Source organism: Chloroflexota bacterium (assembly GCA_018829775.1).
In the GTDB taxonomy this organism is placed as follows: Bacteria; Chloroflexota; Dehalococcoidia; order Dehalococcoidales; family RBG-16-60-22; genus E44-bin89.
The window spans coordinates 1-42,144 of the sequence record JAHJTL010000019.1 but is presented as its reverse complement, the minus strand read 5'-3'; the positions used below and the strand labels follow the sequence as shown (position 1 = coordinate 42,144).

The following is a 42,144-nucleotide window of genomic DNA, read 5'->3' as shown; positions in this document are numbered from 1 at the left end:
GTTAGCAAAAATCAAAAAGACCTCAACAATGAGGTCTTCCGGTTTGTCGTTTTAGCTTCAAAAAGTGGCACGCCTAGAGGGATTCGAACCCACGACCCTCGGTTCCGAAGACCGATGCTCTGTCCGCTGAGCTATAGGCGCACGTTCCAATTATACCCGATGGGTGCTACCGCAGCAATGCCTTACCGCTCTGTCTGTCTTGACAAACAAATAGGTATCCTGCTCTAATCAAGCGGGGGGTAAGGTATCTGTGGAAACAGGTTTAAAAGGAAAAGTCGCGCTGGTTACCGGCAGCGGGAGTGGTATCGGGAAGGCGATAGCACTCGGTCTGGCCAGGGAAGGCGTGGACATCGCGGTTAATGATGTGAATCAACAGAATGCCGAAGGTACGGTGGCTGAGATACAGGGGATGGGCGGTCGTGCCATGGTGGTGATAGCCAGTGTGGCCGGTGAGGCTGAAGTCAAAGGGATGGTCGACCGTATAGTGGCGGAGTGGGGAGGCATTGACATACTGGTAAACAACGCCGGGTTGGCCGACCACCTTCTCATTGAAGACACGGAGAAAGAGGAGTGGGAGCGGGTCCTGTCGGTTAATTTAAGCGGCACCTTCAATTGCAGCAAGTCGGTGGTTCCCACGATGAGACAGAGGGGCGGCGGCCGGATTATCAATACGATTTCATATTCCGGTGAGAGAATGACGATGATTGGCGGCGTTTCTTACACCTCGTCCAAATCAGGCATCTGGGGACTGACCCGCCAGCTTTCCTTTGAACTTGGAGCGTACCAGATTACGGTCAATGGCATTTCTCCGGGCAATGTCATCACCCCGATGCTCAAGGCCGGCACCACGCCGCAGCGCCTGGAGGAAATGAAGAAGTGGTATCCGTTGCAGGACATGCCGACGCCGGAAGATATCGCCGATGCGGCGGTTTTCCTTGCCTCCGACCGTGCCCGGATGATAACCGGTATCAATCTGGCGGTAGACGGCGGCGTTACCGTGCCGATTGCCATCGGTGTGGACTGGGATGCCTACACGGCGATAAAGAAAGAGCGGGCGGAAAAGAGGAAGGAAAAGAAATAAAAAGGTGGGGTGAGTGGAGGGATTCGAACCCTCGTTCTCCAGGGCCACAACCTGGCGCCTTAAACCACTCGGCTACACTCACCACAGGCCAAAGCTATTATAGCGGAAAAACAGCCGTGCTTTCAAATTGATACAGGGCCCGTGTCTGTCCAATTACCTGTCGGCGAGCTGAACGATGGTCACCCCGGTGCCTCCCTCACCGTATTCGCCGGTGCGGTATGATTTCACCAGCGGATGCCCGCGCAGTTGTTCCTGAATGGCCCGGCGCAATGTCCCGGTGCCCTTACCGTGAACCACTCTGACCTGATAGAGCCCGGCCATGAAAGCATCATGCAGGTATTTATCGAGCTTCAGCATTGCTTCGTCAACGGTGAGCTGTCGAACGCGTATCTCGTCCGGCACCGTTAGTTTTCTACTTTGAAAGTCGTGTTTATGCATCAAGACCCGTGCCTTGATTGTAACACCTGACACCCCAACAGCGCGAAGAGATAGCCCAAAAGGCTGCTAAAGCACGCGGGCAGAATCAGAGGTAAACTTTCCTCTCTCTATTGCATCAAGTTTAATGTATGGAATCAGTTGTGGATTTACGAATTGCCAGCGATAATTACGGCGATTCCCTGTCCTCTTTAATACTGGCCCTCTATTGAGTTCACAGAATTTATATAAATGTCCTTGATACGCAACTGCACGAATATTCGGTTTATTCAAGATATTGCTTAGCGGCTCACGCAATGCCTTTATGCTAAACCTACCCAACGAGTCTTTATCGGCAATTGCACAAGCTAAGAGTACATCTTTAAAAAGGTTATCCGGTTGGGACGAGGCTATGGCAATTTCATAATCTTCCCTAATACCGCCAGCGACATTCTGTATTGCAGCCGTAATAGCTTGTTCCAAGTCTTTATGAGTTACCCTATCTCTTTTTGCCTCTACCGCTTTTTTACCAGCCCAAAGCCCTAAAAGATGTGCATAATGAGGATAGCCTTGAGATAAGGCAGCTATTTTATAATCTATGCCGTCTTCAAACGTAAATCCACTATTCGAATATCCCTTTTGTATGATTTCTGCTAACTCTGCGTTATCCATTGGATGAACCAATATTTGTGATATATTTCTGCCAATTGACTGATGTTCATGAATTAGTTCATTAATTGAAGTGGCGACTCCAACTAATAGGATGGTAGCCTTCACATTGGTATCTGAAAATAATTTGATTGTATCTGCAATTAGGTGACGAGCGTTGCTAGTTTCGGGTATTCTATCATATTCATCGAAAATGACTACAGTAGGATTTGGGAATGATTTGATAAGAAGCCGAACGTCATTTGGAGTTGTAACAGACACTTGGTTATCCATTGTTCCTGTAATTGCAGCAGCACTTTGCTGAACAAAGCCTAGTTGTCGCTGAGTTAACATTATTTCTTGAAACACTTTACGCCACATAGAAGAGAAGGTATCGCTAGAATCGCACGAAACCAAGATTACTCGTCTTCCATCTTTCCTGTCTGGCTCTTGAATCATATTGGCTATCACATGTGCTATAGATGTCTTGCCCGTTCCTCGGTCTCCGTAAAGAATTACATGGAGGCCTTGAGTATTTATTGCCTCTTTCACATTAAATATTAAGTCTAATCTACCAGACATGTATTCCGGCAAATCGATTGGTCGATTAGGAGTAAACCATTTTTGTAGTCGGTCTATCGCCATAATTTGATTAGCAGTAGCCATACCATTATCACCTCTATGTTAATTATATAGCGTATGTAGCTCTTTGTAAAGCCCTATTATTATTATTTACTGGATATATTTTATGCAATAGTATTGACAAATCCTTGTGAGGGTCGCCACTCCAGTGTTAGAATTATTCTGGACGGTTCGGGGAGGTTTTAAGATATGCCACTGGATTCCATCGTTGTTAAAGGTGCCCGCGAGCACAATCTGAAGAATATAGACGTAACCATCCCCCGTGATAAGCTGGTCGTTATCACCGGTGTCTCCGGCTCTGGGAAAAGCTCGCTCGCCTTTGATACCATTTATGCTGAAGGCCAGCGTCGGTATGTGGAGTCGCTGTCTGCGTATGCCCGTCAGTTTCTGGGCAGGATGGAGAAGCCGGACGTCGACTATATTGAGGGCCTGAGCCCGGCCATTTCCATCGACCAGAAAGGCCCGAGCAAAAATCCTCGTTCCACCGTGGGCACGGTCACCGAAGTCTACGATTACCTGCGGCTGCTCTTCGCCAGGGTAGGTCACCCACACTGCCCCGAGTGCGGCCGGGAAATCACCACCCAGACGGTACAGCAGATCGTGGACGCGGTTCAGGGCCTCCCGGAGGGCAAACGCATCATGATTATGGCGCCGCTTATCCGTGACCGCAAGGGGGAGTACCAGCAGGTGTTTGCCGATTTGCGTAAAGCGGGCTACGTCCGGGTGAGGGTCGACGGCGAGATTCATGACCTTTCCGAGGAATTCCAGCTGGGTAAAAATAAGAAGCACTCCATTGAGGCGGTGGTCGACCGTCTGGTCGTCGGGCAGGGTGAAAGGCAGCGGATTGCCGATTCGGTGGAGACCGCCCTCAAGCTGGGGGCGGGAGTGGTGCTTGTTTCCATCATTGATGGTGAGGAGCTGCTCTTCTCCGAGCATTTTGCCTGTGTCTACGACGGCATCAGCCTGGGTGAGATAACCCCCCGCACCTTCAGCTTCAACAGTCCTCACGGTGCCTGCCCCGAATGTTCCGGCCTCGGTGTCAAACTTGAAATAGACCCCGACCTGGTCATTCCCAACAAAGAACTACCCATCGCTGAGGGGGCCATACGTCCCTGGCAGTTTCAGTCATGGTACTTCTACCAGCTCGATTCTCTGGCCAGACGTTACGACTTCTCGTTGAACACCCCGGTAAAGAAACTCACGGAGAAGCAAATGAACCTGTTGCTTTATGGTGAGGAGGGAGAATGGTACCGTTATCGAAGCCGTTTCGGGCGGGTCAGGGAGCATTTCACCGGTTTTGAGGGTGTGATTCCCAGGATGGAGCGCCTCCACCGTGACACTGAATCGGAAAACTCACGCGTCGATATCGAACGCTACATGGTCTCCACGCCGTGTCCCGTTTGTCAGGGCAAGCGGCTGAAGCCGGAATGGCTGGCGGTGACCATCGGCGACAGAAACATCATGGACGTCGGCGAGATGTCCGTGGTGCACGAGCTGGAGTGGATAACCGAAATCGGCAATAAGGTGCTCAGTGAACGGGAAAAGATGATTGCCCGGGAGATTCTGAAAGAGATACAGGCCCGGCTTGGCTTCCTGAAGGACGTGGGCCTGGAATATCTGACCATTGACCGCGCCGCTGCCACGCTGAGCGGTGGTGAGGCACAGCGTATCCGTCTGGCCACACAGATCGGCAGCGGACTTATGGGCGTGCTCTATATCTGCGATGAGCCCACCGTGGGGCTGCATCCGGCAGATGATGCCCGTCTCATCAATACGCTGAAGCGACTGCGAGACCTGGGCAACACGATACTGATTGTGGAGCACGATGAAGCGATGATGCGTGCCGCTGACCATATCATCGATATGGGACCGGGGGCGGGGCGGCACGGTGGAAAAATCGTTATCACGGGCACGCTGGCGGATATTATGGCCAGCAAGGAATCGGTCACCGGCCAGTATCTCAGCGGCACGAGGCAGATTCCGTTGCCCAGCAAGCGACGGTCTGGCAACGGCGGTGAAATCGTGGTCAGAGGGGCCAGGCAGAATAACCTGAAGGATATAGATGTCCCTATTCCACTGGGCAAATTTGTCTGCATTACCGGCGTCTCCGGCAGCGGGAAAAGCACACTAGTTGACGAAATCCTGTACCGTAAGCTGGCCCAGGTTTTCTACCGGTCGAGGCAGAGGGCCGGCGACTGCGATGAAATCACCGGTATGGAGCATATCGATAAAGTGGTCAATATTGACCAGTCGCCGATAGGCCGAACGCCGCGGAGCAACCCGGCTACCTATACCGGTACGTTTACACCGATTCGCGAGCTTTTTGCCACCGTTCCCGAAGCCCGGATGCGGGGTTATGCGCCCGGTCGCTTCTCCTTCAATGTGAAAGGCGGACGCTGCGAGGCCTGCCGCGGGGAGGGATTTACCCAGATTGAGATGCAGTTCCTCCCCGATGTCACCGTCCCCTGCGAGGTGTGCAAGGGCCAGCGCTATAACCGGGAGGCGCTGGAGATACGGTTCAAAGATAAAAACATCGCTGAAGTCCTCGATATGACGGTAGAGCAAGCGCTAACATTTTTTACCCACTTCCCCAAGATAAGGAACAAACTGGAAACGCTGCGGGACGTCGGGCTGGGGTATATCCGTCTTGGTCAGCCGGCGCCAACGCTTTCCGGCGGTGAGGCGCAACGGGTGAAGCTGTCCACCGAGCTGTCACGGCGGGCAACCGGGAGAACGCTTTACATTCTGGATGAACCTACCACCGGACTCTCTTTTGAAGATATCGCGGCACTGCTGAGGGTGCTGCAGCGACTCGTCGAGGCGGGCAATACGGTGGTGGTTATCGAGCACCATCTGGATGTAATCAAGAACGCTGACCACATTATCGACCTTGGCCCTGGTGCCGGGGACCTGGGGGGATACGTGGTCGCCACCGGGACCCCGGAGGAGATAGTGAAGACGAAAGGCTCGGCAACCGGACAGTATCTGGGCAGAGTGCTGCACCGGGATGTTGAGCCAGCCCTGCCCGGCTCCTGAATGGCAGACTAGATAATGAAGGGGATTGCGGCTGACCTAGGTCTGTAACGGCTAGTTGACCGATAGCGTTGAGCCTTCGCTCGTTTTGACCACATCAATGCGGGTGGGGAAGGCGTCCCTCAGTTCTTCAATGTGGGTGATGACCAGTATCCTCTCGAAGTCATCCTGAATGGAATTAATCGCTTCTTTCAGTTTCTCGATGCCGGTGCTGTCCTGTGTGCCAAAGCCTTCATCGATAATCAGTGTGGGCAGCGGTGCCCCGGCCCGTCTGGCCAACAGCTTTGAAAGCGCAATGCGAATGGCAAAGTTGATGCGGAACGCTTCGCCGCCGCTGAACATTTCGTAGTTCCTGGTGCCGAGTTCATCGGAAATGGTGATATCCAGAGTTTCCATGACATCGCCTTTCTTGGTCTCCCGCTGCGTCTCAAACTTAACGTGCATCCGGTTATCCGTCATCCGCCCGAGGAGCCGGTTGGCCTCGATTTCAATCTCCGGGAGCGCCATTTCAATGAGCAAGGCCTGTATGCCGCCCTTGCCGAAGGCTCTGGCCAGTTCTCGGTAAATGTTTTCCTCTTTCGCTGCCTGAGCCAGCGCTTTTTCCTTCTCCTTTCTCCTCGTCTCCAGTTCGGCGCAGTGCTGCAGCCTGGCTTTGGCATTCCACAATGCTTCCTGCGCCCCTTTTTGCTGCTGCTCCAATTCCCGGTACTCGTTTTCGGCGTCAACTACCTCGGCGCTGAACCGGGGCAGGACTTCAAGCTCTCCGGCCAATTCCTCTCTTTTCTGGTTATCCGTTTCCACGCTGGTTCGCAATTCCCGGGCATGGGTCTCCGCCTGCGACATCGACGCTTTCTCCGGCTCGATGAGTCGGTCGGCTTCTTCCAGTTTCCGCATCGGGCTTTCATATTGTTCCAGTTCGGTAAGTTGCTGCCTCAGCTGCTCGTGCTGGCCGGCGTCATATTCCATCGCGGCCAGTTGTCGTTCCAGTTCCTCCAGCGCTGCCTGCTCCCGGCTGGCGAAGTCTTTTTTCGCCAGTTGCCCTTCAATCTCGGACAATCGATTTCTCTCCACAGCCAACTGTTTTTTCGCGTCGGCAGCTTCATTGGCCTCTTTATTGAGAACGCTGGCCTGGCTCTGCAGGGCGATTTTCTCCTGGCTTAGTTGTGCCTCCAGATGGGCGACTTCACTGCTCAGTGAATCAAGCTCGCCTCTTTTGTTTTCAAGTTCGGCCTGATTCGACGTCAGCGAATCGGTTTTATTCTGTTTATCGGCGGTATATTTGGATTCAATGAGTTTGAGGCCTTCGGCGCCGAGTTCCGTCTCGCAGAGAGGGCATCTGGCTTCCGTCTGCGTGGCCAGAAGGTCGATTTTCTCCCCGAGCTCTTTCATCTCTCGTTCAACCTGGCTTATATTTGATTCCAGATAGTTGACCGCCGTCTGTAGCTCCTGAATCAGCTGCTTCTTCTGGCTTAACACTGCCTCGTTTTCGGTCAGCCGGCCCAGCTGTGTCTGTAGCTGCTGAATCTGCCCCTGTTTCTGCGCGAATTCCGTTAACGTGTTTTCCAGTTTATTGACCCGTTCTAATGCAACGGCATGCTCCGTGAGCAGGCTCTGGCCGGCCTCCTTTATTCTGCTTTCCAGCTGAGTTTTCTGCTTTTCCAAGTTCACCGACTGGCGGAACTTCTGATCGAGCTCATCATAACGTTTTTTGGCCTCGTTATACTGTGTATAGCCCGATTCTATCTTGTCGCGCTGGGCGATGAGTGTCTCATACTCATTGATGCGCGATTGAAGCTGGCTGACCTGTTCATTCAGCAGTCTAAGGCTTGTAGTCCGTTCTTTTATGCTTGTTTCCAGCTGGTCGAGCTGAACTTTCTTTTTCTCCAGCACGTCCTTTTGCTGGCGCAGCTCATTGAGCCTGGCTTCTTTCTCTTTAACTACTTCTTCAATCTGGGTGAAAGTGTGCTGTGCCTTTTCCAGCTCTATCTCATAGACGGGTTTCAGGGCCAGCTCATCGCTGATGTCCCGCAGCGTGCTTTCCAGTTGTGCCTTTTCAAACTCCTGCTGCCTGGCAAGTTCTTTGGCTTTATCCTCAAGTTGCTCGTAGTAGGAAAGCCCCAGTATATTGGCCAATACTTCCTTGCGCTCGATGGGGCGCTTGGTGGTGAATTCGTCGGCACGGCCCTGACGCAGGAAAGCGCTGTTGATGAAGGTGTCATAATCCATGTGCAATGTGCTGGAGATTTTCTGCTGCGTCTGGGCGATGCTGTTGCCGCTGATTGATTTAAAACCGCCACCGTCGGTGGCCATTTGAAATTCGAGTATTGACTGACCGGCGCCGCTGGAGCGCTTGGGCCGGGCGCGCTTACGGATAATGCGGTATGGTTGTCCCCCAACGGCAAAGTCAAACTCCACTTCCATCTCTTTCTGGCCGGTGTGAACAAGTTCATCATCGCTCTTGGCCCTGGCCTTTCCCCAGAGCGCCCAGGTCATGGCGTCGATGAGCGCCGATTTGCCGTTGCCGTTATCACCGGCAAGGCAGGCGGTGTGAATGCCGTTGAAGGAAAGCGGCGGCACGTTATCGCGATAGCACATGAAGTTGCGCAGTTTCAGATTCAGGGGAATCATATACCGGCTCCGGTAAACTTCATTTGGTAACTATTTTAGCATAATCATATAGACCTTTTGATTATTATCAGGAATAATATTTTTATTTAAGCGCGGTTGCTTGACGGCCAGATGAATACCCAACTAGAATGAAATCAGGTAGATGTTTGAGATTCTCAGCGATAAGTTAAGCAAGGTATTCCGTGCCCTGGGCAGCCGGGGTCGGCTGACGGAAAAAGACATTGACGATGGCCTGCGGCAGGTGCGTCTGGCCCTCTTGGAAGCCGACGTCAACTTCAAGGTGGTCAAAGACTTTGTCGGGCGGGTGCGGGAGCGTGCCCTCGGTGTGGAAGTCCAGCAGAGCCTGACCCCCGGCCAGCAGGTGGTGAAAATTGTCAACGAGGAGCTTATTGCCACGCTGGGCAGGGAGCCGGGCCGATTAAGCACATCCGGCCAGCCGCCTTTTATAGCCATGCTCGTCGGGCTGCAGGGCAGTGGTAAGACGACCACCGCCGCCAAGCTGGCACTCCATCTGAAACGTTCCGGCCAGAGTCCCTTGCTGGTAGCGGCGGACAATCGGCGCCCGGCGGCTATCGAACAGCTTGTTACCCTGGGAAATCAGCTGGATATTCCGGTTTACAGTGAAGGCACCAGCGTGCCGAGCAAAGACGTTTGCGCTCATGCTCTGGCTAAAGCAAAATCGCTGGCCGCCACCTGGGTGGTGGTGGATACGGCGGGCCGACTCCACATCGATGAAGAGATGATGAAAGAGCTTGCCGAGGTGAAGAAGACATTGCATCCAGCTGAAGTGTTGCTCGTGGTCGACGCCATGACCGGCCAGGATGCGGTGCGCAGCGCCGAGGGTTTCCATTCCCAGGTAAATCTCACCGGGCTCATCCTGACCAAGATGGATGGTGATGCAAGGGGTGGGGCTGCCCTTTCCATCCGCTGGGTGAGCGGCGTGCCGATAAAGTTCATCGGCATCGGGGAGAAGGTGGATGCGTTGGAGCCATTCCATCCCGACCGCCTAGCGTCGCGCATTCTGGGGATGGGGGACGTACTTACATTTATCGAAAAGGCGGAGGCGGCTTTTGACGAGAGTCAGGCCGAAGAGCTGAAAAAGAAGGTAGAAAAAGAAAGCTTTGACCTTGAGGATTTCCTATCGCAGCTCGGGGCAATTAAAAATATGGGGCCGGTGGGGCAACTGCTGGATATGCTTCCCGGCGTATCCCGTTTCGCGGCCAAGCTCCCTGAGGGCACCGAGGAAAAGCAGTTGAAGAAAGTGGAGGCCATGATACTCTCCATGACGCCACAGGAACGCCACAATCCGACAATTATCGGGGGGAGCCGCCGGCGTCGCATTGCCCGTGGCAGCGGCGTGCAGCCCCATGACGTGAATCAATTACTTAATCAGTTTCACCAGATGCAAAAACTGATGAAGATGGGGGTTAAGGGGAAACTGCCCCGAGACCTGATGGGAATGTTCCGCTAGTCTTTATTCCAGATAGTCCTTTAACTTACGGCTCCGGCTGGGGTGGCGCAGTTTGCGCAGCGCTTTGGCCTCTATCTGGCGAATTCGTTCTCTGGTTACATTGAACTCCTTGCCCACCTCTTCCAGCGTCCGGCTGCGCCCGTCCTCAAGGCCAAATCTGAGCTGCAGGACACGCTGCTCGCGTGGCGTGAGCGTAGACAGCACGTCCTCAATCTGCTCTTTTAAAAGTTGCTTTGAAGCGGCGTCCACCGGTGGCAGGGCATTCCGGTCCTCGATTGAGTTCCCCAGCGGGCTGTCTTCCTCCTCGCCGATTGGCGACTCCAGCGATATGGGCAGCTGCGATACTTTTACAATCTCCCGGACCTTCTCCGAGGATATCTCCATCTCTTTGGCTATCTCGGTGGAAGTGGGTTCACGTCCGTACTCCTGTGCCAGACGTCGGCTCGTTTTGAGCAGTCGATTTATAGTTTCCACCATGTGAACCGGAATACGGATGGTGCGTGCCTGGTCAGCGATAGCCCTGGTCAGCGCCTGACGTATCCACCAGGTGGCATAGGTGCTGAACTTGTAGCCCTTGCGGTAGTCGAACTTTTCTACAGCGCGCATCAGGCCGATATTGCCTTCCTGAATAAGGTCGAGGAGGGACATGCCGCGCCCGATGTGCTTCTTGGCCACGCTCACCACCAGACGCAGGTTGGCCTCAATGAGGTGCCTTTCCGCCTTTTTGGCCTCAAAATCAATGCTGCGAAAGTGGGCTTCAAGCTTGTGTTCATGGTTGCGTATCGAACTGATAAAGGCTTCATCATTGACCAGTTCATCAACATCGGAAAATGAGATATCCGAACCGATGGCTTCGCGGACATCTCTGGTCAGCAGTCTGCTATTTAGCGACAGGTTAATGAATTTTTGCTCGGTTTCCGGCATGGATAGCCTGGTTAGAATAGAAATGTCGTTTATCAACTGCGGGTCAATGGAATTATCAATGCTCTCATGTAGTTGTGCATTGCTAATGGCTTCGTGAAAGCTGGTCGTCCTGGGTATACCGAGCTGTTCCTGGATAAGCTGTATAAATTCGGACGACTCTCCGAGCTCTCTGATAACGGCCAGCACTATATCTACCGCCGAGGGCGACCTGCCGTGCTCCTGCAGGTACTGGTACTTTATCTCGTTGAGACGTATTCCCTCCTCCATCTCTTTGGCCAGTGTCTTTTCATCATTGGCGGTAAGGAGGTGCACCCGACCGATCTCGTGCAGGTAGATGCGGACCGGGTCATCGGCTATTTCCTGTAATGCCAGACCTTCAACTGGTGCAGGCATTTCGATTTCAATAACTGGCTCGGGCTTTTCAACATCGAGGTGTTCCTCGCGCCATAATTTGCCTGGCACATGGGGCATCTCTGGCTCGGCATCTTCATCCTGGTCCTGGGAGGTTGTAAAGTCACCAGCGGATTTGCTCAGCATTTCATCTTCGGTTTTCTCTTCATCGCGCTCATCTTCTGGAACCAAGTGATTTCCTCGTTCTTCCACACTCATACCTTACCTCCTGCTTTCCAACCGCCTTTGCATTTTGCGCTTGTATAGCTCATTTAAACGCAGTGAATATTCTATTCCTATCTCATTTGCAAGCTTGGCAATATCGGCGCCGACACCTTTTTCTCCAGCTTCGGCGGCTAATATTCCACCTATTTCCTCGGCTAATTTTTTATAGTATCGCTCCTCAAGACGCTGGCGGTAATCGGCATCCCTTTCGTCCAGACGGTCAGATGGTAACTCCCGGTGGGCCATTACGTCAAGATGCTCATGTAATACTGGGTCCAGCATATCTTTGAGTTTATCCAGGTCGCCCACCTTATTCCAACTATTAAATACCTCTCTGTTTTCACTGTTTAGGAAGTATTCTGAGGAGATGACCGTCGTATTCGCTTTCAGCTCTGGATGTTGTAGTATCAGGGTAAGGTAGTCTTCCTCAAGGCGATTGGATGATAATGTGCGTGGTGTGTACGTAGCCTTCTCCGGCGCTGGTGCCGTAACCCTTTTCCGTTCCGGTGATGGTTTTAATCGACTCAGTTCGGCTTCTATGGTGCGTTCGCCAACATTGACCAGGCGTGCCAGCTTCTGCACATAGTGCGCCTGACGGACTTTGTCTTTCATTTCGCTGATTACTGGCAGCAGTTCCTTTACTGCTAGCGACTTGTCTCTGGCAGTATCCAGGTCAAGCTTGCTCGTAATCATGTTAATGGTGTAATCCACAATTGGCGTTGCCTTATCCAATAGTTGTCGCCAAGTATCATTATTTTCCTTGATTACATCGTCCGGGTCTTTTCCTTGAGGCAGAATGACAACCCTTATCTCAGACTCAAGGATGTTTTCATAGCTCACACCCCGCAACATGGCTTCCTCGCCGGCAGCATCAGCATCAAGTGCCAGCACCAGATTCCGGGTCAGCCTTTTCAGTGAGCTTACCTGTGCCTCGGTAACCGAGGTGCCCATGGAGGCGACCACGTTATTGAAACCGTTCTGATGGGCGGTGATAACATCGACATAGCCTTCGACGATGACCGCCATTTCCTGCTGCCTGATGCTGGGGGCAGCCAGGTTGATGCCGTAGAGACTGCTGCTCTTGTTGAAAGCAGGTGTCTGCGGTGAGTTGATATATTTGGGCAACGAGTCGTCAAGCACGCGGGCGCCGAAGCCAATCACATGCCCTCTTATGTCCCAGATGGGGAACATCAGCTTGTTGCGGAAGCGGTCATAAATCCGGCCGCTCTCCGACTCAGCGAGCAGGCCCGCTTTTGCTTGTTCTTCCTCTGTGTGGCCTCGCTCCTGGAGGTACTTTTTCAGGTCGTCCCATTTACTGGAGCTGTAACCCAGCTGAAATTCGGCTGCGGTTTTGTCGGTGAAACCGCGGCTTTCAAGATAGTTCTTGGCTCTTTTCCCTTCCGGGGAGTTGAGCAGCAGGTTATGGAAATACTGGGCAGCCGCCTCATTGATTTTGTAAAGCTGCTCCTTCTCCTCTTTTTCTTCATCTCTGCCGGGTCGGGTGGGGATGGTAACGCCTGCCCTCTGAGCAAGAAGGTGCAGCGTTTCACCGAAGTCCAGTCCTTCCTTCTTCATAATGAAAGAAAAAACGTCGCCGCCGGTATTGCAGCCGAAGCAGTGCCAGCTCTGCTGTTCCGGGTAAATGAAGAAGGAGGGATTTCTTTCGCCGTGAAAGGGACACAGTCCGACGAGGTTGCGACCCGCCTTTTTCAACGCCACGTACTGGCCGACGACGCTTACAATATCTGTTTTCTGTTTGACCTCGTCAACAACGCTCATCTGGCAAGCTATTTCCCCTTATCAATCATTGCTTGAGACCTGCGGCTACCCGTTGGGCGTACTGGTCAGTCATACCAGCTATATAGTCGACGACCCTCCGCTCGGTGTTTTCACTGTAGGTCAGGTATTCCGGCGGCAATTTGTCTTTATGCCTGGTAAAATACTCGTAAAGGCGGCAGACCACTGCCCTTGCCTTCTCGCTTTCCTCCTCAGCGGACTTCACGTAGTACACCTGTTGAAAAAGGAACTCGCGGAGCACGTTGGTGGCATCCAATATTTCGGAACTCATGGTTATCTTCGGGTTCTCTATTCCTATTTTAGCATAACCGCTGGCTCCCCACGAGCTATCGATAATGTCACCGACCATAGTATTGATGCGCTGTGAATGTGAAATACCCAGCACTTTCACCGCGTCGAGAGGCAAATTGCCTTCCCTAATAACACCGGCTCGAATAGCATCGCCAATATCATGGTTGATATACGCGATAATATCCGCCATCCTGACAATCTCACCTTCAAGGGTGTCTACTTTCCCCCAGGCATTGCTGAGGACATCGCTTCTCGATTTTGAATGGTTCAGGATGCCGTCCCTGACCTCTACAGTAAGGTTGAGCCCACGACCGTCATTTTCCAGCAGGTCAACGACTCGCAGGCTTTGTTCGTTGTGGCGGAAGCCCGGCGCGTAGAGCTCATTGAGCACGTCTTCTCCGACGTGACCGAAAGGAGTATGTCCCAGGTCATGACCAAGGGCAATTGCCTCGGTCAGGTCTTCATTCAGGTAAAGAGCTCGGGCTATGGTGCGACCTATCTGTGAGACTTCCAGGGTATGGGTCAGCCGGGTCACGTAATGGTCGCCCAGCGGTGCGATGAAGACCTGCGTCTTGTGCTTGAGGCGGCGGAACGCCTTGCTGTAGATAATTCGGTCGCGGTCACGCTGAAAGGCGGTCCTTATTGCGCAGGGTTCTTCGTCTTTCAGCCTGCCTTTCGAGAGCCTGCTTTTCACCGCGTAAGGTGAAAGGCTTTCCTCCCTTTCTTCACTGAGCTGACGAATCGCACGACGCCTGATCACGGAGGCTTCAATCTCTCTGCCGGAATATTGAAAAGTAGACACCAATATTATACCACATTTGGTAGTGCAAATCTCTTTAGAATTTAACATAACAATTGAATAAAGGATTAAATACAGGAATAACGGTAAAAAGTATGCCGTACCAATTCTGGTTGACAAGCATAATAGTCTGCCGTAGAATTAAATTGCTGGCTGATTAATCGGGGAGGTACGGATATGATTGAAATGAGCATCGACAGCATTCGAGTGAGTTTGATGAATTACCAGCGGGTGGTAATCCTGAAGGAAAAATTGGCCAAGCGATACCTCCCTATCTGGATCGGGCCAGCAGAGGCTGATGCTATTGCGGTAAAACTGCAGGGCGTAACGGTGCCGCGGCCCCTCACCCACGACCTGCTCAGTTCGGTAATCGATTCGCTGGGGGCAGGTATAGATTCCATTATTGTCAGCGACCTGAAGAGCGACACCTTCTATGCCAAGATTATCCTCAGCGTCAATGGCGAGCAGATGGAGATTGACTCGCGTCCCAGTGATGCGCTTGCCCTGGCGGTGCGAACTGACGCACCCATATTTGCCGAAGAAGCCGTACTGGATAAAGCCGGCATCCTGCTTGATGAAGAGACCGGAAAACCGATTATGGAGGAAGGGGAAGAGGTTGACACCAAGGATAAAAAAGTGAGTGAAGAAGAGATGAGAAAGCTGTCGGCTTTCCATGACTTCATCAATACGCTTGACATGGATGACTTTGATAAGCGCAAATCATGAAGATAATCAGGAGCAACTTAATTGGAGCCTGAGCGGTGGAAGAGAGACTGATTAAAAAACTTATGTCCTCAATGAAATGCGAAGAATGCGGTCAGAACTATGAATCCTACAACGTTGATGTGCTCGGTCACCGCGAAGACATGTGGTTTTTGAGAGTGCACTGCCCAACGTGCCATACTCAATGCCTGGTGGCGGCAGTTGTCAAAGAAGAGAAAGTGCTTGAAGAGGTGAACGACTTCACCGATACCGAGATGGGTGAACACCAGCGTGAAACGATTGTAGTTGACGACATGCTCGATATGCACAATTTCCTGACAGATTTCGATGGTGACTTCTCACGGCTATTCAGCCAGGGGAAGCTCCGCTAGACTGGCCCTATGATAACGGCAATCATTTGTAATGATAGATAGCCCTAACAGTAGAAGGTTAGGGCTATTTTATTTCCACAGTATCTGGTAGTTTATTTCAATTCAGGATGATACAATATACTGGGTTGCGCGTCAGCGCAAGTATCGAGGCGAATATGAGCAGATGGATGGCGGCCCTGCGGCTGGTGGGGGTGGGATTTTTCATCGGCAGCTCTATTGTGCTGGGTGTGGCGGCAGGTCTCTGGCTGGATAGCAGACTGAATACCGGTCCTGCTATAGCGATAGTGGGGCTGTTCCTCGGAATTGTGGTTGCTTTCTACGGAGTATACCGGATGCTGATACCGCTTATGAAGAACAAGAAGAACGGGGAGAGTGACTGATGGCAAAGCGAGGTGCTCTGGGGATGTCGCGGCCTCTTCTGGTGGGGGTGCTGTCCCTTTTCGTTCTTCTGCTCGTCGTTGGCTTTCTGGTTGGACCTCTGGGAAGAAGTATGTTTGGTGACCTGGGGCTGCCGGCGTGGCTCAGCCTGCCTCAGCCAGAATTCAAGCTCCCGGCAGAAACGGCATTCCACCTCTTCGGCTTTCCCGTTGCCAACAGCATTATCGGTGCCTGGATAACGATGGCCGTCCTGATATGCCTGTCATATTTAATCACGCGTCGCATGAAGGTTGTCCCCGGGAGGCTGCAGAGCGCATTTGAAGCATTACTGGGCTGGCTCTATGACCTCTGCCGGAGAGTTGCCGGAGAGGAAAACGGACGGCGATTCTTTCCCATCGTAACTACCATCTTTCTTTTCGTTGCCTTCAACGCCTGGCTGAGCCTGATACCGGGCTTTGGCTCGATAATGGTAACCACTGCTGAGGGTGAACACGTACATCTGCTCCGCGGTGCCAATACAGATATCAACATGCCTCTGGCCCTGGCGCTGATTTCATTTGTCTTTGTCGAATACTTCGGTCTGAGGTCGCTGGGGCTCCGCTATGTGGGCAAATTTTTCAATGTGAACCAGTTTTTCCAGAGCATCGGGCACATCGTCAGGGGCCGGCTGCGGGCCGGGCTTGGCGGAATTTTCACCGGATTCATCCATATCTTTGTCGGGCTCTTGGAGGCGCTGAGCGAGATGGTGCGAATTGTCAGTTTTACCTTCCGTCTTTTTGGCAATATGACCGCCGGCGAAATGCTGCTGCTTATCGCGGCATTTCTGGTGCCATGGGTGTTCGCCCTGCCGTTCTACGGGCTCGAGTTGCTCGTTGGCTTTGTTCAGGCGCTCATCTTCGGTGGGCTAACTCTGGTCTTTCTGACTCTGGCCGTAACGCATCATGGGGAAGAATCGGCTTGACATAAAATATATGTGCTTTGGGCAAATCGCTGAAGGAGGTTGAATATGGATCCAGTAACGATGAAGATGTTGGCCGTGGGTCTGACGGCCGGGCTGGGGTTGCTGGGACCGGCACTGGGAATCGGGCTTATCGGCTACTCGGCACTGCAGGGAATAGCCCGTAACCCGGAGGCAAGCGGTCCGATAATGACCAACATGATTCTGGTGACTGCTTTCTGCGAGGCGATCGGTATTTACGCGCTTATTATCGCCATTATCCTGGCGCTGATTGTCTAGCGTATTTAGGAGGTAATTATGGAACAGGATAGAATACCTCTGTCTATCGGTGTTATCATTGCCGCCGTGGTGCTGGGGGCGCTAATTTTCGCCGGCCTGGTGGTGGCGGCGATTCTCGCCATTTGATTTAATACTGGACAGAAGGGGGCAAAGAATGGAGGGACTTGCCGGACTCGGCATTAATGTGCCCATATTGCTGGCGCAGATTGTGAACGTGGTGATTCTGCTCGTGGTCCTCTACTTTGTTGCCTACAAGCCGGTGATGAGGATGCTTGACCAGCGTTCCAAAAGAATCAAGGACAGCATGGAACAGACCGATGCCATCAAAGAACAGGCTGCCCGTGCCGAAGAAGAAGTGAAGAAGCAACTGGCAGCGGCTGGCAAGGAAGGGCAGAAACGCATTGCCCAGGCTGCGCAGGCCGGCGAAGAAATCAGGGAGAAAGCCAAGCAAAGCGCCAGGCAGGAAGCCGAGGCCCTTATTACTAGGGCGCGCGGCGAGATACAGCGGGAGCGGGACGAGGCCATCAGCGAATTACGAAAGGAAGTGGTCGACATCACCATCATGGCGGCGGAGAAGGTCATTGACCGGTCTCTGGATAAGAAGGCGTATCGCGAGCTTATTGATAAAGTCCTGGAAGAGAGCGATGCTCTGAAAGAGAAATAAAGACTGGTTAAAGAACGGACATGGCGAGAAGACCATATTCGAAACGATATGCGCAGGCGGTGTTTGAAATCGCACTGGAAGCAGGCGAGCTGGAACGCTGGCAATCTGACCTGCAAAAGATTGTCCGGGTGGTAAGCGACGAGGATTTTTCGGCGGTACTGGAAAGCCCGAAGGTTCATTTTAGCGAAAAAACGAAATTGCTGTCCGGGCAAATGAAAGAGGCGAACCCAATGTTGCTGAACCTGCTCCTTCTGCTAATCAGCCGGGGCAGGCTGGATATGATTGGTAAAATCGCTGACGGGTATCTGCGGTTGTTGAACAGCCACCGCGGTATAGAGATAGCTGAGGTGACCACGGCGGTTCCGCTGACCAAGGAGGACGAACAGAAGCTGGCCAGACATCTCGGCCGTATTGTGGGCAAGAAAATTGAAATCAAGGCAGATATAAATCCGGGTGTAATCGGCGGATTCGTTGCCCGGATTGGAGACAGGTTACTTGACGGCAGCATCCGGGGCAAACTGGCGGCGTTAAAAAAGGCAATGGCTGGCGCTGAAAGGTGAGCTTTAAAAGCCTGGTCTAGAAATAGTGTGGAGGTTCGAGAATGGAAAAGATTGAGGTACTGAAGCGATGTCCCATGTTTCATGAGTTAGATGAGGAGCAATTGAAAATAATTGCCGACATGGCAACCAGTGAAGTCTATGAAGTTGGGGAGAGCCTGGGCAAGCAGGGCAGGAGCCAGGAGAAGGTATTCATCATTGAGGACGGTCTTGTTGGCATATACCTGGAACTGGGCCCGATGATGCACCGCCAGATACAGGCGGCATCGAACTTTGAACTGGTGTGCTGGTCGGCAATATTGCCTCCCCATCGTATGTACACCACGGTAAGGGCAATCGAGACCACGAAGGTGCTGGCATTCAAGGGCAAGGAGCTCGCTCAGCTTTGCCAGACTCATCCCCAGATTGGGTGCAAAATAAACCGGGGCGTCGCCCAGACAATTGCCACCAGGCTCAATAGCGCCTATACGCAGTTGATGGGCGTTACCGCACAGGACTAATTAATAGCAGATATTTTGTAGTTAGCGGTTGAGAATTGGACGGAGGATTTGATGAACGAAGTAAAAGGGATTACTTCGATGATGGGGGAAAAGAGAAGTTTCAATCCCCCGAAGGAATTTAGAGAGGCAGCATACATCCAGAGCATGGATGAATATAAGAAGCTATACCGGCGTTCCATAGATGATCCGGAGGGGTTCTGGGGTGAAATGGCGGAACAGCTCGACTGGTTCAAGAAGTGGGACAAGGTCGTGGAAGCTGATTTTGGCGAAGGGAAGCATCAGTGGTTCGTCGGCGGCAAGCTGAATGTGAGCTATAACTGCATTGACCGTCATATAGGTACGTGGCGTAAAAACAAGGCGGCGCTCATCTGGGAAGGCGACATCGGTGATACCAGGGTAGTGACCTACCAGCAGCTCTACCGCGAGGTGTGCAAATTCGCCAACGTTCTGCGGAAGCTGGGGGTTAAGAAGGGCGACCGTGTTTCCATTTATCTTCCCATGATAGTGGAATTGCCCATTGCCATGCTGGCCTGTGCGCGTATCGGCGCCATTCACAGCGTCATCTTCGGCGGCTTCAGTGCAGAAGCCCTGCGCGACCGGATACTGGACTGCGGCTCGGAAACGCTCATTTGCTGTGATGGCTACTATCGCGGCGGCCGTGTCATCCGCAGCAAGGATAATGCCGACCAGGCGCTTGAGTCCTGCCCTGATGTAAATAACGTCATCGTGGTTAAGCGGGCGGATATCGGCATACCCATGCAGGAAGGCCGTGACCGGTGGTGGCATGACCTTATGGCCGGCGTGGAAATCAAGCCCGTGTGCGATGTGGCGGTATTGGATTCAGAAGACCCCCTCTTCATCCTCTACACGAGCGGCAGTACCGGCAAACCGAAGGGCGTGATGCACACCCAGGCGGGCTATCTGCTGCACACCTATCAGACGTTCAAGTGGATTTTCGATGCCAAGGAAGAGGATGTTTACTGGTGCACGGCGGACATCGGCTGGGTGACCGGTCATTCGTACATTGTCTACGGGCCCCTGGCCCTTGGCGCCACGTGTATTATGTTCGAAGGTGTCCCCACCTATCCGCATGTCGACCGGTTCTGGGATATCGTGGAGAAATATCAGGTTACCATCTTCTATACCGCACCCACTGCGATACGCGCCCTCATGCGCGAGGGTGAGGAGTGGCCCAACAAACACGACCTGAGCTCGTTACGGCTTCTGGGAACAGTGGGTGAGCCGATAAACCCCGAAGCCTGGATGTGGTATTACAACGTTATCGGCAAGGGAAAGTGCCCGATTATCGATACCTGGTGGCAGACCGAAACGGGAGGCGTTCTTATCACCACTTTCCCCGGCGCCATGCCAGCCAAGCCCGGCTCAGCCGGCGTGCCTTTCTTCGGCGTGGAGCCGGCAATACTGCGTGAAGACGGCTCAACCGTGGGGGTGAATGAGGGCGGTTACCTGGTGATGAAACGGCCCTGGCCTGGCCTGATGCGCGGTGTTTACGGTGACCCGAAACGATTCAAGGAAACATATTTTGTCCGTTTCCCGGGCGTTTACACCACCGGTGACGGGGCCAGGATAGACGAGGACGGCTACTACTGGCTGATGGGCCGTATCGATGACGTTATCAATGTCTCCGGTCATCGCATCGGTACCGCCGAGGTTGAAAGCGCACTGGTATCACATGGTAAGGTGGCCGAGGCGGCGGTGGTCGGCATGCCCCATGAGGTAAAGGGACAGGGCATTTACGCCTACGTAACTCTGGTGGCAGGCATGGAAGACGGTGATGACCTCAAAAAGGAGCTCGTGGCCCACGTCCGCAAGGAAATCGGGCCCATCGCCACGCCGGATAGAATCCAGTTTGCTGAGGGCCTACCCAAGACCCGGAGCGGAAAAATCATGCGCCGTATTCTGGTCAAGATTGCGGCGGGAGATGTCAGCAATCTGGGAGATACCAGCACGCTGGCCGACCCGTCGGTAGTTGAGAGCCTTGTCGAGGGCAGGCTGTAATATAAAAGAGCAAAGAATTAACTCGGAGAGGAGGTAGCTCCGGTGTCGACCAAAGGGCAGGAAATCGTATCGGTGCTGAAAGAGCAAATCAAACAGTTTGGCAGTACCGTCGCTATGGTGGATGTGGGCACGGTGATTGAGGTTGGTGACGGTATTGCCCGCATTCACGGATTGACCTCAGCCAAATACAATGAACTGCTTGAATTCCCCAATGATGTTATGGGAATCGCATTGAACCTGGAAGAGGACAGCGTGGCGGCGATAATTCTCGGGGGCTACCTTAAGATTAAAGAAGGCGATGAGGTGCGGTGTACCGGGCGAATTGCTGAGGTGCCCGTAGGTGAAGCGCTTATCGGACGGGTTGTTGACCCTCTGGGTCGACCTCTGGACGGCAAAGGCCTCATTAAAGCCGAGAGGACCCGTCCAGTGGAGCGTGTGGCGCCCAATGTGGTGCTGCGCCGGTCCGTGGATACCCCCGTACAGACCGGAATCAAGGCAATCGACAGCATGATTCCCATTGGCCGGGGCCAACGGGAACTGATAATCGGCGACCGCTCCACCGGTAAAACGGCAATCGCCGTTGACACGATAATTAATCAAAAAGACGGTGACCTTACCTGTATTTATGTTGCCATTGGCCAGAAGGTGTCCAAGGTGGCGCGCCTGGTGGCTACACTGGAAAGCCACGGCGCTATGGAACATACCATCGTGGTGATGGCCAGCGCTTCCGATTCCGTTGCCCTTCAGTACCTGGCGCCGTATGCCGGATGCGCCATCAGCGAAGAGTTCATGGAGCATGGCAAGGATGCCCTGGTTGTCTATGACGACCTCACCAAACACGCCTGGGCATACCGGCAGCTATCATTGCTGCTGCGCCGACCGCCGGGAAGGGAGGCCTATCCGGGCGATGTTTTCTACCTGCACAGTCGGCTGCTGGAGAGGGCAGCGAAGTATGCGCCGGAATACGGTGGCGGTTCACTGACCGCGCTGCCCATCATCGAAACGCAGGCCGGCGACCTTTCAGCATATGTTCCAACCAACGTGATCTCCATAACCGACGGCCAGATGTACCTGGAAACCGACCTCTTCAATGCTGGTATCAGGCCGGCGTTGAACGTCGGTTTATCGGTATCTCGTGTTGGAGGCAAAGCCCAAACGCAGGCGATGAGGCAGGTGGCCGGCAAGCTGCGCCTGGAACTGGCCCAATACCGCGAACTGGCTGCCTTTGCCCAGTTCGGCACCGGCGAGCTGGATAAAACGACCAGGGCCCAGCTTGAACGTGGGCAACGGCTCACCGAGGTTCTGAAGCAGTCTCAGTTCGTACCTGTGCCACTGGAAAGGCAAATTATGATTCTTTATACCGCGGTTAACGGTTATCTTGATGATATTGCTATCGACAAAGTCGCCCTTTTCGAAACCAAATTTTATCAGTTCATGGATGAAAAACATCCTGAGATAGTTAAATCTCTTGTCCAAGACAAAAAAATCGGTTCGGAGACGGAAAGGGCTTTAATCAAGGCTATCAAGGAGTTCAAGGAGCTCCATAATACCGAGTTGTTTTAAGAGGTAAAGATTGGCAAACATTCGCACCATACATCGGCGGATACGGGGGGTAAAGAGTACGGCCAAGATCACCCGGGCGATGGAGATGATTGCCGCTTCCAGAATGAGGCGGGCGCAGGAACGTGGTCTGGCCGGCAGGCCCTATGCGGATAAAATCCAGCAGGTTATTGCTGACCTGGCTACTCTGACAGGAACCGAACGGGCACCGCATCCGCTCCTGCAGCGGCGTCCGATTAATAAAATTGCCCTGGTTCATATTACCCCCGACCGCGGTCTGTGCGGCGGGCTTATCAGTAGTCTCAATCGCACCATTGCCAGCTATATTCTGGAGCAGAAAGCGCCGGTTTCTGTTATTGCTGTTGGGAAGAAAGGGCTTGACTTTGTACGCCGGTGTGACACAGAGGTGGTGGCCGAATTTACCCATCTCGGCGACCGCCCCAGCCTGATGGACACCCTGCCCATTTCACAGATAGTGATTGAGGATTACAGCAAAGGTACCTTTGACCTGGTCTGCCTGGTCTACGCACGCTTTGTCTCCACGATGGTACAGCATCCCTGCGTGCAGCGACTGCTTCCAGTGGAACCAGCCAGCATACCGGCAGTGCAGAATGTGGAGTATATCTATGAGCCAGGTCCTGGTGTCGTGCTGGGCAACCTTCTGCCTCGCTTCGTTGAGATGGAGGTTTACCATGCCATTCTGGAGTCCATCGCCAGCGAACAGTCGGCGCGGATGGTGGCAATGAAGAACGCGACGGATAATGCCAGTGAGCTTATCGATGAGTTGACCCTGCTTTACAACAAAGCCCGCCAGGAGGCGATTACCAAAGAGCTTCTGGACATTGCCGGTGGCGTGGAAGCTCTGGCTTAACCGAGGAGGTTACAATGGCAAAAGGCAAAGTGACTCAGGTAATCGGTACGGTGGTTGATGTTGAATTTCCACCCGATAAATTGCCGGCACTTTACAACGCAGTTGAGATAAATGCCGATGGCAGCAGAGTGGTGCTTGAAGTCCAGGAACACATGGGCAATAACCGGGTCAGATGTCTGGCGCTATCACCCACCGATGGCCTGGGGCGTGGCGCCGAGGCGGTAGATACCGGAGCTGCGCTCAGCGTGCCGGTGGGCAGAGCCACGTTGGGGCGCCTGTTTGATGTCATGGGCGAGCCTCTGGACAACCTCGGTACTGTGAAAGCGAAAGAACACTGGCCAATCCATCGCCCTCCGCCGTCACTGGAGGAACAGTCGACGAGTACCGAGATAATGGAAACGGGACTCAAGGTGATTGACCTGATTACACCGTTCACCAAGGGCGGGAAAATCGGCGCCTATGGAGGTGCCGGGGTAGGCAAGACGGTCATCATCATGGAATTAATCCGCAACATCGCCACCGTGCATGGCGGCTTTTCCGTGTTCACCGGCATCGGCGAGCGGTCGCGTGAAGGCAACGACCTGTGGTACGAGATGAGAGAGTCGGGTGTCATTGACAAAACGGTGCTCGTTTTCGGGCAGATGAACGAGCCTCCGGGGGTACGACTACGTGTTGGACTGACCGGGCTGACCATGGCGGAATACTTCCGCGATGTCGAGAACCAGGATGTGCTGCTATTCATCGATAATATATATCGCTATACACTGGCCGGCATGGAGGTTTCCGCCCTGCTGGGGCGTATGCCTTCGGCAGTGGGTTACCAGCCGACTCTGGCCACGGAGATGGGCGAGCTGCAGGAGAGGATTACGTCAACCAAACACGGCTCAATCACCTCTTTCCAGGCTATCTATGTTCCGGCGGACGACTACACCGACCCGGGAGTGGTGGCTACTTTTGGCCACCTTGATGCCGTGATTGCGCTGGAGAGGTCCCTTACCGAGCAGGGACTGTATCCGGCCGTCGACCCATTGGTCTCAACCTCCCGTATTCTGACGCCGGCGGTGGTCGGCGAGGAACACTATCAGGTCGCCCGCGAGGTGCAGCAGGTATTGCAGCGTTACAAGGACCTGCAGGATATCATCGCCATCCTCGGTATTGAAGAGCTCAGCGAGGAGGACAAACTTACCGTTGGCCGGGCACGGCGCATCCAGCGCTTTCTATCTCAGCCAATGTTTGTTACCGAGGTGTTTACCGGCAGAGAGGGTAAGTATGTGCCAGTACAGGAAACGGTGCGTGGTTTCAGGGAGATACTTGACGGCAAGTACGACAACCTGCCGGAACAGGCATTTTATATGGTGGGTAACATCGACGAAGTAGCAAAGCAGGCAAAAACTATAAGCGTCAGCGGTGAGGCAAGGGAGGAGAAAGAGGAATCGGTGGGGGGAGAAGGCAAAGAAGTGGCGGCAGAGACAGCCGAAAAGGATAAGGCAGAATCTGAGGACGGAAGGAAAAAAGCGGGGAAGTAGGCGATGCCAGGTATATTACTTGATATTGTAACTGCGGAACGAATGGTCTATTCCGACAATGTGGATATGGTAATTGCGCCTGGCTTTGAAGGCCAGCTCGGGATTCTGCCCCACCATACCCCATTGATGACAACGCTGCTGCCCGGCGAGCTGCGGGTAAAAAAGGGCGACGAGGAAGTATCGCTGGCGATATCCGGAGGCTTCCTTGAGGTACGCCCCGACAGGGTGGTTGTTCTGGCCGACGCTGCGGAGCGGGCGGAGGAAATCGATGTAGAGCGGGCGGAGGAGGCCCGAAAACGCGCCCGGGATAGGCTGTCCCAGGAGCTTGAACCTGGCATCGATGGCGCCCGTGCGGAGGCAGCGCTCCGCCGTTCGCTGGCACGTCTGAGGGTGGCAGAGACAGCGCGAAGAAGAAAAGCAAGGCGTTAGCGGGAAGCTAATCGGTCTTTTTCCGGTTTAATTCCAGAAGCCCCGCGATGGGCTCAATCTCCATATATCCGTGCTCTAAATCTATTGACTTGACCACATCTTCAACGGCCGGAATAAGGATTTCGCCTTCTGTTCCCTGTACAACGTAGGTATCGTTGCTCTTACCACCCAGGACTTCCCTGATTTTACCCAGATGCTCTCCTCCGGCGGTCTTTACCTCCAGCCCGATGAGCTGAAAATAATAGTAATGGTCTTCCGGCAACGGTTGGAGCTGACTCTGCGGTATCTCTATGGGTTTGCCCCGTAGCTGCCGGGCATCTTCAGTGCAGTCGATAGTATTGAACTTTATTAACGGCCGGCCGCGGTGCCATGACACATCAACAACGGTCACCGGTTTACCGTCGATAAATACCTGTGCGCCGGGGGAAAACCGCTGGGGGAAATCAGTTTCTATCTTGACGCTTACTTGGCCCTTGACTCCCCAAGGGGCGATAATACGCCCGATAGTAATGAAGTCCGAATCGAACGTTTCTGTTTCTGGTTCTTGATTTTCAGATGGGGCGAAATCAGATAATTTCAAGTCTAACCCGGGAGGAAGCCTTGGCGGCTTTTACCCTGAGCAGAGCACGCATGGCTTCAGCGATTCGGCCCTGCTTGCCAATGACCCTTCCCTTATCCTCATCAGCGACCTGCAACTTCAGTGTCAGCAGGCCTTCTTCGTCAGTTTCCTCTTCAACTTTTACTTCATCGGGTTCATCGACGATTGATTTGGCAATGTATTCGACGAGTTCTTTCATGCTTTCTCCTTGCGCAGTGAGTTCCCGCGTGGTTTGAGGCTTCTCTTGCTCCTCGGGTTCACTCGTGGTTTGAGGCTCTTCTTGCTCCTCGGGTTCACTCATGATTTGGGGCTCTTCCTGTTCCTCGGACTTACTCATGATTTGGGGTTCTCCTTACTTGTATTGGATTTCTGTAGAATGCCTGCCTTGCTCAGCAGCCTGGCGGCGGTATCTGTCGGTTGGGCGCCCTTGCTTAACCAGTGGCGTGCTTTTTCTTCGTTAATAACCACGGTTTCCGGGTCGGTGAGGGGATTGAAATGACCGATAATGTCGATGAAGGCTCCATCACGGGGTGAGCGGGAGTCAGCAACAACCAGTCGATAGTTTGGCTTGCCCTTGGCTCCGGTGCGGCGTAGTCTGATTTTTACCATGTGTTATCTAGCTCTCTAAATTATTATTATGCACTATTGTTCTAGTCCCTGTCAATGGCAGTGAGTGAATCAGTTGCCAGATGATATTATTGCGGTTATAATCGGGATATGGAAGTGCATAAACTGCACGACTGGCAGGTCAGCACTCCACAGGCTTTCGACATCCAGCGAGAGCTGGCCGCCAGGGTTTCCCGCATCAACGAAATCGGTGAGCCCCGCTTTGTTGCCGGCGTTGATATATCCGCCGGCCGTGCCCAGGGTATGGCTACCGGGGCGGTGGTCATCATGGATTACCCTGATTTGAAGCTGGTGGAAGTGAAAACGGTTAATGAAAAACTGGCCTTTCCCTACATTCCGGGCCTTCTCTCTTTCCGGGAGTCGCCGCTGGTTCTGGCCGCTTGCGAGAGGTTGACCGTAACGCCCGACCTCATTCTGGTGGACGGTCAGGGGCTGGCCCACCCCCGCCGACTCGGGCTGGCCTCCCATCTGGGACTGCTGCTGGACACGCCGACCATAGGCTGTGCCAAGTCGCGACTGTGTGGTCATCACAGGGAACCGGGCGATGAGCCGGGCAGCTATACAGAACTGGTGGACAAGGGTGAAGTGGTCGGGGCTGTCCTGCACACAAAGGAGAATACCAGACCGCTCTATATTTCCATTGGCCATAAAGTTGACCTTGAGGCTGCTATTCACTGGGTGCTTGCATGTTGCCGCGGCTACCGTATTCCGGAGCCGCTACGGTTTGCCCATCTGGTCGCCGGAGGAAGCATAAAAGAGAAAGAATATATCCCTTCTCGCGAGCCGACTTTGCAGGGAAAATCATTATAGGCGGAGAGGCATATTAAATGCAGGAGTTACTGGACAAGCTGGAAGACCTGCGCTCTCGAATTTCCATGGCACTGGTGCATCTTTGACATTGCCGGCAAGGAAGTGGAAATCGGCAGGCTAGAGAAAGAATCGGCACAGCCGGACTTCTGGCTTGAGCAGGTTAAAGCACAGGATACCATGCGTCGATTAGCAGAGCAAAAGAGGGCGGTGGAGCGGTGGCGAGGGCTGGAAAAAAGAGTGGCTGACCTGACGGAACTGGCCCATCTAACTGGAGAAGATGAATCGCTTCAATCGGAAATAGAGTCGGAGACAGCACAGGTTGAGGCAGCTCTCGCGCAGCTCGAATTCCAGCTCGCTTTCAGCGGTGAATATGATGAGCGCAATGCCATTCTGGCAGTCCATGCCGGTGCCGGGGGCACCGAGTCTCAGGACTGGGCGGAGATGCTGATGCGGATGTACCTCCGCTGGGCCGAGCGTCGTGGCTATCAGGCGGAAATCCTGGAGAGTACATCGGGTGAGGAAGCCGGGATGAAAAGCGCGGTCATTGAGATTGGCGGCGACTATGCCTACGGGTATTTAAAAGCGGAGCATGGTGTTCACCGGCTGGTTCGGCTGTCCCCATTTGATGCTGACCACGCCCGGCATACCTCGTTCGCTCTGGTGGAGGTAATACCGGAGGCCAAGGCGGACGTTGATATTAAAATCGAGCCCGATGATTTGAAAGTGGAAACGTTTCGGTCCAGCGGGCCGGGCGGGCAACATATGCAGAAGACCAGCAGCGCGGTCAGATTGACCCACCTGTCCACGGGGCTCGCCGCTACCTGCCAGAGCGAGCGGTCTCAATATCGGAACAAGGAAACCGCCATGACCATACTCCGGTCGCGCCTGCTGGAGCTGGAACTGAAGAAACGCGCCGAGGAAAAAGCCAAGATTAAAGGCAAGCGCATCGCTGCGGGCTGGGGAAACCAGATCCGGAGTTATGTCCTGCATCCGTACAAGATGGTCAAAGACCACCGGACCGATTATCAGACGGGCAATCCTGATGCGGTGCTTGATGGCGAACTGGACGGTTTTCTGGAAGCCTATCACCGGTCCGGTCTGGGGAGGGAGGAATTATGAAAAGGGTAGTGTTTTTAATTGTAGTAACCACTTTGCTCTTGATACCATTGAGCCCAATAACCGTTCAAGCTGTTGACGGGCTGCAGGTTCTGGAGAGCCGTGTTGAAGTTGATTTTCCGATGAGAGTAAACTTCGGTCTCTCCGCGACCGGTGATGCCGATATCACCGATATCCGCCTGCACTATACCGTCGACCGTATGAGTCACGCCGAGGTCGTCAGCGAGGTGACGCTGAAATTTGAACCGGCGACCATGGTCGATGTGGGGTGGAGCTGGGATATGAGGAAGACCGGTGGCCTGCCCCCGGGCAGCAGCGTGAGCTACTGGTGGACGCTTGAAGATGCCAACAGCAAGAAAATTGAAACCGAGCCGACCATGGTTCAGGTCGATGACGACCGCTATCCCTGGCGCAGCCTGAGCGAGGGATTGCTGACGCTGCACTGGTATGAGGGAGATGAGTCCTTCGCCGGGGAGCTAATGTATACCGCTCAGCAGGCACTGATACGTCTGGCCAATTACACCGGTGCCGAGCTGGAAAGTCCGGCTGAGATATACATTTACGCCAAGTCCGAAGACCTGCTCGGTGCTATGATTTTCCCTCAGGAATGGACGGGAGGCGTTGCCTATACCAGGTTCAGTACCATTGCCATCGGCATTTCCCCGGACACTCTTGACTGGGGCAAGCGGGCGATGACCCACGAGCTGACGCATCTGGTGGTCCACCAGGTGGTCTTCAACCCCTATAATGACCTGCCCACCTGGCTCGACGAAGGGCTTGCCATGTGGGCAGAAGGGCCGCTTGAGCCGGTATTCGTCAACCTGCTGGTAAATGCCATCAATGAAGATAAACTGATAACCGTGCGCAGCCTGTCCAGCCCATTCTCCGCCTATGCTGAAGAATCGGTGCTGGCCTACGCCCAGAGCTACAGCCTGGTTGATTTATTGATAAACAATTATGGCCAGAGTCAGATGCTTGAGTTGTTGAATACCTTCCGTGAAGGAAGCGGCTACGACGAAGCCCTGCAGAAAGTGTACGGGCTGGACATGGACGACTTAAATGCCCTCTGGCTCAGCTTTATTACGAGATAAGCCCATCTCGTTGCAATGGCATGATGGAAAAAGATAAAGTCCAGAAGTCATTCACCATCCACGATTTACCGGTTTCCGAACGGCCGAGAGAACGGCTGCAGAAGTTCGGTGCCGAGGCCCTTTCCGCGCAGGAGATTCTGGCGCTTATTCTGGGCAGAGGCATCGCTGGCGAGTCGGTGATGGTAACCGCCCAGAGGCTTTTGAGCCAGTTCGGCAGCCTCAAGGGAATTGCCGGCGCTTCGATTGAAGAGCTGTCCAAGGTCAGAGGAATTGGCCTCGCCAAGGCGGCGCAGATAAGCGCCGCTTTTGAATTGGCCAGCCGGCTCGAAGGCTACCAGGAAAGCGGAAAGCGCGAAACGGTCAAAACGCCTGAGGACGTCGTGGCGCTCATCCGCAGTCGACTGAAGGGGAAAAAGAAGGAATATTTTCTGGCCTTGCTGCTGGATACCAGAAATCAGCTTATCCGGGTAGCTGAGATATCGGTAGGCAGCCTGGACAGCAGCATTGTCCATCCCAGAGAGGTATTCAAAGAAGCGGTGTCCGCCAGTGCGGCTTCGGTGCTCTTTGCCCATAATCATCCCTCCGGCGACCCGGAGGCTTCAGAAGATGATATAAATTTGACCAAAAGACTGGCTGAAGCAGGTGAGATAATGGGCATTGATGTCCTTGACCATATTATTATCGGAGAGCAAAAATACCTGAGCCTGAAGCGGGAAGGTCTGTTCTGATACTGATAAATTAAGAAAGGAGTTCATAATGACAGACAAGGCTATTTTTGAACAGTTGTACAATTCCATTATCGCCGGCGACACGGGTGGTCTGGGGCAGGCGATTGGAGAGGCCCTGAAAGAGGGCATCAGACCATCTGATATCATCGAAAAAGGAATGTCGCCGGGTATGAAAGAGGTGGGCGACCGGTTCGCCCGGTATGAGATTTATCTGCCGGAAATGATGATGGCGGCGGAGGCCTGGGAGAGCGCGATGAAAATTCTGGAGCCAAAGCTGCTGGAGTCCGGGGAAGAACGTAAGAAAGTGGGGAAGGTGGTCATCGGCACGGTAAAGGGGGATATCCATTCCATCGGTAAAAATATCGTTGGGGCGATGCTTAAAATGAACGGCTTTGAGGTTTTCGACCTCGGGGTTGATGTCGCCGCTTCTGCCTTTGTTAACAAAGCCGAGGAAGTCGGTGCCGATATCATTGCTGCTTCAGCGCTGATGAGCACCACCATACCGCAGCAGAAGAACATCATTGAGCACCTTGAGGCGCGTGGCGCACGTGGCAAGTACCGCTTCCTGGTCGGTGGCGGCTCGACCACGCAGGAATGGGCCGACAGCATCGGTGCTGACGGATATGGCAGAACCGCCGGTGATGCGGCAACTCTGGCATTGAAGGCGCTCTCGCAAAAGTAGGAAGGAGTCAGTGCATGTTAAGTTTCTGGACGGTTGTGGAGAGGGCGTTAGCCGGCCCGATCTGCACGGAAAGGGATTTTGAACTCAGTATCTTTGTCGCCAATTTGCGCAAAGTAATTGAAAAGTATGGCATTAAATATGACCCCCAGAATCCGGTGCCATCTGATGATGACCTGGCTGACCGCGTCTGGCAGGCGGGGATGGAGTTCATTGCCGAAACCGGCGTCTATTGTGTTGATACCGAACGCCGGATAATTTTCAGTCGAGAGGAAATAGATGGCGCGCTGGCGTCAGGTCCGTGCGGTCGTATCTTCGGCGAGGGAAAAGATACCCGTGTCATGCCCAGGCGGGTACCGGAGGACAAAACACCGCCGTGGTGTTCGGTCGGGCCGACCTCCTCACCGCTTTCATCGGAGTTATACTACGTCAACCTGGTCAAGGCACATGCCGAGAATCCGCTGGGAGATGGCATAACCATACCCTGCTTAACGCAGGTGAACGGACAGCCGATAGTTGGGGGCAGTCCGCTGGGGATAGAGGGCGCCATCAGGGCGGTCCTGCTGACCCGTGAGGGTATGCGCCGTGCCGGGCGTCCGGGGATGCCCATCGTCAATGGCGTCACTACGGCGTCAAGGGCACAGGAGCATATTGCCGCCCATCGATTTGGAATTCGCAAAACGGACGCGCTGGAAATCGGGACCACCCACGAGATGAAGGTTGATTTCGATACCATGAACAAGGTTGCCTATTCTCTGGCCGCCGGAAACCTGATTTTTGCCGAGAACGGAGTCATACTGGGTGGGCTGGCCGGCGGGCCGGCGGGCGTGGCTGTGGTAACGGCCGCCTACAATCCGGTGGACTTGCTGGTTCTGCGCGGCGCCGTGCAGCACCCTTTCCCCACCCATTTCGACCTTGGTGTTACCTCAGCGCGGGACACCGTATGGGCACGGAGCGTGTCCAATCAGGCCATTACTCGAAACAGCACCCTGCCGGTGGTAAACGTCGGCTATTCCGCCGCCGGACCGATGACCAAAATGCTCTTCTATGAGCACTGTGCCTGGGTCATCGCCTCGGTGGTTTCCGGTGGTTCGGTTGAGGTGGGGGCGTCGGCAAGGGGTACCGCCCTCGACTACACCAGCCCTGTGGAGCCTCTTCTGGCCAGTGAAGTAGCTCACGCCGTGGCGGGCATGAGTCGCAGGGAAGCCAATGAAATCGTAAAGGCTCTCCTGGAAAAATATGAATCACAGCTCCGCGAGCCTCCGGTCGGGCAAAAATACCAGGAATGCTGTGATACCGCGACCGGTAAGCCGAAGCAGGAGTTTCTACAGCTATATCGGGAAATCAGGCAGGAAATGACAGACGAATTTGGCATTCGGTTTACCAGTGCCTCGCCTTACCTTTGATTTGAATAGGACAGAATACAAGTAACACAAGGGAGACGGATTATGCTCAGTTTTAATACGGTTGTGGAGAGGGCATTGACCGGCCCGATATGCACGGAAAAGGACTTTGACCTCGGCATTTTCGTGCCCAACCTGCGCAAGGTGATTGAAAAATATGGTATTAAGTATGACCCTCAAAACCCGGTGCCCTCCGATGATGACCTGGCTGACCGTATCTGGCAAGCAGGCATGGAGTTTCTGGTCGAAACCGGCGTTTACTGCCTGGATACCGAAAGACGTATCCTGTTCACGCGGGAAGAGATAGATGGTGCCATCGAGTCGGCACCAAGCAATGTGGTGTACGGGGAGGGGAAAGATGCCCGGTTGATGCCGAGGCGTGTCCCTGAAGATAAGACGCCTCCCTGGTGCTCCGGTTGTGGGGCTGGCCCGGTCTCCACCGAGTGGAACCTTATCAATGTGGTGAAGACGTATGCCGAGGACCCGCTGTCATACGGTATTACCGCTCCTTGTTTAACCAACCTCGATGGCGGAGACCTGGTCGCGGGCAGCCCGCGAGGTGTGGAAGGCGCCATCAGGACGGTGCTTCTGGTGCGTGAGGCGCTGCGCCGGGCGGGACGTCCCGGGATGCCGGTGGTCAATGAGGTGGCCTCGGCGGTACGGGCGACGGAGCATATCGCCGGCCATGCCTTCGGCAATCCGAAGACCGATGTCCTGGAAATCGGCACCATTCATGAGCTGAAGGTCGACTTTGACGCCCTGAACAAAGTGGCTTACTGCCAGGCCGTGGGGAACCTGACCTTTGCGGAGAACGGCGTGATTCTGGGCGGCTACGCCGGTGGCCCGGCGGGGGTGGCGGTGGTGTGTGCTGCCTACCATCCGGTTGACCTGCTGGTTATACGCGGCGTGGTACAGCACCCGCTGGCGGTTCCCATCGAAGGAGGCACCACATCCACCCGAGGAATCATCTGGGCCCGGAGCGCGGGTATTCAGGCAGCAACCCGAAACAGCCCGCTGCCCATCGTTGCCCCCGGCTATACCTCGGCCGGACCGATGACCGAAATGTGCTACCAGGAATTCGCTGCCTGGGTGATAGCGACTGTGGTATCCGGCGGCTCCGTGGAGGTTGGGCCTCCCTCAAAAGGTATTATGGAGGACTACAGTGACCCCCTGGAAAACATTTTCAGCAACGCCGTAGCTTATGCGGCCGCAGGCATGAGCCGGAAAGAGGCCAACAAGATTGTAGCCGCGCTGCTGGCAAATTACGAAGACAAACTGCAGGACCCACCGTTGGGTAAGAAATTGCCGGACTATTTCGATATCGCTTCCGGAAGGCCGAACAAAGAATGTATCGAATTCTACCGGAAGATGAGGCAAAAATTTTCCGAGCAGTTCGGCCTCAAACTGCCGCTTACCTCGCCTTATCTATAATGTACCTGGCGGGTTTTCCTTAGGATGGCGCAACGAAGGTCAGGATGCGTTTGGGGTTCTCCTCGGTAATGGCGCGGATGACCTCCTCGGACATGCCCTTGGCGCGCATCCAGGGGATGACATTTTCCGGAATATGGGCGTAGCCGGGTCCCCCATAGACCGTGAGCCTTGATTTCATTGCCGTGTCCGTAGCGATGAGGACCTGGTTCAGGTAGCCCAGCTCGATAAGGCGGATAATGTAATTGACGCGCTGGGCATCATTGGGGATATCGAACACGCCGTAGCGCGTCGGATAATAGCCTTCCATGGAGAAGCAGTCGAACTCAAGGCAGCAACCGGCCTTGGCGATTTCCACCATGGTCTCGAAGGAGTAGGCGGTGCGGTCAATGTGCTCGATAACCACCCGGCTCATATCGGCACCGGCTTTTTTGATGATATCAATAATCTGAAGCGGTGACTCGTCAAGTCGACCGGGATGGATGGTCAGTCCCGCGCCGGTGGCCCGCTGTGCCCGGACCGAAGCCCGCAGCGATTTTATCTCGATCTCGTGGAGCGGCCAGGAGTCAGCGCCAATCTCACCGATGATGCCGGCACAGATACCATCAGTCCCTGCCATGATATCATTGATGATTTCCTGGCAAATCTCATCCTCGGATTTTCTGGTCAGCACTTCAGCGCAGCCCGAGTCCATCGTATAGTAGCCGGTGCCCATGATGATATTGAGGCCGGTGGAGCGAGCGATGCGGGTCATGGCGTGCGGGTCCTGTCCGATTCCCCAGTTGGTCACGTCGACCACGCTCTTTCCTCCCGCCAACTTGAAACGCATAATCTCTTCGATTGCCAGTTCTTCATCGTCAAGCAGTAGATTGTCCCGGTTCTCGAAGAGGTGGAAGCGTATCCAGCCCGCCATATCAGGCGTCATCGGCCTTTCCGCCATGGTCCTGGCGGTAACACTCTCCTCCATCAGTTTAAAACGCACGGTCAAATCAAGGAGAAGGTGCTCGTGAGGTGTGGTTAACCCCAGCTCATCACCATCAATCAGTCCCAGCACCGTCTGCACTTTCCCGGCAAGTTTTTTCTCCATCATGCACCCCTTCTTTTTAATTAACTCGATAGCGTTCTATCGTCTCTTCATTCAGTTCGATGCCCAGGCCCGGCCCGTAAGGTACGGCAACACAGCCCTCGGCGTCAACCTCCATTTTTCCCCTGGTCACTTCCCATCGGAGCGGGCTCTCGGACACGCAGTACTCCAGGATGAAGGTGCTTTTACGGGCTGCCAGAAAGTGAAGGCTGGCAGCAAGGTTAATATCGGAGGTCCAGTGGTGATTGACCACCTTCAGCCCCCTGTCTTCAGCCAAATCAGCAACCCGCATCGACTCGGTAATGCCATTGCGGACAAGGTCAATCTGCACGATGTGGATGCCACCGCGCTCAATCAGGTCTCTGAAGGCATATCTGCCCGCTTCTCCCTCACCGGCGGCAATCGGTATTCGGGAAACGCCGGCCAGTTGCCGGTATCCGTCAACGTTGTCCCGGGCGAGCGGCTCTTCCAGCCAGAAGAGATTGTAGTCCTCGAACTGCTGGGCGCGCTTGATGGCGGTGGCGGTGTCCCAGCAGCAGCCGGCATCGACCATTACGCTGCACTTATCGCCGACTCCTTGTCTAGCACCCTCGACCAGCTCTAGGTCTAGCTTCTCGCTCTGCCCCATCGGGTGCCAGCCGAACTTGACCGCGGTGAAACCTTTGCCCGCCCACTTTTTCCCCGCTTCTGCGGTCTCCTGTCCATTGCTGCCGAAGAGGGTGCTGGCATAGGCACGTACCTTGGTGTGCAACGGACCGCCGAGCAATCGATACACCGGCTGGTTGTAGTATTTGCCGGCAATATCCCAGAGCGCGATATCGATACCTCCGATGGTATGGAGGACGACGCCGCTTCGACCGTAGTCAAAACTGGCCTCATACATTCGGTCGTTGAGACGGCGGATTTCCAGCGGGTTCTCGCCGATAATGACACTGGCGAGGCCGGAGATGGGACTGAAGCCCGGTGGAGCATCGATGGTTGCCTTGACCACCGCAGGACAGGAGTCGACCTCACCGATACCGACAATGCCCTCATCGGTATGGACTTTCACAATCAGCGTCTGGCGGACGGTTAAGCGCGGCCCGACGTATGATTCAGGAAGGCGCAGTTCAATGCCTTCAACTCCCGTGATTTTCATAATAATTATGCTTCTTTCCTATAGCAGTCCGGCGTATTGCAGTGTCTTTTTAATCTCTTCTTTTTCCGCGTTGTCCACCGGCACTATGGGGCTGCGAGCCGGCCCGGCCGGTCTGCCGAGCATATTGACCGCCTCTTTCACCGGGGCGGGGAAATTCTGGGGCACGCTTATGGCGCGAGCAAGGGGCAGCAGCTTGAAAAAGATGTCCAGCGATTTCTCCTTCTCTTTCTGCTGCATCGCCTGAAAGAGGTCGACCACCATCCGCGGTGCGATATTGGCCAGCGCCAGGATGGCACCATGGCAGCCGAGGGCGAAGCAGGGCAGAGTAATATCGTCGCCGCCGTTCAGAATCGACATTTTATCACCGACCCTTCGCATAACCTCGGCAAAATAGCTCAGGTTGCCGCTGCTGTCCTTCAACGCTTGGATGTTGCCTATTTTAGCCAGCTTTTCCAGTGTCTCGGGCGCAATCTCAACCTGGGTGTGCGGCGGGATGTTATAGAGGCAGATGGGGATGTCTACCGCTTCCGCGATGGTGGCATAATGTTGATATAAACCCTCCTGATTGGGTATCTCGTAAAACGGGGTCACAATCATGACCGAATCGGCGCCGGCGCTTTTGGCTTCCCTGGAGCGTTCGATAACCTCCCGGGTACTGGTGGCACCGGTACCGGCCATGATGGGAACTCGGCCACCGGCCGCTTTTACCGTTGCCTCAATTACCTTCACGCACTCCTCCCGGGTCAGAGTAGCGGCTTCACCGGTGCTGCCGAGACACATGATCTGACTCACGCCGTTTTCAACCAGAAAATCCACATTCTTCTTTAAGCCATCCAGGTTCAAATCTCCACTCTTGGTAAAAGGGGTCAGCATTGCCGGGATAATTCCATTGAAACTCATCGTGTTGCCCATGGTTTTTCCTCCTGATGATATAAAATTTGGTTTGTCAGCGTAAAAGTCAAATAATTATAGCATTTCTGTCAATTTTCCTCATTTATAAACTCAGGGAAAAGCGTGATATAATACACAGATACCCGAAAGGAGGTTTGGAGAATGCCGGATATCAAGGCTAATGGCGTCAGAATTCGCTATGAGGAGCGAGGTTCAGGAACGGCCATGGTCTGGGCGCATGGGCTTGGTGGGATCTGGCAGGAGTGGGGAAGAGTAATGGAATTCTTTCAGGACAGCTACCGGGTGGTCGCCTATGATGCTAGGGGCCACGGACAATCAGAAAAACCGGATAAGTCAGAAGCATACTCTCAGGACATCATGGTTGAGGATATGCGTGGCCTAATGGATGCACTTGACATAAACAAGGCCATCGTTGGTGGGCATTCCATGGGGGCGAATGTAGCGCTCAACTTCGCCTTCCGCTACCCCGGACGATGTGTCGGTCTCATCCCCGTGGGTATCGGGTCCGGTTCCTCAGACCGCGAGTGGTGGGGGGAATGGTGGGAGCATCTGGCGGACACCGCGGAAAAGGAAGGAATCGGTGCCTATGTAGAGGAAATGCAGAAGTTACCTGCCTGGGGTACTGCTTTTGCCGACCCCATAATGGGAAAGCCGCTTATCCAGGCTGAACTCACTAACTCACCGATAGCCATAGCCAATATAATCCGGGGGATACAGAGAAAACGTACCAGCATCTTCGAACTGGCGCCCAAACTGGAACAACTGTCGGTGGAAACCTTGGTGGTGATGAGTGACGGTGATACACCGGTGGTGGAGTGCTCACGTTTCATGGTGGAGCATATTCCCAAAGCCGCACTGGAGGTTATCCCGGTCAGAAGCCACTGGACTCATCTCGAGGCACCGGAACGGTTTCTGGAGGTGATAGACCAATACGTAAGGCGTCTGAAAGAAGATTGAAAACCGCGTATTCATGTTTTGAGGTGGTTTTATGATATACAGAAAGCTGGGTAGAACTGGCCTTGACGTCGGAATTGTGGGGCTGGGGTTGGAATACCTTGAGTTCGAGCCGGAAAAAACGGTTGTATCCGTGGTGCACGAAGCAATCGACAATGGCGTGAACTATATCGACCTGTTCATGGCGTCGCCCGGGATACGTGACAATTTCGGCAAAGCTTTGAAAAATAAGAGGCAGAAGGTGATTATTGCCGGGCATATCGGGACAGTTATGCGGGACGGTAAGTACAGCCGGTCAAGGGACAACACCGAATGTCAGACGTTCTTTGATGACCTCCTGACCAGGCTGAGGACTGACTATGTTGATGTGCTCATGCTCCATTTTGTGGACAGACGGGAAGATTACGAGCGCGTTTTTAGCTCTGGAGGACTGCTGGACTTGGCGCAGAAGCTGAAACAGCAGGGTAAAGCCCGTTTTATCGGCATGAGCAGCCATAATGTACCCACCTCTTTACAGGCGGTGAATAGCGGTTACATCGACGTGTTGATGTTTTCGTTAAACCCGGCTTTTGACACCCTGCCCGAAGAGGTTGTGCCCGACGTATCATTGAAGGAAATCCTGGACCGCCAGCCGCCTTTTGCGATTGATGAGGCTGTGTCGGCGCGCCAGGCCCTGTACCATGCCTGCGCAGCGCAGAATGTTGCCGTGGTGGCCATGAAACCTTATGCCGCCGGGGTGCTGTTTCGAGAAAATCCAAGCTCAATTATATTGACACCCATCCAGTGCCTGAGCTATGCCCTTTCGCAGCCGGCGGTCTGCACGGTGGTGCCGGGATGCAAAAATGTGTCAGAAATGCAGGCCGCACTGGCCTTTCTTGAGGCCACCGATGAAGAGAAAGACTTCAGTGCCATCGACAGCAATCCCATGTGGAAATTAAAGGGCAACTGCATGTACTGCAACCACTGCCTGCCCTGCCCGGTCAGTATCGACATCGGAACGCTAACTAAAATAGTGGATACCGCCGATTTTAGCATGGGTGGTACCGTGGTGGCTGAGTATGAGGCACTGTCGGTAAAAGCTTCAGCCTGTACGGAGTGCGGCGTCTGTATGGAACGCTGCCCTTTCGGCGTTGACGTAATCGCCAATATGAATCGGGCCGTGGAAATCTTCGAATAGGGCTACCGGCTAGGTCAGGTCTTTCAGAAACTTCTTGGAGAAGCGGTGTGCCAGCGAGAGCGCAATGCTGCTGGTCAGAACGGCTACCATGACGCTGACGGAAAAGCCGGTGATGGCCACCCCAAGTGCCGTGCCGCCGGCGGGAGGATGCTCCGCATCGAGGGCTACCATGAGAAAAATGGTTGCCCCCACGGCCAGTGAATAGACGAGAATCGCGATGATGGCAGTTGGGTGCGGGATAAAGGCAAAGGCGGAACCGCAGAGAAAACCGATGATATGCCCGCCGATTACCCGCCGCGGAGCCGCGGTGATATTGCGGGGCATGGTGAAAACGATAAAAGCGGTGGCACCAATGGAGGCAATAACCACCGCATGCTCCCGGTTCAGCAAGAGGAGGATGATGAAAATAACTGCCGTAGCCAGAAGGCTCTGGTAGATATAGTTGAGCCATAATCGTTTGAACTCGCGGCGTATGCGGTAAAGTCGCCTTCTCACTGAATCCCAGAAGCCAAAATGCATAGGTTCATTCACCTCATTTAAACCTAGATTATAATACCGCATGAGTGCCTCTGTATACCAATTTGGGGCCGTCTCAGCAGCATATCAGGCATCAAAGTAGGCAGAGGTAAAGCGTATATGCTACACTAATTAGTTGTTATCCGATTGATAACATCTCAATCTTAAACAGGGGGTATGAATGACCAGACGAGTATGCGTAGTGAAGGGAGATGATGCGGCGCCGGAGGTGATCGTGCCCACGGTTCAGATTCTGGAAGGAATGAACCTTGACATAGAATTTATCCGGATAGAGACCGGCGATGAAGCAGTCGCCAAATATGGCACCAGCTTTCCGGAATCGGCGAAAAAGATGCTTGATGGCACTGACTGTGCCATTATGGGTTCCACCCGCGACCTGAGGGGCGTACATGGCTACCTGCGGTGGGGCAAGAAGTGTTTTGCCAATATCCGTCCGACGAAATACGTGCCGGGCCTGCGAAGTCCGCTGAAAAATCCTGAAGGTATCGATTTTATTATCCTGCGAGAGAATACCGAAGGGCTTTACCCCGGCTGGGAAGGTGATATCGCACAGCTAGCACCATTGAAGCTGAAGAATGATATGCTGGGTGTGATGCTGGACACCACCCCGAAAGGTAAATTCGCCGTTAAAGTAAACACGGAAGCGATAACCAGAGATATATGTCAGTTTGCCTGCGAACTGGCTATGAAGCGAAAGGCCAAGGGCGGCAGAGGAATAGTAACCGTGTCCAGCAAGTACAATGTGCTGACGCAGGTGGATGAGATGTTCCGCCGCATCGCTGAGGAAACGGTCAAACAGTACCCCGAGCTGACGTTCAGCCAGCTGATAATTGACAACTGTGCCCAGCAGCTGGTCATCAACCCGCAGCAGTTCGATGTGCTGGTTATGGGCAATCAGCATGGCGACATTCTGGCGGACGAAGCGTCGGCACTTATCGGTGGGCTGGGGCTGACGCCAAATGCCTGTGTTGGCAAGGAATTTGCCTACTTCGGCTCGGTACACGGCACGGCGCCCGATATCGCCGGTAAGAACATCATCAATCCCACCGCCATGCTCCTGGCCGGCGGTATGCTTCTGGAACATCTCGGCTATGAGAAAGAGGCAGCCCGCCTGGAGACAGCGGTATACAAGGTCTACCAGGACGGTAAATACCTCACCCGGGACCAGGGGGGAAGCGCTTCCACCACCGATTTTTGCGAAGCGGTTAAGGGCAACCTGTAATAAAATGTAAATCGGTGCGAGATATGAAACATAAAATCTATGTCCTTTTTACTACTATAATGCTGGGCAGCCTGCTTCTGGTGGGCTGCCAGCGCGGCCCGGACACGACACTGAATCTCTACGATATCGACCCGATTACCCTCGACCCGGCGGTCTCCGGGGAGATGATTTCGCATGAATATATCCAGCAGATTTACAACGGGCTGGTGCGCCTCGGTGAAAATTTGGAGCCGTCCCCGGATATTGCCGAGCGCTGGGAGGTGAGTCCGGACGGGCGCACCTATACTTTCTACCTGCGCGAAGATGTCAAGTTCCAGGATGGTCGGAAGGTCGACGCTCATGACGTCAAGTATTCACTGGAGCGCGCCTGCCGTCCTGCCACCGGGTCATTGACCGCGGCTACCTACCTGGGGGACATTGTCGGCGTCAGGGAGGTGTTGGCTGGTCAAACGGAGGAAATAAGCGGCATCAAGGTCGTTGATGATTATACACTCCAGATAACCATTGACACCCCTAAATCCTATTTTCTGTCCAAGATGACCTATCCGGTAGCATTTGTGGTGGACAGAAATGAGGCAGAGCTGGGTGGAGAGTGGTGGCGGGAGCCCAATGGCACTGGCCCATTTCAACTGAAGACGTGGGAGGAGGAAAATCTGCTCGTTCTGGAAAGGAACGACCATTACTACGAAGAAAAAGCCAAGGTTGGCAAGGTGGTTTTTCAGCTGTGGGGTGGTGTGCCGATGAATATGTATGAAGTCGGGGAAATCGATGCCACCGATGCCAATATCAATTATGTTGATAAGGTTACCGACCCAGCCGGCAACTTTTACCAGGAACTGCAGATTGTACCGGAGCTGAGCTTCAGCTACATCGGCTTCAATCAAACCAGGCCGCCGTTCGACGATGCCAACCTGAGACGTGCCTTCAGCATGGCACTGGACAAGGACAAGCTGGTTTCGCTGGTCTTCAAGGAAATGATGGAGCGGGCCGATGGCATTCTGCCGCCGGGCATTCCCGGCTTCAATGAAGACCTGAAAGGGCTGGAATTCGATATCGAGAAGGCGAGAGAACTTATTGCCAGCTCCAGTTATGGCAGCGTGGACAACCTGCCGCCGATTACGGTGACGACGATGGGCTGGGGAGGATTGATATCGAGCAGCCTGGAAGCGATTGTCCACGAGTGGCGGCAGAACCTGGGCGTGGAGGTCACGGTCAGGCAGTTGGAGCCGGAACAGTTCCTCTACCACCTGAAGGAAGAAAAGGACGAATTATATCATATGGGCTGGGTAGCCGACTATCCCCACCCCCAGAACTTCCTCGAAATCCTGTTCCGGACCGGCGGGGACAATAACGCCGGCGAGTACAGCAACCCTGAAGTGGACGATATTCTGGACCGGGCGGGTGTTGAGCTTGATTATGAAACCAGCCTGACGCTTTACCAGCAGGCCGAGCAGATGATGGT

General features: G+C 53.9%; 40 protein-coding genes and 2 tRNA genes. 27 read left to right on the top strand and 15 right to left on the bottom strand.

All coding sequences use genetic code 11. From position 1 onward, the window contains the following. Positions 1 to 65: 65 nt before the first annotated feature. Positions 66 to 141, bottom strand: a tRNA-Arg gene (locus KKD83_02490). 109 nt (positions 142 to 250) lie between these two features. Here KKD83_02490 and KKD83_02485 point away from each other — a divergent pair. Next, positions 251 to 1,081, top strand: coding sequence for an SDR family oxidoreductase (locus tag KKD83_02485; protein MBU2535019.1), 831 nt, complete (start codon positions 251 to 253; stop codon positions 1,079 to 1,081). A gap of 5 nt (positions 1,082 to 1,086) precedes the next feature. Here the strand turns inward: KKD83_02485 and KKD83_02480 are convergent. The 3 genes from KKD83_02480 to KKD83_02470 form a co-directional block, all read right to left on the bottom strand. Continuing rightward, positions 1,087 to 1,163, bottom strand: a tRNA-His gene (locus KKD83_02480). Positions 1,164 to 1,234: 71 nt separating this feature from the next. Continuing rightward, positions 1,235 to 1,519 carry a Smr/MutS family protein gene (locus KKD83_02475; protein ID MBU2535018.1) on the bottom strand — a complete coding sequence of 95 codons (285 nt, stop codon included), beginning with the start codon at positions 1,517 to 1,519 and terminating at the stop codon, positions 1,235 to 1,237. A gap of 66 nt (positions 1,520 to 1,585) precedes the next feature. Next, positions 1,586 to 2,809, bottom strand: coding sequence for an ATP-binding protein (locus KKD83_02470; GenBank protein ID MBU2535017.1), 1,224 nt, complete (start codon positions 2,807 to 2,809; stop codon positions 1,586 to 1,588). 165 nt (positions 2,810 to 2,974) lie between these two features. Between KKD83_02470 and uvrA the strand changes: the two genes are divergently transcribed. Further along, a complete protein-coding gene (uvrA, locus tag KKD83_02465) occupies positions 2,975 to 5,821 on the top strand; it encodes an excinuclease ABC subunit UvrA (protein MBU2535016.1) in 2,847 nt (948 codons plus the stop codon). Between the two features lie 51 nt (positions 5,822 to 5,872). Here uvrA and KKD83_02460 read toward each other — a convergent pair whose 3' ends face one another. Further along, positions 5,873 to 8,446: an SMC family ATPase gene (locus KKD83_02460; GenBank protein ID MBU2535015.1), complete on the bottom strand. Its 2,574-nt coding sequence runs from the start codon at positions 8,444 to 8,446 to the stop codon at positions 5,873 to 5,875. A 142-nt stretch (positions 8,447 to 8,588) separates the two neighbouring features. Between KKD83_02460 and ffh the strand changes: the two genes are divergently transcribed. Then, positions 8,589 to 9,917, top strand: a complete 1,329-nt coding sequence (gene ffh / locus KKD83_02455; GenBank protein MBU2535014.1) for a signal recognition particle protein — start codon at positions 8,589 to 8,591, stop codon at positions 9,915 to 9,917. 3 nt (positions 9,918 to 9,920) lie between these two features. On the opposite strand, the gene rpoD is transcribed toward ffh, so the two are convergent. Genes rpoD through KKD83_02440 form a run of 3 tightly spaced genes read right to left on the bottom strand, consistent with a single transcriptional unit; the run spans position 9,921 to position 14,394 of the window. Continuing rightward, positions 9,921 to 11,450: an RNA polymerase sigma factor RpoD gene (gene rpoD, locus KKD83_02450; GenBank protein MBU2535013.1), complete on the bottom strand. Its 1,530-nt coding sequence runs from the start codon at positions 11,448 to 11,450 to the stop codon at positions 9,921 to 9,923. Between the two features lie 3 nt (positions 11,451 to 11,453). Continuing rightward, entirely contained in the window at positions 11,454 to 13,235 is a 1,782-nt protein-coding gene (gene dnaG, locus KKD83_02445; GenBank protein MBU2535012.1) for a DNA primase, read from the bottom strand. A gap of 25 nt (positions 13,236 to 13,260) precedes the next feature. Then, positions 13,261 to 14,394 carry a deoxyguanosinetriphosphate triphosphohydrolase gene (locus KKD83_02440; protein ID MBU2535011.1) on the bottom strand — a complete coding sequence of 378 codons (1,134 nt, stop codon included), beginning with the start codon at positions 14,392 to 14,394 and terminating at the stop codon, positions 13,261 to 13,263. Positions 14,395 to 14,520: 126 nt separating this feature from the next. Here KKD83_02440 and KKD83_02435 point away from each other — a divergent pair, with 126 nt between their 5' ends. The 13 genes from KKD83_02435 (at position 14,521) to KKD83_02375 (ending at position 25,178) form a co-directional block, all read left to right on the top strand. Next, complete coding sequence (locus tag KKD83_02435; protein ID MBU2535010.1) at positions 14,521 to 15,069, top strand: bifunctional nuclease family protein; 549 nt, start codon at positions 14,521 to 14,523, stop codon at positions 15,067 to 15,069. Positions 15,070 to 15,104: 35 nt separating this feature from the next. Next, complete coding sequence (locus tag KKD83_02430; GenBank protein ID MBU2535009.1) at positions 15,105 to 15,437, top strand: hypothetical protein; 333 nt, start codon at positions 15,105 to 15,107, stop codon at positions 15,435 to 15,437. A 155-nt stretch (positions 15,438 to 15,592) separates the two neighbouring features. Continuing rightward, positions 15,593 to 15,817: an AtpZ/AtpI family protein gene (locus KKD83_02425; GenBank protein ID MBU2535008.1), complete on the top strand. Its 225-nt coding sequence runs from the start codon at positions 15,593 to 15,595 to the stop codon at positions 15,815 to 15,817. Next, the gene (locus KKD83_02420) at positions 15,817 to 16,776 is read left to right on the top strand and encodes a F0F1 ATP synthase subunit A (protein ID MBU2535007.1); all 960 of its coding nucleotides are present in this window, start codon (positions 15,817 to 15,819) and stop codon (positions 16,774 to 16,776) included. Before KKD83_02425 ends, KKD83_02420 begins: the two co-directional genes overlap by 1 nt. A 45-nt stretch (positions 16,777 to 16,821) precedes the next feature. Next, the gene (gene atpE, locus KKD83_02415) at positions 16,822 to 17,052 is read left to right on the top strand and encodes an ATP synthase F0 subunit C (GenBank protein ID MBU2535006.1); all 231 of its coding nucleotides are present in this window, start codon (positions 16,822 to 16,824) and stop codon (positions 17,050 to 17,052) included. A gap of 154 nt (positions 17,053 to 17,206) precedes the next feature. Next, the gene (atpF, locus tag KKD83_02410; GenBank protein MBU2535005.1) at positions 17,207 to 17,716 is read left to right on the top strand and encodes a F0F1 ATP synthase subunit B; all 510 of its coding nucleotides are present in this window, start codon (positions 17,207 to 17,209) and stop codon (positions 17,714 to 17,716) included. Positions 17,717 to 17,736: 20 nt separating this feature from the next. Beyond that, positions 17,737 to 18,276, top strand: coding sequence for an ATP synthase F1 subunit delta (atpH, locus tag KKD83_02405; protein ID MBU2535004.1), 540 nt, complete (start codon positions 17,737 to 17,739; stop codon positions 18,274 to 18,276). Positions 18,277 to 18,317: 41 nt separating this feature from the next. Further along, complete coding sequence (locus tag KKD83_02400; GenBank protein ID MBU2535003.1) at positions 18,318 to 18,773, top strand: cyclic nucleotide-binding domain-containing protein; 456 nt, start codon at positions 18,318 to 18,320, stop codon at positions 18,771 to 18,773. Between the two features lie 51 nt (positions 18,774 to 18,824). After that, positions 18,825 to 20,792: an acetate--CoA ligase gene (gene acs, locus KKD83_02395; protein ID MBU2535002.1), complete on the top strand. Its 1,968-nt coding sequence runs from the start codon at positions 18,825 to 18,827 to the stop codon at positions 20,790 to 20,792. A gap of 42 nt (positions 20,793 to 20,834) precedes the next feature. Further along, entirely contained in the window at positions 20,835 to 22,355 is a 1,521-nt protein-coding gene (gene atpA / locus KKD83_02390) for a F0F1 ATP synthase subunit alpha (protein MBU2535001.1), read from the top strand. Positions 22,356 to 22,365: 10 nt separating this feature from the next. Further along, complete coding sequence (atpG, locus tag KKD83_02385) at positions 22,366 to 23,223, top strand: ATP synthase F1 subunit gamma (protein MBU2535000.1); 858 nt, start codon at positions 22,366 to 22,368, stop codon at positions 23,221 to 23,223. A gap of 14 nt (positions 23,224 to 23,237) precedes the next feature. Next, complete coding sequence (gene atpD, locus KKD83_02380) at positions 23,238 to 24,749, top strand: F0F1 ATP synthase subunit beta (GenBank protein ID MBU2534999.1); 1,512 nt, start codon at positions 23,238 to 23,240, stop codon at positions 24,747 to 24,749. Positions 24,750 to 24,752: 3 nt separating this feature from the next. Continuing rightward, on the top strand, positions 24,753 to 25,178 hold the full coding sequence (locus KKD83_02375) for a F0F1 ATP synthase subunit epsilon (GenBank protein MBU2534998.1): 426 nt from the start codon (positions 24,753 to 24,755) through the stop codon (positions 25,176 to 25,178). A gap of 7 nt (positions 25,179 to 25,185) precedes the next feature. Here KKD83_02375 and rimM read toward each other — a convergent pair whose 3' ends face one another. The 3 genes from rimM to rpsP form a co-directional block, all read right to left on the bottom strand. Beyond that, on the bottom strand, positions 25,186 to 25,758 hold the full coding sequence (gene rimM, locus KKD83_02370) for a ribosome maturation factor RimM (protein MBU2534997.1): 573 nt from the start codon (positions 25,756 to 25,758) through the stop codon (positions 25,186 to 25,188). Then, complete coding sequence (locus KKD83_02365) at positions 25,745 to 25,975, bottom strand: KH domain-containing protein (protein MBU2534996.1); 231 nt, start codon at positions 25,973 to 25,975, stop codon at positions 25,745 to 25,747. Before KKD83_02365 ends, rimM begins: the two co-directional genes overlap by 14 nt. A 134-nt stretch (positions 25,976 to 26,109) precedes the next feature. Beyond that, positions 26,110 to 26,385: a 30S ribosomal protein S16 gene (gene rpsP, locus KKD83_02360; GenBank protein ID MBU2534995.1), complete on the bottom strand. Its 276-nt coding sequence runs from the start codon at positions 26,383 to 26,385 to the stop codon at positions 26,110 to 26,112. A gap of 108 nt (positions 26,386 to 26,493) precedes the next feature. Here rpsP and nfi point away from each other — a divergent pair, with 108 nt between their 5' ends. The 7 genes from nfi to KKD83_02325 all read left to right on the top strand — a co-directional run bounded on the left by nfi (position 26,494) and on the right by KKD83_02325 (position 33,661). Next, positions 26,494 to 27,213, top strand: a complete 720-nt coding sequence (nfi, locus tag KKD83_02355) for a deoxyribonuclease V (protein MBU2534994.1) — start codon at positions 26,494 to 26,496, stop codon at positions 27,211 to 27,213. 17 nt (positions 27,214 to 27,230) lie between these two features. Then, a protein-coding gene (gene prfB, locus KKD83_02350) for a peptide chain release factor 2 (GenBank protein MBU2534993.1) occupies positions 27,231 to 28,332 on the top strand; the annotation gives its coding sequence in 2 pieces (ribosomal slippage) (positions 27,231 to 27,296 and positions 27,298 to 28,332; 1,101 coding nt in all). After that, on the top strand, positions 28,329 to 29,420 hold the full coding sequence (locus KKD83_02345; GenBank protein ID MBU2534992.1) for a peptidase MA domain-containing protein: 1,092 nt from the start codon (positions 28,329 to 28,331) through the stop codon (positions 29,418 to 29,420). Before prfB ends, KKD83_02345 begins: the two co-directional genes overlap by 4 nt. 20 nt (positions 29,421 to 29,440) lie before the next feature. Further along, on the top strand, positions 29,441 to 30,148 hold the full coding sequence (radC, locus tag KKD83_02340; GenBank protein MBU2534991.1) for a DNA repair protein RadC: 708 nt from the start codon (positions 29,441 to 29,443) through the stop codon (positions 30,146 to 30,148). Between the two features lie 28 nt (positions 30,149 to 30,176). Beyond that, complete coding sequence (locus KKD83_02335) at positions 30,177 to 30,830, top strand: corrinoid protein (protein MBU2534990.1); 654 nt, start codon at positions 30,177 to 30,179, stop codon at positions 30,828 to 30,830. Positions 30,831 to 30,844: 14 nt separating this feature from the next. Further along, positions 30,845 to 32,233 carry a monomethylamine:corrinoid methyltransferase gene (locus tag KKD83_02330; protein ID MBU2534989.1) on the top strand — a complete coding sequence of 463 codons (1,389 nt, stop codon included), beginning with the start codon at positions 30,845 to 30,847 and terminating at the stop codon, positions 32,231 to 32,233. Positions 32,234 to 32,275: 42 nt separating this feature from the next. Further along, a complete protein-coding gene (locus KKD83_02325; protein MBU2534988.1) occupies positions 32,276 to 33,661 on the top strand; it encodes a monomethylamine:corrinoid methyltransferase in 1,386 nt (461 codons plus the stop codon). A 19-nt stretch (positions 33,662 to 33,680) separates the two neighbouring features. Here the strand turns inward: KKD83_02325 and KKD83_02320 are convergent, their stop codons facing one another. Genes KKD83_02320 through dapA form a run of 3 tightly spaced genes read right to left on the bottom strand, consistent with a single transcriptional unit; the run spans position 33,681 to position 36,792 of the window. After that, positions 33,681 to 34,748: a hypothetical protein gene (locus KKD83_02320; GenBank protein MBU2534987.1), complete on the bottom strand. Its 1,068-nt coding sequence runs from the start codon at positions 34,746 to 34,748 to the stop codon at positions 33,681 to 33,683. 13 nt (positions 34,749 to 34,761) lie between these two features. Next, positions 34,762 to 35,880, bottom strand: a complete 1,119-nt coding sequence (locus KKD83_02315; protein MBU2534986.1) for a mandelate racemase/muconate lactonizing enzyme family protein — start codon at positions 35,878 to 35,880, stop codon at positions 34,762 to 34,764. Between the two features lie 18 nt (positions 35,881 to 35,898). After that, positions 35,899 to 36,792, bottom strand: coding sequence for a 4-hydroxy-tetrahydrodipicolinate synthase (dapA, locus tag KKD83_02310; protein ID MBU2534985.1), 894 nt, complete (start codon positions 36,790 to 36,792; stop codon positions 35,899 to 35,901). A gap of 141 nt (positions 36,793 to 36,933) precedes the next feature. Between dapA and KKD83_02305 the strand changes: the two genes are divergently transcribed. After that, positions 36,934 to 37,749, top strand: a complete 816-nt coding sequence (locus KKD83_02305; protein ID MBU2534984.1) for an alpha/beta hydrolase — start codon at positions 36,934 to 36,936, stop codon at positions 37,747 to 37,749. A gap of 31 nt (positions 37,750 to 37,780) precedes the next feature. After that, positions 37,781 to 38,923: an aldo/keto reductase gene (locus tag KKD83_02300; protein MBU2534983.1), complete on the top strand. Its 1,143-nt coding sequence runs from the start codon at positions 37,781 to 37,783 to the stop codon at positions 38,921 to 38,923. Positions 38,924 to 38,932: 9 nt separating this feature from the next. Here KKD83_02300 and KKD83_02295 read toward each other — a convergent pair whose 3' ends face one another. Further along, positions 38,933 to 39,418 carry an HPP family protein gene (locus KKD83_02295; GenBank protein ID MBU2534982.1) on the bottom strand — a complete coding sequence of 162 codons (486 nt, stop codon included), beginning with the start codon at positions 39,416 to 39,418 and terminating at the stop codon, positions 38,933 to 38,935. A 202-nt stretch (positions 39,419 to 39,620) separates the two neighbouring features. On the opposite strand from KKD83_02295, the gene KKD83_02290 reads away from it, so the two are divergent. Together KKD83_02290 and KKD83_02285 are read left to right on the top strand one after the other, a co-directional pair. Then, complete coding sequence (locus tag KKD83_02290) at positions 39,621 to 40,682, top strand: isocitrate/isopropylmalate dehydrogenase family protein (GenBank protein ID MBU2534981.1); 1,062 nt, start codon at positions 39,621 to 39,623, stop codon at positions 40,680 to 40,682. Positions 40,683 to 40,705: 23 nt separating this feature from the next. Further along, positions 40,706 to 42,144, top strand: a 1,439-nt coding sequence (locus tag KKD83_02285) for a peptide ABC transporter substrate-binding protein (protein MBU2534980.1), incomplete at its 3' end; no start/stop codon positions are given.

Coding starts and splice junctions, on each gene's coding strand:
- KKD83_02475 (MBU2535018.1), bottom strand. CDS start 1,519: ATGCATAAACACGACTTTCAAAGTAGAAAACTAACGGTGCCGGACGAG.
- KKD83_02470 (MBU2535017.1), bottom strand. CDS start 2,809: ATGGCTACTGCTAATCAAATTATGGCGATAGACCGACTACAAAAATGG.
- uvrA (MBU2535016.1), top strand. CDS start 2,975: ATGCCACTGGATTCCATCGTTGTTAAAGGTGCCCGCGAGCACAATCTG.
- KKD83_02460 (MBU2535015.1), bottom strand. CDS start 8,446: ATGATTCCCCTGAATCTGAAACTGCGCAACTTCATGTGCTATCGCGAT.
- ffh (MBU2535014.1), top strand. CDS start 8,589: ATGTTTGAGATTCTCAGCGATAAGTTAAGCAAGGTATTCCGTGCCCTG.
- rpoD (MBU2535013.1), bottom strand. CDS start 11,450: ATGAGTGTGGAAGAACGAGGAAATCACTTGGTTCCAGAAGATGAGCGC.
- dnaG (MBU2535012.1), bottom strand. CDS start 13,235: ATGAGCGTTGTTGACGAGGTCAAACAGAAAACAGATATTGTAAGCGTC.
- KKD83_02440 (MBU2535011.1), bottom strand. CDS start 14,394: ATGTTAAATTCTAAAGAGATTTGCACTACCAAATGTGGTATAATATTG.
- KKD83_02435 (MBU2535010.1), top strand. CDS start 14,521: ATGATTGAAATGAGCATCGACAGCATTCGAGTGAGTTTGATGAATTAC.
- KKD83_02425 (MBU2535008.1), top strand. CDS start 15,593: ATGAGCAGATGGATGGCGGCCCTGCGGCTGGTGGGGGTGGGATTTTTC.
- KKD83_02420 (MBU2535007.1), top strand. CDS start 15,817: ATGGCAAAGCGAGGTGCTCTGGGGATGTCGCGGCCTCTTCTGGTGGGG.
- atpE (MBU2535006.1), top strand. CDS start 16,822: ATGGATCCAGTAACGATGAAGATGTTGGCCGTGGGTCTGACGGCCGGG.
- atpF (MBU2535005.1), top strand. CDS start 17,207: ATGGAGGGACTTGCCGGACTCGGCATTAATGTGCCCATATTGCTGGCG.
- atpH (MBU2535004.1), top strand. CDS start 17,737: ATGGCGAGAAGACCATATTCGAAACGATATGCGCAGGCGGTGTTTGAA.
- KKD83_02400 (MBU2535003.1), top strand. CDS start 18,318: ATGGAAAAGATTGAGGTACTGAAGCGATGTCCCATGTTTCATGAGTTA.
- acs (MBU2535002.1), top strand. CDS start 18,825: ATGAACGAAGTAAAAGGGATTACTTCGATGATGGGGGAAAAGAGAAGT.
- atpD (MBU2534999.1), top strand. CDS start 23,238: ATGGCAAAAGGCAAAGTGACTCAGGTAATCGGTACGGTGGTTGATGTT.
- KKD83_02375 (MBU2534998.1), top strand. CDS start 24,753: ATGCCAGGTATATTACTTGATATTGTAACTGCGGAACGAATGGTCTAT.
- KKD83_02365 (MBU2534996.1), bottom strand. CDS start 25,975: ATGAAAGAACTCGTCGAATACATTGCCAAATCAATCGTCGATGAACCC.
- rpsP (MBU2534995.1), bottom strand. CDS start 26,385: ATGGTAAAAATCAGACTACGCCGCACCGGAGCCAAGGGCAAGCCAAAC.
- nfi (MBU2534994.1), top strand. CDS start 26,494: ATGGAAGTGCATAAACTGCACGACTGGCAGGTCAGCACTCCACAGGCT.
- KKD83_02345 (MBU2534992.1), top strand. CDS start 28,329: ATGAAAAGGGTAGTGTTTTTAATTGTAGTAACCACTTTGCTCTTGATA.
- radC (MBU2534991.1), top strand. CDS start 29,441: ATGATGGAAAAAGATAAAGTCCAGAAGTCATTCACCATCCACGATTTA.
- KKD83_02335 (MBU2534990.1), top strand. CDS start 30,177: ATGACAGACAAGGCTATTTTTGAACAGTTGTACAATTCCATTATCGCC.
- KKD83_02330 (MBU2534989.1), top strand. CDS start 30,845: ATGTTAAGTTTCTGGACGGTTGTGGAGAGGGCGTTAGCCGGCCCGATC.
- KKD83_02325 (MBU2534988.1), top strand. CDS start 32,276: ATGCTCAGTTTTAATACGGTTGTGGAGAGGGCATTGACCGGCCCGATA.
- KKD83_02320 (MBU2534987.1), bottom strand. CDS start 34,748: ATGATGGAGAAAAAACTTGCCGGGAAAGTGCAGACGGTGCTGGGACTG.
- KKD83_02315 (MBU2534986.1), bottom strand. CDS start 35,880: ATGAAAATCACGGGAGTTGAAGGCATTGAACTGCGCCTTCCTGAATCA.
- dapA (MBU2534985.1), bottom strand. CDS start 36,792: ATGGGCAACACGATGAGTTTCAATGGAATTATCCCGGCAATGCTGACC.
- KKD83_02305 (MBU2534984.1), top strand. CDS start 36,934: ATGCCGGATATCAAGGCTAATGGCGTCAGAATTCGCTATGAGGAGCGA.
- KKD83_02300 (MBU2534983.1), top strand. CDS start 37,781: ATGATATACAGAAAGCTGGGTAGAACTGGCCTTGACGTCGGAATTGTG.
- KKD83_02290 (MBU2534981.1), top strand. CDS start 39,621: ATGACCAGACGAGTATGCGTAGTGAAGGGAGATGATGCGGCGCCGGAG.